Below are 57,671 nucleotides of genomic sequence, written 5' to 3'. Positions count from 1 at the left end.
CATGGCTGTACTTCCTGACTCAGGGCATCGCGCTAACCTGTGGAGTAATTTCTGTCTCCGTGTCACCGATCGTCGGTAAAGCACTGGCGCCAAGCAGCGAGTTATCCACCCTGCCCTACGGCATTCAGTTTGCCACCGTTATCGCCTGTTCCTATGTGCTGGCCATGCTGATGCAGCGTTTCGGCCGTCTGAAGATATTTCTGGTTGGCAGCCTGACCCTGTTTCTGGCAGGCATTGCCGGTTATATCTCGATTCTGCAGCAATCATTCAGCATTAACCTGCTGGCACACATTCTCTTTGGGGTCAGCCTGAGCACTTTCGCCTTCTTCCGCTTTGCCGCTACCGAAGGGCTGGATGATTCGATGAAATCCCGGGCATTATCGCTGGTTACCCTCGGGGGTATTCTGGCGGCATTTATCGGCCCGGCCATTGCCAGTAACAGCCGCAGCTTTATTGTGGATCAGGAGTTCGCCGCCAGTTACCTGTGTTTTTCAGCACTGGGCATTTTTATGGCCCTGCTGCTGGCTGCTATCGCACGGCTGTCCCGTCATGAAAAACATGTTCAGCCGGAAGTGTCGGAACAAGGCACTGAATCAGTAGCACAGCCACCAGAAAAACAGCCTGTGCCTGTTTTGCCGTTACTGGTTGCTATCTACGCCTCAGGTTTCGGCTACATGATCATGGCGATGCTGATGATGCAGTCTTCCCTTAAGCTCAACGCCCTGCAACTGCCTTTCAGCGATATCATGCAGGTCATACAGTGGCACGTTATCGCCATGTTCCTGCCTTCGCTCTTTATGGGCCGGATCATCGCCCGTACCAGTGAAAGTACGGTTATTTTCGGCGGCTATGTGGTGATGCTGGCCTCCATGCTGACTGCCATCTACCAGCCAACCTATAACGGTGTGCTGGCAGCACTGATCGGCATTGGCCTGGGCTGGAATATGCTGTACGTCGGCGGCAGCAGCCTGGTGGCTCGTCTGCCCGGAGATGCCCACCGCATGCAGGGTATTAACGAATCTGCTGTGGCATTTCTCAATGCCAGCGGCGCATTTTCTGCCGGCGCACTGTTTGTCTGGATCGGCTGGGAAAATTCCAACTGGCTGGCCATATCATTACTGACACCCGGCCTGATTTTACTGGTAAGCTGGAAACTGAAACGCCGCCGGGAACATGCTGTCGCCATCGGCTGATTTACTGACTCAGGAAGCATTATGTCTGACACCCAACATCCACAATTTGCTACTCAGGTTATCCATGCCGGAGAACAGAAAGATCCCGCCTACAACGCCATCATGCCACCGGTGGTAACCGCCAGTTCTTTTATTAAAGAGAACATCGGCGCCCAGCAGGAATTCGGTTACAGCCGTGGGGAAAACCCAACCCGGCACGCTTTAGAAACCTGCCTGGCTGAACTGGAAGGTGGTGCCGGCGCCATCGCCTGTGCTTCTGGTATGGCAGCGACAGCATCCGTTATGGAGCTGCTGCCCCGTGATGCCCACGTCATCGTCACTGCCAGCGTCTACGGTGGTACCTTCCGCCTGCTGGAAGAATGCCGCGGTAAAACCTCCGGTTTCACCACCAGCTATGTAGACCTGAATGACCTGGCAGCGGTTGAAGCGGCTATTCAGGACGACACCGCCCTGATCTGGATAGAAAGCCCCACCAACCCCCTGCTGAAACTGGTGGATTTGCAAGCACTGGCGGATCTGGCCAAAAAACACCAGATCCTTACCTGTGTGGATAACACCTTCTCATCCCCCTGGAACCAGCAACCGATCAAGTTCGGTATTGATCTGGTGATGCACTCCACCAGCAAATATGTTGGCGGCCATTCGGATCTGATCGGCGGCGCCGTGGTTGCTGCTGATGCTGAATTACATCAACGGCTGCAATACATCGCTATGGCTGTCGGTGCCATTCAGGGACCTTTTGACAGTTACCTGGCCCTGCGTGGTTTGAAAACACTGGACCTGCGCATGACCCGCCAGAGCAGCAACGCGCTGACCATTGCAGAACATCTGCAACAGCACCCGGCCATTGAAGACGTCATTTACCCCGGGCTGCCCAGCCACCCGCAGCATGTGCTGTGCAAACAGCAAATGAAAACCGGCGGCGCAGTGGTAACGGTTCGCCTTAAAGGTGGCCTCGAAGAAGCTAAAGCGGTTATCGGCCGGTTAAAATACTTCGTACTGGCGGACTCACTGGGCGGCGTGGAAAGCATGATCAATCATGCCTTCACAATGTCACACGGCGGTATGCCGGTTGAAGAAAAGTACGCGATTGGTATTACCGAAGGCCTGCTGCGATTATCAGTCGGCGCAGAAGCGGTGGATGATCTGATCGCCGAACTGGATTATGCCCTGGAAGCGATTTCAGGCTGATCAACAAAAAAGCCCGTTAACTAAACGGGCTTTTTACTTTTCAGATGCTTAACCGTGACGGGCTTCCAATAACTCCCTGAGCGGCGCCGGCAGACAGCTTCTCACCGCGGTGGTAATTCTCTTCTCATTCTTTTGCCAGAGGATCCCCAGATAAATAATCCCCAGACCAATAAAGGTCAGTGCAATCGGGAACAGCCAGCTGTCTTCAAACACTTCGTTCGCCAAATGTCCCAGGTAGATACAGCAACCAATGGCACCAAATACCACGAATACTTTGCGCATCAGCACCGCCCCCAGGCCAATCATCAGTATATTGATGCAAAAGTAGAGAAACTTATTCAGTTCACTGTCGGAATGCTGTGATGTTAATCCACCCCAGAAAGCGATGACCCCGAATAAATACAGCCAGAAGGCATAATCCAGACTGCGGCGGGCGCGGATATCCACCCACAGGGCAAAAACGGTGATTCCCAATCCGAACCAGCAGGTGAACAGTCGTCTTTCCCGCCAGCTAAATCCACTTTCCAGTACCAGTTCAGCCAGATCCATCGACATATACCAGAGCGTTACCGCCAGCGGCATCATCAGAAACGGAAAACGGTAACGGAATAACAGCACGGCCGCCGCCAGCAGGGTTGCCAGCTCCATATATATCCACAACAGTTTGATATGCCGGTGATACTCCCGGTATACCGAATCATCCGGCCACCAACCCATGCCCTGCTGAAAGCCGTATACCGCCAGCGGTGTCAGGGTAAGCACGAAAGCGGCACAAATGCCGGCGGGGATCAGGTAGCCGGTATCACGGAAACGGTTAGTCAGTAACAGCCCTGCCAGCGCATATACCGCACACAGGGCAACAATGCCCCAGCCGCCAAATGCTTCCCAGCCCAGATTCATGAACAGGCTCATGGCACCAATGGCAATCAGGCCACCGAGATAATAAAGCACATGGGTAAAATCAAACTTCGGCTGTTGCCCGTGCGCAGTATCCCACTCCCGCAGGTGATCCAGCAGGGGAACCAGCTGCTCTTCCCGTAGCAAGCCTTTTCTGACGGCATCTTTTAAGCCTGATGCTGAAACCGGCATAATTTTTCCTCCTGAATCCGATACATCAACAGTGTGACACAAAAAGGTTTCCGGCTACTGAATATTCTGACGTTTATTCCACCTCGTTCATGGAACACTGATAAAAAAACAGCAATATTTCCGTCATCAGTCTGTCACCGGAAACAACTAGTTTTGTATTAAACCTCACTCAACTATGGATTCAGGATATGTCTTCCACCTCCGGCAAGTTATTACATAAAAGCTGTCTGGCCGCGCTCATTGGTACCCTGGCCTGCTCAGTGCAAGCCAGCAGTTTCAACCGGATTGCTTCTTTTGAAACCACAGCAAACCTGCCAGCAGACAAAGCCTGGAGTACCGAAACATCCGCTGAAATCATTGATGTCAGTAAAGACGGCAACACCCTCATCTATTCAGACAGCCCACTGGGTGGGCTGGGCCTGATAGACATTACTGATCCAGCCAAACCGCAGCCGGCCGGTTTTATCGCTCTGGAGGGTGAACCAACGTCAGTCGCCACCAGCGGTGAATACGTACTGGCAGCGGTTAATACCTCGGAAAGTTATACACAGCCTTCCGGTCACCTGGCAGTCATCTCTCTGGCAAACCAGTCAGTCACTGCCCGCTGTGACCTGGGTGGCCAGCCTGACTCAATTGCGGTATCCAAAGATGGTAAATATCTGGCAGTTGCCATCGAAAACGAACGGGATGAAGATCTGAACGGTGGCGCGCTGCCTCAGTTTCCCGCCGGATATGTAACCGTTATCCCACTTGCAATGAACCAGCCAGCCTGTGAACAGGCCCGTAAGGTTGAGCTGACCGGTCTGGCTGAAATCGGAACTGATGATCCGGAGCCAGAGTTCGTCGATTTCAACAGCCGCAATGAGATCGTGGTGGGCCTGCAGGAGAATAACCACCTGGCCATCATTGATGCCGCGAAAGGTAAAGTGCTTAACCATTTCTCCGCCGGCGCGGTGGACCTGAAAAACGTCGATCTGGATGAAGAACGTGCCCTGACCTTCGACGCTGAACAACTACAGCGAAAACGCGAACCCGATGCCATCAAATGGCTGGACGACGATCGCTTTGTGACTGCCAACGAAGGGGATTTTGAAGGCGGCTCCCGTGGCTTTACCATTTTCTCCAAATCCGGTGACGTACTGTTTGAATCCGGTCTTGATCTGGAATACCGCATTGCCCGGGCCGGTCACTATCCGGAAAAACGCTCTGGCAATAAAGGTGTAGAACCTGAAGGTCTGCTGGTTGCGGAGTTCTCCGGTGAAACATACATTTTCGTACTGTCTGAGCGCAGCTCAATGGTTGGCGTATACAAAGACACCGGCGCTGCCCCGGAATTCGTGCAACTACTGCCATCCGGCGTCTCCCCTGAATCTGCCGTCGCGATCAGCGACCGTGGTCTGCTGGCAACCGCCAACGAGAAAGACCTGCTGGAAGACAAAGGCCCACGGGCGCAGGTGATGGTGTATCAGATCGGCGAACAGGCAATCCAGTATCCGCAAATTGAATCAGTAATGATCAATGGCCGGCCGATTGGTTGGGGCGCGCTTTCAGGTCTGAGTGCCGATCCGGAAACGCCGGATACCCTTTATGCCGTCAATGACAGCTTTTACCGCAGCCAGCCAAGCATCTTTGAAATAGATGCCAGCCAGACGCCTGCAAAAATCACCCGGCGTATTCCGGTTACCCGTGACGGAAAAGCAGCCCAGAAGCTGGATCTTGAAGGCATCACACCGGACGGCAAAGGCGGTTTCTGGCTGGCCTCAGAAGGCAAAACCTCAAAACTGGTGCCACACGCCCTGTATAACGTAAATGCTGAAGGCGAGATTAAACAGGAAATTCCCTTCCCGGCAGAATTACTGGCAGTAGAAAAGCGTTTCGGAGCAGAAGGGATTACCCGCATCGGCGATACCCTGTGGGTAGCGATTCAGCGTCCATGGAAGGACGATCCGGCCAATATCGTTAAGCTGCTGGCGTATAACATTGCGGATAAAACCTGGGGAGCAGTACGTTATCCACTGGATAAACCGGCAGACAAAGGCTGGGTAGGCCTTTCAGAAATTACCGCCCACCGTGATGCTGTTTATATCATCGAACGTGATAACCAGCTGGGCAGCAAAGCAGCCATCAAGCGCCTGTATAAAGTCAGCATGGATCAGTTGCAGCCGGTGACTCTGGACCAGCCACTACCACTGGTGAGCAAGCAACTGGCCCATGACTTCCTGCCAGACCTACAGGCCCTCAATGGCATTACGGTAGATAAAATTGAAGGCTTTACCATTGATGCGGCGGGCAAAGGATTTGCGGTTACCGATAACGACGGTGTCGATGACAGCACCGGCGAAACCTATTTCTTCGGGCTGGGTAAAATGTAAGCAATAACGGAAGCCTACAATAAACGGCGGCCTTAAGAGCCGCCGTTTGCGTCACTGACTCAGCTTTACTGGCCCAGCTTTAGTCCTGAGCCTCTTTATTCAGCACATCCTGACTGGCCTGACTCAGGACCTGCTGTTCCCAAAGCCCGGTGACCGCTTCACGGTAATCTTCCAAATCATGATCACTGACCGTGTTGGACTTATCCTGCAAGGTCTGGCGGTGACCCAGCGCCCGGAAGGCTTTATAGGCTTCACGCAGGGTTTCTGCTTCCGCCGGTGCAATCACGCCACTGACTTCCATGGCATCAAGGATGCGGATGTTATCGGTGAACTCCATCAAGTTGGGATAGGTTGCCGAATAAGCCAGTGCAGAAAACTGCACCAGAAACTCGATATCCACAATGCCGCCACGGTCCTGCTTGAGGTTGAACGCCTGCTCCGCCTCTTTTTCTGAGGAGCCCAGATGCGTACGCATTTTTTCCCGCATTTTCACCACTTCATCCGCCAGCTCACGGGCATCACGGGATTTGCCGATAATCTGCTCACGGACCGCTTCAAAACGTTTTGCCAGTTCCTCAGAACCGGCAATGACCCGGGCGCGAACCAGCGCCTGATGTTCCCAGGTCCAGGCTTCTTTTTCCTGATACTCCTCAAACGCCCGTAGAGAGCTGACCAAAAGACCGGAATTACCGCTGGGGCGCAGGCGCATATCCACTTCATACAGCTGCCCGCCCGCCGTAAAGGTATTCAGGATGTGGATAATCCGCTGCCCCAAACGGGTAAAGAATACCGAGTTGGCAATAGACTTATCCCCGGGGGTAAACAGGTTCAGTTCAGCATCATGTACAAACACCAGATCCAGATCGGAACCGTAGGACAGCTCTATACCGCCCATTTTGCCGTAACCCACGACAATAAAATCGGGATCACAGGGCACCCCTGCGGTTTTGAAAGGCACACCGTGTTTTTCGGTCATCAGACGCCAGGCCATGTCCAGCACCACTTCCAGAATGGCTTCCGCCAGCCAGGTCAGATAATCACTGACCTTCATCAGCGGCAAGGCACCGGTTATATCTGCTGCAGCCACCCGCAGCGCATGGGCACTCTTGAAATACCGCAGGGCCTCCATCAGTTGTTCGGTGTCTTCTTCGGGAATTCTCAGCAACTGCTGGCGCAGCTCCGCCCGCAGCTCATCTTTGGTAGGAGGGTTATACAGGGATCGCTGGTCAATAAGCTCATCCAGCAGTACCGGCTGCTTGGTCAGGGTTTCCGCAAACCAGGCACTGGCGGAGCATAGTCGCACCAGTTGCTTCAGCGCGCCGGGGTTTTCCGCCAGCAACACCAGATAGGCAGAACGACGCAACACGGCTTTGATCAGCTGCAATACCCGTCCGAGGGTTTCCGCAGAGTTTTCCACCAGGGCAACATCGTGCATCAGCCGGGGCAGTACTGCACATAAACGCTCCCGGGCAATGGCCTGCATCATCTGCACGCCTCTGCTGGACTTCAGGTCATTAAAATACTTACAGGCTACTTCCGGCTCATCAAAGCCGTGCTCAGCAAAGACATGCAGCCCGCCGTCCTCTTCATCTTCCGCCTGCCAGAGCAGCAGCCATTCTTTATCCTGCTGGTGATCTTCTCCGTCATCTTCTTCCGCCGGGGTTATCACATGGCCGAAATGCTCTGTGACACGGTCCCGGTGCTGATCCAGTTGCTGCAGAAAATCGTCCCAGCCGGAACAGCCCATGCTCCAGGCCAGCCGCTGCTGCCCGAGATCATCCTGCGGCAGTTCCTGGGTCTGTTTATCCGCCACCGCCTGAATACAGTGCTCGGCGTTACGCAGGAAGGTATAAGCTTCGGTCAGTTCGGTCACCGCCGGTTGAGGCATTCCCACGGATTCCGGCAATAACGGCAGAATATTCAGCAGCTCCCGCTGCTGTAACCGCGGATCACGGCCACCACGGATAAGCTGAAATGCCTGGGCAATGAACTCTACTTCCCGGATACCGCCAGCGCCAAGCTTCACATTACCACTCAGGCCTTTACGCCGTACTTCCCGGTTAATCATTTCTTTCATGCTGCGCAGGGATTCGAAGGCACTGAAATCAATGTACTTGCGGTACACAAACGGCCGCAGGATATCCTGCAGTTCTGCACCTTTAACTTTATCACCACCAACCACACGGGCTTTGATCATGGCGTACCGTTCCCAGTCCCGCCCCTGATCCTGATAGTACTCTTCCATTGCCATGAAACTGCAGACCAATGGGCCGCTGGCCCCGTAAGGGCGCAGACGCATATCAGTACGAAACACAAATCCGTCGGCGGTAATATTGTCCAGCGCCTGAATCAGTTTTTGCCCCAGGCGGCTAAAGAAATCCTGGTTGGCCAGACAGCGGCGGCCATCACGGGTTTCGCCTTTATCCGGGTAGGCAAAAATCAGATCGATATCAGACGACAGGTTCAGTTCATGGGCCCCCAGCTTGCCCATCCCCAGGACAATCAGTTGCTGCGGCTCAGCCGGATGGCCTTCGGTGGCATAGCTGTAAGGGGTACCCCAGCGGCTGCAACATTCAGCATGTAACCACTGCAGCGCCAGATCAATACAGGTATCGGCTAGATCCGATAAGTCTCCGGTAGTTTCCCGCATATCGGCCGTGCGGGTCAGATCCCGCCAGATAATCCGTACCATCTGGCGCTGACGAAACTTTCTTAATACCCGGTGTAACTGTTCTTCATTTTCCACAGACTCCAGCTGAGCACTCAGCTGCTGCTGATAATCAGCCAGCTGAAACTGGCGGTACAGGTCGCCGCTTTCGAGCAATTCAGCAAACACTGCCGGCTGACGGCTAAACTGATCCACCGCATAGTCGCTGCCCACCACTACCGTTACCAGATCAGCTATCTGAGCAGCGTCAAGTTGTTCCAGCTCACAGCGCTCTTCAAGTTGAAGCCAGCGTTTTTGAACAAATTCCTGAAGGGCAGTAGGTAAAGCGTCTGTCTGTGGTATAGCCATGTTCCGTCACTCTTATCGTACTTTTCGGATAACCATTGCCGGTTACGCAAAAGTTTTTGTATTGCTGTCGGTCAGATTCAATTTACCTGATATCGCGGCATCTGCCTAACGCTGATCCCGGCAGGCGTGAGATAAGTCACTGATCCTCTGACAGTTCTGCCCGATCGGCGAATTTCTGAACAGAGATTTCAATAAACTTAAATTTTTTTGCCCCGGTCCCTTTTTAAGAAATTCTAATAAAAATCATTAGATTCATACACTTACAAAAGAGGCCGCCGAAATTGTCAATTTTAGCCTTCTCTAATGTGTCTATTTCATGTCATTTTTACTACAAAGCGATTACAAGGCCGCGTATACTCGCGCCAATTTTGCCCTGAGCGAGAATAGAAAAGAGACCTGAATATGGTTACTAACAACTCGATTTTTCAGCTGTTTGCCAGCTCCCCATTCAAGCCGATGCAGGAACACATTGCCAAAGCGCATGCCTGTGCCATTGAACTGATCCCGTTCTTCGAAGCCGTTATGGCTGACGACTGGGAAAAAGCTGAGCAACTGCAGCAAAATATCGCGCGTCTGGAAAATGAAGCCGATACCCTGAAAAAGGATGTTCGCCAGCAACTGCCCCGTGGCCTGTTCCTGCCGGTACCCCGTACCGATCTGCTGGACCTGCTGCGCATGCAGGACAAGATCGCTAACCGTGCGAAAGATATCGCCGGTCTGATGCTGGGACGCCAGATGAGCATTCCCGAAGCCATTCAGCCAATCATGAAAGAATACCTGTCGGTCTCTCTGAAGACGTCTGCTCAGGCACTTTCTGCGCTGAACGGTCTGGATGAGCTGGTTACTTCCGGTTTCAGCGGTCACGAAGTGGATCTTGTTGAACAGATGATCCACGAAATCGATGATCTGGAACACAATGCAGACGAAATGGAACGTCAGGCCCGTTCGGCCCTTTTCACGGTAGAAAAAGATCTGCACCCGATTGATGCTATGTTCATGTATCAGGTGATTAACCTGATCGGTGATCTGGCAGACAAAGCACAGCAGGTTGGCGGCCGTTTACAGCTGCTACTGGCGAAATAACGATTTCTCTTTTTTCCCGATAGGAAATTTCCATGACCATTATCGCAGAATACGGTGACATCCTTGTCATCATGGCATGTATATTTGGCTTCTTTATGGCCTGGGGCGTCGGTGCGAACGACGTTGCCAACGCAATGGGTACCTCTGTAGGTTCCAAAGCACTGACTCTGAAACAGGCGATCATGATCGCCATCATCTTCGAATTCGCCGGTGCATATCTGGCAGGTGGTGCGGTAACCTCGACTATCCGTAAAGGCATTATCGATCCGGCCTTATTATCCGGCACACCGGAATTGCTGGTATACGGGATGCTCTCAGCCCTGCTGGCAGCCGGTATCTGGCTGCTGATCGCAACCTTCTTTGGCTGGCCGGTATCAACCACTCACTCAATCGTTGGTGCGATTGTAGGCTTTGCCGCAGTGGGTATCGGTGTTGAAGCGGTTAACTGGGGTAAAGTATCCAAGATCGTTGCCAGCTGGGTAGTCTCGCCGGTCACCGCCGGACTGATAGCCTTCTTCCTCTTCCGAAGTGTGCAACGGCTTATTCTCGACACTGAAGAACCTTTCAAGAACGCTAAGAAGTATGTGCCTTACTACATCTTCCTGGTAGGTTTCATGATCTCTATGGTGACCTTCACTAAGGGTCTGAAGCACGTTGGTCTGGACCTGAGCTTTGGCGCCAGCTCCCTGATTTCTGTAGGTGTAGCACTGCTGACCATGTTCCTGGGTGTTGCCATGCTGAAGAAAATTCACGCCCGTAAAGAAGATGACAAAGACTATCACTTTGCCAGCGTTGAAAAAGTTTTCGGCGTACTGATGATGTTCACCGCCTGCGCCATGGCATTTGCCCACGGTTCTAACGACGTTGCTAACGCCGTTGGCCCGCTGGCTGCTGTTGTAGGTGTGGTAGCGTCTGCCGGTGAAGTGGCTCAGAAGACAGCAATGCCGGTATGGATTCTGCTGCTGGGTGGCGGCGGTATCGTTGCCGGTCTGGTTATGTACGGTCACAAGGTTATCGCCACTGTTGGTAACAACATCACTGAACTGACACCAAGCCGTGGTTTCGCAGCGACTCTGGCAGCAGCAACGACTGTTGTATTCGCGTCCGGTACAGGCCTGCCGATCTCCACTACGCACACTCTGGTGGGTGCAGTACTGGGTGTAGGTATTGCCCGTGGTCTGTCTGCACTGAACCTGCGCGTAATCGGTACGATCTTCGTATCCTGGGTAGTTACCCTGCCAGCAGGTGCCGGTCTGGCGATCATGTTCTTCTTTATGTTTAAAGGTATGTTCAGTTAAATCACTGCCTTTACCGATGCAAAAAGCCGGCCTGTGCCGGCTTTTTTCGTTTCTGGACGCCCCGCCCTAAAGCCTGCACAATAGCCTGTACACTATATTTTCCCCTGCGACGGAGTTGCTATGTCTACTGTGCCATCCCTGCTTACTATGCTGACCGAGCTTATCGGCACACCGTCTGTCAGTTGCACTGCGCCGCATCTGGATCAGAGCAACCTGGGGGTGATACACAAACTCGAAGCCTGGCTAAGTGATTTAGGTTTCAGCACCGAGATCATGCCCCTGCCGGGCCATGAAGGTAAGGCGAATCTGATCGCCACGCTGGGCAGCGGCCCCGGCGGGCTGGTCCTGTCCGGCCATACCGATACCGTCCCGTACAACGCTGAACGCTGGAATACTGACCCGTTTAAGCTGACCGAAAAAGACAATCGTTTTTACGGCCTTGGCAGCTGCGACATGAAAGGGTTTATTGCCATCGCAATTGAGGCGGCCAAACACTTTACCGACCAGCCTCTGCAACAGCCCCTGATTATTCTCGCCACCGCCGATGAAGAAAGCTCAATGGACGGTGCACGGGCACTGGCTGAAGCCGGTTATCCGAAAGCCCGTTATGCGGTCATTGGTGAACCCACCGGGCTAAAACCGATTCACATGCATAAAGGCATGATGATGGAAGGGATCAAGATTACCGGTAAAGCCGGGCATTCATCTGATCCTTCCCTGGGCAATAACGCACTGGAAGCGATGCATTCTGTGCTCGGCGAACTGATCAGTTTCCGCCAGGAGCTGCAGCAGAATTATCAAAACAGTGCTTTTCAGGTAACCGTCCCCACTCTGAATCTGGGGTGTATTCACGGCGGCGACAACCCTAACCGAATCTGTGGCAGCTGCGATCTGGAGTATGACCTACGTCCGCTGCCGGGCATGGATATCGATACCCTCCGTGAAGGAATCAATCAGCGCCTGCAGCCGGTGGCAGAGCGCTTTGGTGTAACGATTAACAATCAGCGCCTGTTTCCGGAGATTCTGCCGTTTCAGAACGACAAGCAATCTGAGCTGGTTCGCTGTGCTGAACAGCTGACCGGACACACCGCCAGCACCGTCGCCTTTGGTACCGAAGCACCATTTTTACAGGCACTGGGGATGGACACCATTGTCATGGGACCAGGCTCCATTAATCAGGCCCACCAGCCGGATGAATACCTGGCGATGGACCAGATCCGCCCGACGGTGGACATTTTGCGGCAGTTAATTGGCAAGTATTGCCTCTGAATCTTGCTTTTATCCACAGAACACTTAGCCTTACACATAAACTGCTAACTGACTGATTTATCATTGTGATCGACGACCTGACCCAATATCTGAACTGGTTCCGCCACAGTTCCCCGTACATCAACGCACACCGGGGTAAAACCTTCGTGCTGATGCTGCCGGGGGATGCACTAGCGGATGACAACTTTGCGAATATTGTCCATGACATCGCCCTGCTGAACAGCCTGGGGGTGAAGCTGATTCTGGTTCACGGGTCACGACCGCAGTTACAGCAGCGCTTAGAAGCTCAGCAGATTGATACCCGGATTCACCACGACCTGCGCATTACCGATGCCCCGGTACTTAAATGTGTCATTGAAGCGGTTGGCTATCTGCGTACCGAAATCGAAGCCAAACTGTCCATGGGTGTGGCCAATTCACCGATGCACGGCGCCCAGATACGGGTTTGCGGCGGTAATTTCGTCACCGCTAAGCCGGTAGGTATCTATGAAGGTGTGGACCTTTGTAATACCGGTGAAGTACGGCGTATCGACCACGAAGCGATCCGTTATCAGCTGCAAAATAATCATATTGTGTTGCTCTCACATCTGGGCTACTCACCCACCGGTGAGATATTCAACCTCGCGGTGGAAGATGTGGCCACCCAGACAGCAATCGCCGTTAAAGCCGACAAACTGGTGCTGTTCGGTGCCGACAACGGCGTTACTGACAGCAAGGATCAGTTGCGCTCAGAACTGCTGGCGGATACCGCCGAACGTCTGGTCAACCAGTACCGGGCGCGGCTGACAGATCCGTCGGAAACCTCTTCGGATATTTCCCGGCACCTTGCTGCTGCCGCCCAGGCCTGTAAACGCGGCGTATCCCGCAGCCACCTGATCAGCTATAAGGAAGACGGCGCGCTGGTGACAGAGCTGTTCAGCCGTAACGGCACCGGTACCATGGTAATTGAAGAGTCTTACGAACAGGTTCGCCCGGCCAACATTGAAGATGTCGGCGGTATTCTGGAACTGATTCAGCCAATGGAAGAGGCAGGCGTGCTGGTGCGCCGTTCCCGTGAGCGGCTGGAAGCCGAGATTAACCGGTTTACCGTCATTGATCTGGACGGTGCCATTATCGGCTGTGCCGCGCTGTATCCGTTCCCTGAAGAACAGACCGGTGAACTGGCCTGTGTCGCCATTGCCGCAGACTACCGCGGCGGTAATCGGGGTGAAAAGCTGCTGGAAGGTATCGAACAGGCCGCGCGGGAGCAAAAACTGGAGCGACTGTTCGTGCTGACCACCCGGACTGCCCACTGGTTTTTAGAACGGGGCTTCATCCAGATGAACATTCAGGATCTGCCCGGTGAAAAGCAGGCTCTGTATAACTTCCAGCGTAATTCTAAGGTATTTGCCAAGCAGCTTGTCTAGACTGACAGGCTGAATAACTGATTTAAAAACCGCGCCGGCGAGGAGGCTGGCGCTACACAAGGAACGTTCCCCATGTCTCAAAATCTTCCCCAGCACCCAACGGTGCACCCCTTTGAATTTCACGGTAAAAGCGGTGAGTTCTTTAAAATCTGGATCGTTAATATCTGTCTGACGGTGCTTACCCTGGGCATTTACTCCGCCTGGGCAAAAGTCCGTACCAGCCAGTACTTCTACGGTCATACAACCCTGGCTGGCAGTAGCTTTGAATACACAGCCAAGCCCATGACCATCCTCAAAGGCCGACTGATTGCGTTTTTCGTGATCATTCTGTATTCACTGAGCACCAGTTTTTTCCCACTGATAACGCCGCTGTTTATTATCGCTTTCCTGATCATTCTGCCATGGCTGATTTGCCGCTCCCTGAAATTCCGGGCGGTAAATTCCCGTTATCGGAACCTTAACTTTAACTTTCATGGCACCTACGGACAGGCGTTCTGTAACTACCTGCTGTTCCCTCTGCTCAGCATCTTCACGCTGGGTCTGATTTATCCGTTGATCATTGCCATTCAGAACCGCTGGTATGTGAATAACAGCAGTTACGGTCAGACTAAATTCACCAGCAACCTGAGCGCCAAACCGATTTTCTTTGCCTGCTTCATTGCAGCATTGGTACTCATTGTTGCGTTTACCGGTTTCTTCGGACTGATTCTTGGTGGCAATCTGATTACTGATTTTGAAAACAATCCACTGGCACCGTTCCTCGGCATGGCACTCCTGCCCGTTTACTACGGCGTATATGTGTATGTTCATACAAAAATCATTAATGCCACCATGAACAGCACTAAACTGGATCAGCATAGTTTTGAAAGTAACCTGAAAACCGGCAAAATGTTCTGGCTATTATTGACCAACACTCTGGCCATCATGGTCAGCGCTGGTCTGCTGATTCCCTGGACCCACATTCGAATGGCCCGGTATAAAGCCGAATGCACCCAGTTTATTGCCACCGGTGATCTGGATAAATTCACCCGTGACGCAGCAGGGCATCAGAGTGCACTGGGCGAAGAGCTCGGGGATGTGATGGATCTGGAGTTCGGTATCTGATGCTGCTTTCAGGCAGACTCTTTGATGGTCATACATCAAAGAGTCATCCGGCGGAATTATCGGTTGCAGACCTGGGCGATATCCGGATTGAATGCCCGGAGTTGAGTGTCAGCGGCTGTCACTGGTCTGAACTGACCATCAGCCCACGGATCGGCACAACAGCCCGGTATCTGGACTTGCCAAACGGGTTACGATTCGAAACCCGGGATAATGATCAGGTCGATCAGTTAATCGGCCAGTTTGCCGGTGATGACCGCCTCAGCTGGATTCACCGGTTGGAAAACAGTTACCGCTATGCATTGCTGTCGGTCATATGTGTTGCCCTGTTTATCTGGTGGGGCATTAACTATGGCCTGCCATCCGCCGCCCGGCAGGTAGCTTTTCTGCTGCCAGTCAGCGTCAATGAAGAGGTCAGTAAACACACGCTCAGCACACTGGATAAGTATATCTTTGACCCCTCCGTGCTGAATGCAGAACGCCGTGAAAAGCTGACCGGTGATTTTAAAACGCTGATTGCCAGCCGTGACGATGATTTCAACTATCAGCTGCATTTCCGTAACGGCGGCATTATGGGGCCAAATGCCTTTGCCCTTCCCGATGGCAGTATCATTTTAACCGATCAGATAATCGATCTGGCCGGCGACGATGAAGAGCTGATTGCGGTAATGAGTCATGAGATCGGCCACGTTAATATGCGTCACGGCCTGCGCCGGGCATTGCAGAGCAGCGCACTGCCACTGATCATCATTGTGGTGACCGGGGACATGAGTACCGCCAGTTCAGTGCTGGCAGCTTTGCCAACGATTCTGGTGGAGAGTGAGTACTCCCAGGCATTTGAACTGGAAGCAGACGCCTTTGCTAAGGATTTGCTGTTACAGCATCAGCATGACCCCATGAGCCTTGGCAGATTGCTGGAACGCTTAAGTGAGGAGCATGAAGAAGGCACCAATGACTGGTTCTCCAGCCACCCATCTACGCCTGAGCGAATCGAAAAGTTACGTGACTGATCAACTGTTCAGATAAGCTTTCAGTCCAGCTTTCAGTTAGTCGTTCGCTCAGTAACTCAGTGGCAGCATCAGGCAGAACAGTGCGCCGCCATACTGCGACTCAGAAATCCGCAGTTCACCTCCATAACTGCTGAGAATATCCACCGCCACGGACAGGCCAATCCCCTGTCCGGGGGCGGATGTATCCGCCCGCTGACCACGCTTAAGAATGGTCTGGCGCAGTTCAGGTGAAATGCCCGCACCGTCATCGGCAATATCGATGCGCAGCATACCTTCGGCCTGTGACATACGGACACTCACCTGAGAGTCACCGTACTTGAATGCATTCTCGAGAATATTCCCCAGCAACTCCATCAGATCCCGTTCATCCGCCGCCAGCTGTAAATCTTTCAGCTGCAGTTCAACCTCAACGCCTTTATCGCGGTAAACCTTCTGCAGGGCAGATGCCATCCGTTTGATCAGTGGCTCCACTGCGACACGTTTTGCCAGCCGGCGGCCCTGACTCTTCACCGCACGGGCCAGCTGATACTGAACAATCTGATCCATCCGTACCACCTGATCATTCACCAGGTTCTGGAAATCTACGTAATCCAGCCCTTCCTGCCGGGCTCCACGAATAACCGCCAGCGGCGTTTTCAGACTGTGGGCCAGATCCCCCAGTGTATTTCGGTAACGCTCACGTTGCTTACGTTCATTCTCAATCAGCAGATTCAGATTGTCCGTCACCACCTGTACTTCGCTGGGGTATTCGCCCTGTAAACGGTCACTGTGGCCGTGCTCTATCGACTTAAGGTCCCTGGCCAGCCGGTTCAGGGGCATCAGACCCCAGCGCATAATGATGGCTTCCACGAGCAGGAACAACACGATAGCCGCCCCCAGCCAGCTCCACAGCCGGGTATTGAAGGCTTTCTGTTCTGCTTTTACAAAACTGTTCGATTCTAACACTGTAAACAGATACCGCTTCCCAACCCCGTCAATATCCCAGAGCAAACCAAACTGATACACAAACAGGGCATCTTCGCTCAGCTCATAAAACGACTCCATGCCGGTTTCCAGCTCAGTGCGGCCCAGACGTTCCAGCAAGTCATCACTGAGCAGCTGGCTGGATTCTGAACGCCACATCAGGCTGTGGCTGTCACCATGGAGCACACCGTACAGGCCGGATGCGATCTGGTTATAGCGCGGTTCACGCAGGGTAGCAGGCATATTAATGCCTTCGGAGGTAGGTTCAGCAGCGCCCAGCAACAGATATAGCTGCAGCTTTAAGCGCTGTTCTTCGGCGGTTGCCAGGCTGTGACTGAAGGCTTGCTGGAGCGCAAACCCCGTCAGGCCAAAAAACACTGGCAGCAGCAGAAGAGATGCGAGCAGCAGACGTGCCCGCAGAGATTTTGGCATCATGCCTGATCGGAGGTTAACGTCAGATCAAAGCGATAGCCCAGGCCCCTTACCGTCGCGATAGGTTGCAGGGTCTGGTCCGGGTCCAGCTTCTGACGCAAGCGGCGGATAAACACCTCAAGCACGTTAGAATCACGGTCAAAGTCCTGGTGATACAGGTGCTCTGTCAGTTCCGTCTTCGAAATCACCTTACCGGCATTCAGCACCAGATACTCAAGCGTACGGTACTCATAGCTGGTCAGCTTTACGGTTTCACCGTTCAGCTTAACAACCCGGCCACTGGTATCCAGCTGCAACGGACCAAACTCCATCATCGGCTTGGCATGTCCCGCAGCACGGCGCAACAGAGCATTCAGACGAGCCAGTAATTCTTCCATATGGAAAGGCTTCACCAGATAGTCATCCGCACCGGCCTCAAGCCCTTCAACCTTATCCTGCCAGTCGCCACGGGCAGTCAGGATAATGATCGGGAAATTCACATCTTCATCGCGCCATTTGCGGATTACTTCAACCCCGGAAAGGCTCGGCAACCCAATATCAACAACCGCCAGGTCATAAGGAAATTCAGTCCCCAGATATACAGCTTCCTGACCGTCTTCCGCCTCTTCCACGGTATAACCGGCATTCGACAGGGCGGTAACCAGCTGGCGTCTTAAATCACTGTCGTCTTCAACAACCAGAAGTTTCATCCATCACTCCTTAAAATAAATACCCGTTAGCGGGCTAAACAGAAGAATATATAACAGAGAAGAGACCAGATTGCGCAGACAGATGCAAGTTACAGTTCTTTCCCTGAACTTGCGTCAATATCAACATTTTTAACCCGACCATCAATCAGTAAACGAATCTGATGTACCTGCCGACCTTCTTTACTGACGGTTTCAGCCTTCACCACTTCACCGCCATACTTGGTATTCACTTGCTTGGCAGCAGCCTGCAAGCTGGTGTCAGCGGCCAGAACAACCACTGCGGTAGAGGGTACAAATAACTCTGCACTCGCCTGACCTGCCAGTATCCCCAGACAGATGACCAGCATCAGGGATTGGAAAGTATTCTGCAGAGCTTGGTACATACTGTTTCACCTTAATTCGATTCTTATCGGGACAGGCCCGTTATTGTTGGCTCGGTATCAGGTTCCATATGAGACACATACTTCCTTATTGGTCAGCAATGACTGTTTGCCGTGTAAAAATGCCCACGCATTATACCTGTGATGCAGCCTGTTAAAACCCAAAATGGGTAATTCAGCCGCCAATCAATAACATGACGATATCCACACTCTGCGCATGTCAGTAATTATCTTGCTGTACCACTTAATCTGGTCTGAATTGTGCCTGCGTCCGCTTGTCCCGGACGGCAGGAAGCATTGCCTGATACTGGCAGGTATTGCTGATCAGAAAGTACTTTTTTCTGCGCTACAACACATATAGCACATTCTGAACCGGGCAGAGATTGCCCCTTCAAACACAGACTGCAAAGAATCTCAGAGTGCTTAAGCACCGGAGGAATTCAAACAAATGTCTGAATTAATTATCATTCATATTGGCCTTTTTTCTGGCACGTAAAGATAGAATGACAAGACGAATGTTATACGCAAACCCCAGCCCTAAGGCAATCACCATTGTGACCAGAAATACACTACCCAGAGCAAGGCTTTGTAACCACCATGCCAGCCAGAGAGACAGCACACTGATAAGTGCTACAGGAATACCGGTTTTCATAAGGCGCTGCAGCCAGCGGTCTGCTGTCAGTTTCTGTGTTTCGCTCATACCTCTAACCCCACGGTGACTGCGTTTGCTATACAACTAAAAGACCTCTGATTATAACGGCCAAACCGGCATTTTTTTCAGCTATCTGTATGCGACTTTCTGGTATACTCCTGCAAAACAATAAGAGCCTGTGCCGTGCCTCTGACGTAGTCATACTGTTCTGGCCAGAGGCTCGCTACCACTGATTCGAGGATCTGTGCATGCCACAATACCGTTCCAAAACATCGACCGCCGGCCGTAACATGGCAGGTGCCCGCGCCCTGTGGCGTGCGACCGGCATGAAAGATGATGATTTCCAGAAACCAATCATCGCAGTTGCCAACTCTTTTACCCAGTTTGTTCCCGGCCACGTCCACCTGAAAGATATGGGTCAGCTGGTTGCCCGTGAGATTGAAAAAGCGGGCGGCGTCGCCAAAGAATTCAACACCATTGCGGTAGATGACGGTATCGCTATGGGCCATGACGGTATGCTGTACTCTCTGCCGTCCCGTGACATCATCGCTGACTCCGTTGAATACATGGTTAATGCCCACTGCGCTGATGCGCTGGTATGTATTTCCAACTGTGACAAGATCACACCGGGCATGCTGATGGCATCCATGCGTCTGAACATTCCGGTTATCTTTGTAACCGGTGGCCCGATGGAAGCAGGTAAAACCCGTCTGGCAGAGCACAAACTGGATCTGGTTGACGCCATGGTACTGGCTGTAGACCCGAACGCGTCCGATGAAATGGTTGACGAAGTAGAACGTTCTGCCTGCCCGACCTGCGGTTCCTGCTCCGGTATGTTCACTGCAAACTCCATGAACTGTCTGGCGGAAGCACTGGGTCTGGCACTGCCGGGCAACGGTACTGTAGTCGCTACTCACGCCGACCGTGAACAGCTGTTCCTGCGTGCCGGCCAGCGCATTGTTGAGATGGCCCGCAGCTACTACGAAGACGATAACGAACGGGTTCTGCCACGTTCCGTTGGTTTCAAAGCCTTCGAAAACTGCATCACTCTGGATATCGCCATGGGCGGTTCCACCAACACCATTCTGCACCTGCTGGCGATCGCTCAGGAAGCTGAAATCGATTTCACAATGAAAGATATCGACCGTCTGTCCCGGGTCGTTCCTCAGCTGTGTAAAGTGGCACCAAACACCCAGAAATATCACATTGAAGACGTGCACCGTGCCGGTGGCATCATGGCGATTCTGGGTGAGCTGGACCGTGCCGGGAAACTGCATACAGACACTCCGACCGTTCACTCTGAAACCATGGGTGACGCGCTGGACGAGTGGGATATCATGCGTAACCCGTCTCCTGAAGTGGTGGAATTCTATAAGGCAGGCCCTGCAGGTATCCCGACTCAGCAGGCATTCAGCCAGTCCACCCGCTGGCCAACTCTGGACGGTGACCGTGAAAACGGCTGTATCCGTTCTATCGATCATGCTTTCTCTCTGGAAGGCGGCCTGGCGGTATTACACGGCAACATTGCTGAAGACGGCTGTGTTGTTAAGTCCGCCGGTGTGGATGAGTCCATTCTGGTATTCGAAGGTCCTGCACACATTACTGAGTCTCAGGATCAGGCCGTTGCCCACATTCTGGATGACAAAGTGAAAGCTGGCGATGTGGTTATCGTCCGTTACGAAGGCCCGAAAGGCGGCCCGGGTATGCAGGAAATGCTGTATCCAACGTCTTACATCAAGTCTAAAGGCCTGGGTAAAGCCTGTGCACTGCTGACTGACGGCCGTTTCTCCGGCGGTACTTCCGGTCTGTCTATCGGTCACGCGTCTCCTGAAGCGGCTGCCGGTGGTGCAATCGGTCTGGTACGTAACGGTGACCGTATCCGTATCGACATTCCAAACCGCACCATTGATGTTCTGCTGTCCGATGAAGAGCTGGCTGCCCGCCGTGCCGAACAGGACAAGCTGGGCTGGAAGCCTGCTGAAGAACGTCCACGTAAGGTATCTGCCGCGCTGAAAGCCTACGCTAAGCTGGCCACCTCTGCAGATAAAGGCGCAGTACGCGATCTGTCTCAGCTGGACTGATCAGCCATAACGAAAAAAGGCAGCCACATGGCTGCCTTTTTATTGCACACGCAAAACTTATTCGGATAACGAGGCCAGTACCTGCTCGGCCCAGTCCAGGCTGTGGCGGTAGGCCACTTCGTAAAAACGCTTATCCAGCAACCCTTTAATGCTGTCCCATTCTCCCCGCTCATAGGAAGCCACTTCTTCAAGCACTGCCCCCATCTGGTTCTCACGGGTCAGAATGGCCCGCTTAATATCATCCCGCAGCGGTACCTGATCCATCAGATAGCCCAAATCCATATCCATCATGGCATCCAGCTGGGAAAGTAAGCCCACCATAAAGAAATTGATCGGTGCTTCGTAATTCAGCATTTCCGCCAGCAACTCACACATCCGCCCACGGATCAGCATCATCCGGGTGAGTTCAGCCGGTTTACCGGACTGGCCACTGAGCAGGAATAAGGTTGCCCATTTCTTCACCTGATTCATGCCGATCAGGGCAATCGCATGGGACAGCGACTCAATTTCCTTGGGCGTTGAGAACGCAGCAGAATTCACCAGTCGAAGAATTTTATAGGTCATGTTCGGATCGTTAATGACGATCTGCTCAACCGAATCTGCACTGGCATTCGGATTATCCAGCTCCGCCAGCAATTGCATTACTATCGCTCTCGAGCTGCCCAGCGCCTTACCTTTTATATCAACCGGCTTACACAGGAAAAAGCCCTGAAACAGTTTAAATCCCAGTTCAAGACAACGGCGAAAATCATCCTGATTTTCAACCTTATCTGCCAGTAAATCCACGTGATAAGGACGCACAAACTGAATCAGCTTCTTCAACTGTTCTGTACTGTGTTTCTGAATATCAATCTTAACAACGGTCACCGCATCCAACAGCGCGGTTTGCTCTTTATCACCGTTGTAATGGGTCAGCGCCAGACGGTAGCCTTGCTGCTTCAGCTCTTTGGCTTTTTTAATCAGCTCTTTGGAGGCACCATCTTCGCGCAGCAGCTCAAAGACAAAATGTTCCTTTGGCAAGGCAGGAATTGCGCCGGACAGCAGCATGGCTTCCGTTAACTTGATATAGAAAGGTAACCGACGATTTTCACCGTCTTCAGTCGTGACAACAGCATAGCTGTTCAGAATCACCGAGGAAGTCGCTTTTTCATCGGTAAACTCAGCCGGCAACATGCCGTCTTCTGTCCGGTACAGCAAACCATAGGCTTCAACATCCTGGTTTTTGTTAAAAACCGGCTGTCGTGCCATCAGCACCTGAGAACTTTGGCCGGTCTCATTCTGTGCGTTCATCATCATACCGCCGACATCCTTAATTTATTCATATATTTCTGCTTACAATCCTGCTCTGTCAGAACCAGTATAACCGGGGGATTCCCCCCTCATAAGACTTTAAATGCTTAATATTACTCAATTCATGCACTATTTCTTCATCTTGTTCAGACTACACCGGGCAGGATTCCTCAGTTTGACAGCTAAGCTGCTCAGATCGGTTGAAACCCTGAAGCCACTTCGACTACTCTGTGACCTCAGTTGAGCATATGCAGGACGCAATATCAGCCACCTAATACAGAGTGCTCCCACAGGCATTATTCCAACCTGAACAGCAACGGCGATCACTCTAAGAGATTTGTAAGCCGGCATTTATATATGACATCTATTTCCCGACGTACCAACGTCCACTACCTGATCGCCCTGCTATTATTTTCTTTCTACGGTATTCAGGTATGTCCGTTCCTCGATTCGCTCTCACCACTGCAACTGTTACTGCCTATCCTAATCGTTTTCAGCCTGCAATGGGGCACTCGCCTGCTGCTGGAAAAAACAGTAAACAGGCAGCCCCTGAAACGACAGGTCAGCTACCAGTTCAAACTTGATACGGGGCTTTTTCTGGCCGGTGCGCTGGCACTGGGTACCTATAATCTGGTGCGTTATAACTTCCCCCTGGAAAGTGGCGGTAAAATCCTCATCGGTATGGGCATTCTGGGCTTTATGATTGCCTGTGACCTGGCGCTGGCCAGGGAGCACCGGATTGCTGCCCGGTTGCAACAGACCGGTGAGCATATTGAACCGGATGAAACACCTTATCCACTTACCCAGAAATTCTCCTGGTTTGCGACAGTGTGTGCATTTTCAGTCGTAGGCGTGGTCTTTCTGGTGATCAATAAGGATCTGGAATGGCTTATTCACACCGGCGATGCAATCCCGCTGCAAACGTCCCAGCGTTACATTCTGACAGAAATTTCCTTCATCGTTGCCATCATCATGGCGTATATCCTCACTATTATTAATGGCTATGCCCGCAACCTTAAGTTCTTTATCAGCACTGAAAACCACGTCCTTGAACGGGTTTCCAAAGGCGAGCTGGATGTGGAAGTGCCGGTTACCAGCAACGATGAGTTTGGCCTGATGGCAATGCGCACCAACAACATGATCAGCGCGCTGGAAAGCCGGACACAGGAGTTAAATATTACCCGGGATGCCAGTATTCTCGGCCTGGCCAGCCTGGCGGAAACCCGCGACAACGAAACCGGCGGCCACATTCTGCGCACCCAGAATTATGTCCGGGTACTGGCGGAAGCCTTACGGGACAACAGCCGTTACACAGATCTGTTAGATGACTATACGATCGAGCTTTATTATAAGTCCGCACCGCTGCACGATGTGGGTAAGGTCGGCATTCCTGACCGGATTCTGCTGAAGCCGGGTAAGCTGACCGATGAAGAATTTGCCATCATGAAACAGCATCCGCAGATCGGTGCTGATGCACTGGCGGTGGCCGAAAATAAACTGGGTACTAACTGCTTCCTGAAGTATGCCCGGGAGATCAGTCTGACCCATCACGAGAAATGGGACGGTAGCGGCTACCCTAACGGCTTACGCGGTACCGACATTCCGGTTTCCGGCCGCCTGATGGCACTGGCAGATGTGTATGATGCTCTGATTTCTGAACGGGTCTATAAACCCGCTTTCAGTCACGAAAAAGCGAAACAGATTATTCTGGAAGGCAACGGCAGCCATTTTGATCCGGACGTCATAGACGCCTTCCTGGCTGCCGAACAACAGTTTATCGAGATCGCCGATCAGTTTGCCGATAAAGCGATGAAAAAGGCCAGTTGATTCAGCTGACCACCGCGATAGCCAGATCCATCACATTGGTATTGGTCGGGCCGGTAATAAAAATATCACCGCAGTCACGCAGATAAGTGCCGGCATCGGCCCGCTGAAGCGCATCCCGCGCCACCGCTACATCTGTCACCGTTTTACCGTCAACAATGCCACCGGCAGCATCGGTCGGGCCATCGCTGCCATCGGTTCCGGCAACCAGCACATGAATATCATGACGCCCCCGGATACACTTGGCCAGCCCCAGCGCCAGCGCCTGGTTGCGCCCACCGCTGCCCGGATTTTCCGGTAATTCAACCGTAGGTTCACCGCCAAAGATATACACACCCGGTGATGCATCCAGCAGTTCATCTGCCAGATTCGCCGCCAGCTGATTCACATCCTGATACATACATTCGCGGTTCATTTTCACGGTGAAGCCCATGGATATGGCTTTTGCTTCAACAGCATCACGGGCGACCTGATTAGTGCCGATCAGTGACACACTGGCCGTTGCAGTTGCCCGGTGAGTATCCCCTGTGCCGGAACCGATCACAGAAATATCGTCACCTTCCACATCAGATATTGCCAACACCCGTACTTCTGCACCGTTAAAGGCAGCCAGTAACTTACCGTCTTTGATCAGCGAAGTTTCTTTACGCCGGGTATTAATCTGGCCAATGTTATAACCTGCTGCCAGCATTTCACTGGTCAGCGCCTGCCACTGTTGCAGGCTCATATCCGCCGGCAGAGATTCCGCCAGCGCTGAAGTACCGCCGGAAACCAGTAATAACAGACGACTGCCGGACGGCATCCCCGCAACCGTATCCAGCGCTGCCTGACCGGCAGCCAGAGACTGTTCATCCGGTACCGGATGCGCTGCTTCCATTACCGTTACCTGAGAATGATCATGCATCACCTGATCGGTATGCTGATATTTGGTTACCAGTAATGCCGGACAAGGCTTTGCCAGCGCATCCAGTGCACCGGCACACATACCACTGGCGGCCTTACCAACGGCCACAATCTGATCCGGCTGAAAGTCAGCCATTTGCGCTACCGCATTACGGGTAGCAGAAAATCCGGACACTGCATCCACGCCCGCAGTGAACATCGTCTGCAAGTCCTGTCTGATAGTGTTAGCCACGTCCTGTCTCCTGGCGATAAATATCAAATAAAACAAATAAGCCGTTTCAGGTGTCAGTCCTGAAACGGCTTGAGAGTAACAGGCTTTGAAAAAATCCGCCTGTCAGCAGCTGCTATATCTGTCACCGGTCAGCCGGAAAACATAGCAACCGGCTGCCGGTAAAAGGCAGCCAGCGTAACTGCCGTTACTTACTGAACGGTCCCTGCAGGCCGTTTTGCTGCAAAACCGAACCATAGATGTTGGACTGCAGTACCATCTGCTCACTGTATTCAGCAATCAGTGCCGCACGGCGGTCAGCATCCTGAGTCGCATTAATTGCGCCCCAGTAAGCAGCCATCATGTGAGCGGCATCGCTCAGCTGCTGCACCTGAGCATCATCCAGGTTAGCTACACTGCTGGCAGATACTTTACCCACACCGTTAACGGTCTTCGCACCGGCATTGCTGTAACCTTCCGGCAGATCACCTTTCAGGTTAGTCACTTTCGCAAACTGAATTACACCGTAGATCTGATCCACAGCCTGCTTGGCACCTTCCACACGGGACATGTGTTCAGTATCAGCAGCAGCATGTGGCAGCAGCTCCATTTTGCCTTCATGCTTGTGGTGAATATTGCGGTACGGCACCATCGGGCCAGACAGCTCACCGCTCGCAGGATCTTTAAACAGGTCCGCATCAATCGCTGCATAGCTGATCTGACCAGAGCTCAGGGCAGCATCCAGCGCATCGATATCAACCACTTCACCGCGGTCATAGTTAACCAGTACAGCACCCTGCTTCATGGCAGAGAATACTTCTGCATTGATAATGCCAGCATTGCTGAACACGCCAGTATCCGCATTCAGTGCACCCAGACCGGTGTGCGGGCTGATTACATCTGCGTCTTTAGCCGCTTCTACAATTGTAGCTGCGTAGGTGAAACCTTCAGACTCAATCCACTGACGGTGCGCTTCACGGGCATATACAGTCACCTGCATACCGAATGCAGCACCCAGTTTCGCTACTTCACGGCCAATGTTACCGTAGCCGATCACCGCCAGGCGCTTGCCTTCCAGCTTGGTAGTCGGGTATTCCGCCAGGTTCTTACCGGTATCAAACTCACCGGCTACAACCAGCTCGTGCATTTTCTCAACCTGCAGATCCGGCAGGACTTTCAGCAGCGCTTTCATCGCTGTCTGTGCAGTCGCCCGGGAGTTAAAGCTTGGTGTGTTCATCAACGGTGCAACACCGCCGTCACCGTTACCGCCACCCCAGCTTGCAGAGCCCATGTTGCCGGTACCGGCACCGATACGGACGCCGCCCAGCTCAAACTTAGAAGCTGCCGGCAGGAAGGTTGCTGCAGCAATCACCGCGTCATACTGACCTTCGCTGGTCTGTGCCAGAAGTTCATCTTCACGGCTCAGTTCAGGCTGATAGAAGAAGTGCAGTTTGCCTTTCGCCAGTGCCGCTTCATCGCCAACAGGTCCCAGGTGGAATTCACCGCCTTTAGACTCGATGTATGCTTTAACTTCGCTGTAGTCCGCATTACCGTCAGCATCGAATACCATGCCGATCAGGTCAGCTACCAGCACTTTGTAAGCACGGTTGGCATCATCTACGCGGGTGTTGCTGTCTGCAGCTGCAACCACAGCGCTGTCATAGCTTTCACCGGCCGCTTCCAACAGTTCTTCAATAACCGCAATTTTCGCGCGCAGGTAGCAGAACTGGATGTTTTCCAGCAGTGCAGAAATGTCTTCCTGAGGACGGATGCCGCCGATCCAGGCGCGGTAGTCGCCAGGAGAACCCGGGAAAGCATTTACGTAACGGGCAACGTCCAGACCTTTCTCGTGGCTGCCGTCGCTGTGGGTAATACCTTCATAGCCCAGCATTTGCTTGGACTTCACAATAATACGCTCGTGTACCGCCGGATCTTCGATGTCAGAATCCGTAACCTTCAGCAGGGTTACTGCTGCACCACGGGCAGTTTCATTTTCAACACCCAGCTGGAACAAGTCACTGGCAGCAATCCAGTTGTTCACAATGTCACGGTTCGCACGGGAACGCTGGTTCAGAGTTTTCACATCACCGATGTTTTTCTCGTTACGCAGAATCGCAAAAGTAGTTTCTGCAAACGCCAGAGTGCTGAACGTGTTGATGATGCCGCCTTTCATGACGTCATTTTCAGCGTCGTAGATCGGGCCCAGCTCAGTGGTTTTTTCACTGGTCAGTGGCATTTTGGCATCACGTGGTACAGCAATTTTCAGCTGACGCGGAATCGCCCAGGAAGGATCTTTCTGATTTTCATCAATCAGGTTAATCGCAGCCGGTGTCAGGGAAATAACGTAGTAACCGGACACACCGCCAATGGCCTTCTGGAACGGCATGAACATGTTGCACTTAACCATCATCTGCTCAACCACTTCATCCGCCCATGGCATAGCGCCCAGCAGAGAAGTTGCATCGATAATCGCGTGGTGTTCAGCCGGGTTCATATCGATCCAGGCCAGCAGGTTACGGATTTCTTCTTCCGTATAAGTCGTTGCACCAGTGGTCTCATGGCCTACACCGAAGAACAGCTTAACACCACGTTCCTTCAGGAATTCAGCACTTGGGATGCTGCCTTCACCTTCAGCGAAGATCAGTCGGTTTTCATCGCCATTCGTTGCAAAACGGTGTAATTCGGTCAGCTGAGTACCCCAGGACTGACGGAAGAAACCGCCGGCTTTAGCTGCGTCAGACTCAGGCTTTGGCGTATCAACGAATACCACCTGATCAGGATCATTGGCCGTTACCATGTGGATAGCTGCAGCGGTGAAACCGCTGTGACCACCACCCAGACCAACCGCCATCTTATTCGACTTAGGGAAGCCGAAGTAACGGTGGATCTCACGCATCATGTCGTTCAGTACTTTATCCGCCGGATAACCGCGGTGCATACCACGGCCGATTTCTGCAGTGGTGAAACTGCCGATACGGTTACCTTTGTCATCCAGTTTCGGATAATTCGCTTCCAGCCAGGCATCAAACTCAAAACGCAGCAGACGGGCGTCAACTTCGTTGAGTGTCATGTCAGTGATCGGGCCAACGCCGAAGAATTGGTTTTTAGTCGCTGGCGGCAGACCATTCTGAGTCAGTGAGATCGCCGTATCGCGTGCGCTTTTGAGCTGCTGGATAGAAGCCATATGTTTAATACCTGTTAAAACTGTGTATCAAAAACAACACAAAATCTCTGATTTTGTCCTGTTTCTGTCGTAAGTCTCGTTTGTGGGATTTGTACTTATAGCAAAAACATTTCCTAATGGGAAATAATGTTTCCTATAGTAAACAAAATTTATCAAATATGGCCGTAAGTGATTGTTACATGCTAAGCCAGCCAATAGGCATGAGCACACTTAAATACGACGAAACGATAGTCAGTTACGACAACGCACAGATAAAATTCACAATATACGCGACAGCAGTTCAGAATTTTTCAGCTTACAAGCCCGGGATGGTCAGACCAGTTTATGATAACGAGTATCGTTACCATTAATAATTTGCTCTACTCAGACCATTGCTCAGAACACCAGAGGCACACCCATGTCACCGATTGTAGAAATTAACGATTTAAAAGAACTGGCCCGTAAACGGGTACCTAAGATGTTTTTTGACTACGCCGACTCAGGTGCCTGGACAGAAAGCACTTACCGCTCAAATGAAGCTGATTTTCAGCAAATCCTGCTTCGCCAGAGAGTCGCTGTGGATATGACGAACCGCTCGTTACAGAGCACTCTGGTCGAACAAAACACGGCTATGCCAGTGGCTGTAGCCCCGACCGGACTGGCGGGTATGCAACATGCAGACGGCGAAATACTCGCCGCCAGAGCCTGCGAAGAGGCCGGCATTCCTTATACCTTATCCACTATGAGTATCTGTTCTCTCGAAGACGTTGCTTCAGCTACCGAAAAGCCCTTCTGGTTTCAGCTGTATATGATGAAAGACCGCGGCTTCATCGAAAGCCTGATTCAGCGCGCCAAAGACGCCAACTGCTCGGCCCTGGTACTGACGTTTGACCTGCAGATTCTGGGGCAGCGGCATAAGGATCTCAGGAACGGCCTGTCAGCACCGCCCAAGTTCACCCCCAAGCACATCTGGCAGATGGCAACCCGGCCCGGCTGGTGCCTTAAAATGGCAACCACCCGCCGTCACGGGTTTGGCAATATCGTCGGTCATGTCAGCGGGGTAGACGACCTCTCATCCCTTTCATCATGGACCGCCAGCCAGTTTGATCCCCGGCTTTCCTGGGATGATATCGAATGGATCAAAGCACGCTGGGACGGCCCGCTGATCCTTAAAGGGATTCTGGATAAAGAAGACGCCATCCAAGCCGCTGACAGTGGTGCAGATGCGCTGATTGTATCCAACCATGGCGGCCGGCAACTTGACGGGGCCCGCTCATCCATCCGGGCATTACCGGAAATTACGGCCGCTGTAGGGGATAAAATTGAAATACATTTTGATGGTGGCATCCGCTCCGGCCAGGATGTATTAAAAGCCCTTTGCCTCGGTGCAAAAGGGGTTTATATCGGCCGGCCACATCTCTATGGGCTGGGCGCCATGGGTCAGGCTGGGGTTACCAAAGCACTGGACATTATCCGCAATGAACTGGACATCACCATGGCCCTGTGCGGTGAACGGGATATTACCCGGGTCGGTATGCATAACATCGACCCGATCTCCCCGCTGTTCAAAGTCTAAGCTCAAAGACAGCTTGTCAGTAAGCGCCCCTTAAAAAAGGCCCCTTTAAAAAAGTGTCCTCTTAAAAAGAGTGCCGCCCATAAAAAAAGAGTGCCGCAGCACTCTTTTTTAATCAGTCGATGCGGGTAAACATCAGATCCCACACACCGTGTCCAAGCCGCTCACCACGGCGCTGGAACTTGGTTACCGGACGCCATTCCGGCTGTGGTGCATACTGCCCCTCACCTTCAGCATTTTCATAACCCGGCGCTGCCGTCATGACTTCCATCATGTGCTCAGCATAAGGTTCCCAGTCGGTTGCCATGTGGAACTGGCCGCCTACGCGTAACTTCTTACGAATTGTTTCAGCAAACGCCGGCTGCACAATACGGCGCTTGTTGTGCTTTTTCTTATGCCACGGATCCGGGAAGAACAACTGTACGGTTTCCAGGCTGCCATCCGGAATAGACTTAGCCAGCACGTCCAGCGCGTCGGTACAAAATACCCGCATATTAGTCAGCCCGGCTTCGCTGGCATTATTCAGCAAACGGCCCACACCCGGACGGTGCACTTCTACACCGATGTAGTTTTTCTCCGGCATCGCCTCCGCCATCGCGACCAGCGAATCCCCCATGCCAAAGCCAATTTCCAGCACCACCGGTGCTTCACGGCCAAACACCTCTGTCAGATCCAGCATTCCCTGCTCAACGTCCAGCCCCATCGTTGGCCATACTTCGCTGTAAGCCCGCTCCTGGCCTTCAGTCATACGCCCACCGCGAACAACAAAGCTGCGAACTGTACGCATGTACTTTTCACCTTGCTGAGTCTCATTCGGGGTGGAACCGGGTTGATTTTCTCCGGAATTTTGCGGGTCGTTGTGCTCTTGTGACATGCGTGCCTTCAACTAACTTAAAATACCGTATTACCCTGAAACAACACGGCGCTGGAAACAAAAACGCACGACCGTAGCCGTGCGATTAACTTTGCCATGAAGGATAAGCCTGAATCAGCCGACGATCAAGCCTTCCATCGGTGAAGAAGCGCTTGCGTACGCTTTCTTCGGCATCCGGCCTGCCAGATAACCTTCACGGCCAGCTTCAATTGCTTTCTTCATGGCGCTGGCCATCAGAATTGGATTCTGAGCAGCAGCAATTGCGGTATTCATCAGAACGCCTTCACAACCCATTTCCATTGCAAAAGCAGCATCAGACGGGGTACCCACACCGGCATCAACCAGAATCGGCACATTGGCATTTTCCATGATGATACGGATGTTATGCGGGTTCAGAATGCCCAGACCGGAACCGATCAGCGAGCCCAGCGGCATTACAGCTACACAGCCCATTTCTTCCAGTTGCTTGGCAACGATCGGATCATCGTTGGTGTACACCATTACTTTGAAGTTATCTTTTACCAGCTCTTCAGCAGCTTTCAGTGTTTCAACAATGTTCGGGTACAGAGTTTTCTGATCACCCAGTACTTCCAGTTTCACCAGATCATGACCGTCCAGCAGTTCACGGGCCAGCTTACAGGTACGCACTGCATCCGGCGCGTCATAGCAGCCAGCAGTGTTAGGCAGAATGGTGTACTTTTCCGGAGAAATAACATCCAGCAGGTTCGGCTCATCAGGATTCTGGCCGATATTGGTACGACGCACCGCCAGGGTCACAATCTCAGCGCCGCTGGCTTCAATTGCCAGACGGGTTTCTTCCATATCCTTGTATTTGCCTGTACCAACCAGCAGGCGGGAGTTATACGTTGTACCGGCAATTACCAGCGAATCATTCTGTTGCTCAGCCATGTCATTTATCCTGACTTAATATTCTTATTAACACATTGCCCGGCCAGCCGGCAGCAATGTCTGTTTATCGGTTACGACGCCCGTGCGGTTGCGGCTCAGCCACCACCGATCGCATGAACAATTTCAACCCGGTCATTCGCTGCCAGCTTTGTTTCTGCATGCTGGCTGCGGGGAATAATTTCCAGATTCAGTTCGATTGCCACACGACGCTCTCCCAGGTCCATCTGTGTTAACAGCGCGCCCAGGGTCATGTTGTCTTCAACGTCAATGATGTCGCCATTTACTTGGATTTGCATTGATCTTAGCCTAACAGTCATTAAGTTTTTCAGGGGCGCGGAACACAGCCAGCGCCAACATCAGCCAGCCTGCCAGAAACAGGCAGCCGCCTAACGGAGTAATCATGCCCAGGGTTGTTATTCCGGTGAATGCCAGCATATATAAACTGCCGCAAAACAATAACATACCACCGCTAAACAACCAGGCTGCCAGACGCAGACTCAGACGGCTGTGCCGCTCCAGCATTATCCCCACCGCCAACAGCGCCAGCGTATGAAACATCTGATACTGCACCGCAGTCTGCCAGATATCATAATAACGCTCACTCAGCTGAGCACGAAGTGCATGGGCAGCAAATGCCCCCAGCGCAACCGCCAGCATGCCACTCACCGCAGCAATCATCAGACTCAAACGGGCACTCATTTTTCGGCTCCTCGGTCGGGGCAGATATTCTAGCGGGAAAGCACGGCGGGTGCAGCAACCAGAAACAGGGAAATGACTGATCCACACAAACAAAAAAGCCGCAAGCTCTTGAAAAGCTTACGGCTTATTATTCATATTCTTGGACTAAAGTGGGTATCTTTCAGAACCGCTGACAGCTGATGCACGTCAGGCTTCCAGCATGGCCACCTTAATCTTTTTCATTGCATTCTTTTCCAGCTGGCGGATACGCTCAGCAGATACCTGATACTGGGCCGCCAGCTCATGCAATGTGGATTTTTCTTCCGCTAACCAGCGCTGCGCCAGAATATCCTGACTGCGTTCATCCAGCTGTGACATTGCTGTCGCCAGACGGGTGTTGGAATCGTTTTCCCAGTTCTCATCTTCAACCTGACGGGCCGGGTCATTGCTGTGATCTTCCAGGAAATATGCCGGAGACTGATAAGCGCGCTCGTCGTCATCTCCAACCGGCGCATCATAGGCCATATCTGAGCTGCTCATCCGGCCTTCCATTTCACGGACAACCGCCTGATCAACCCCCAGGTCCTCAGCAACCGCTTTAACTTCATCGTTGCTCAGCCAGCCAAGGCTCTTTTTCTTGCTGCGCAGATTAAAGAACATTTTGCGCTGGGCTTTAGTGGTCGCAACTTTCACGATCCGCCAGTTACGCAGAATGTACTCATGCATTTCGGCCTTAATCCAGTGCACCGCAAAAGACACCAGACGCACACCGACATTAGGATCGAAACGCTTAACAGCCTTCATCAGGCCGACGTTACCTTCCTGAATAAGATCTGCCTGAGCCAGGCCATAACCGGAATAGCTCTTGGCCACATGCACAACAAAGCGCATGTGTGACATTACGAGACGGCGTGCCGCCTCAAGATCATTGTTGTAATACAGACGTTCCGCCAGCTCACGCTCTTCATCCACTGATAACACAGGGATAGCGCTAACCGAGCGTACATATGCCTCGAGATTCTGACCCGGGGATAATGCTTCAACGACTTGCAGGCTTTTGCCCATTACACGACCTCAATTTCTATAAAACATCAGGGTTTAATAAAACTTTTCTATACAGCTCCTAAGTAGACTTAACCCTGATGGAAAAGTTCAATGGGGCTGTCCGTCCTTTTATCCACAAGATTCCGAGACAAAAACGGATGAGTAAAAATAGCGGGGCAAACTGCAAAAGGCAAGGGCCTGTAGACAGTTTCACCGCTATTCTCAGTATTATTGCAAATACAGCGCCTGTCAGGTTGGCTGGATAGCCCGTAAATGCCGTCCGACAGCCAGCCAGGCCCCCAGCGATCCAAGCAGTATACTGGCTAAAAGTAACCAGAATGTTTCAACAAACCCTAAGCCGGAAAGCTCAAAGTTACTGCTGTACAGAGTAATAAGGTGGGATACCGGTGCATCCAGTAACAGCAGGCTGATCTGCACTAACAGCCAGGCAAGAATACCGCCGGCAATGCCAAACCAGAATCCGTCATATAAGAAAGGACGCCGTACGTAGGCATCAGTCGCCCCAACCAGCTTAGCAATGACGATTTCTTCCCGCCGGTTTTCAATGGTCAGCCGAATGGTGTTACCCACCACCAGCAGTACCGCCAGGGCAAACAGTCCGGATAATACCCAGACACCCCGTTCCGCCAGCACCACAAAAGCTTCCAGACGCTGCACCCAGAGCATATCCACACTGGCTTCTTCCACTTCATCCAGCGCCTGCAGCTGCGCCTGCAGTACCGGCACAATGGCAGTGGATAAATCTTTTGGCAGCACCATGATCACCGCCGGTAACGGATTAATCTCCAGAAAATCGAAGACCTCACCGAAACCTGAGTTCTGCTTAAACTCCAGCATCCCCTGTTCGGCACTGATCAGTTCGGTGGCAGCAACATTTTCCCGGAGTAATAATTCACGGCTAAGCTGCTCTGCCCTGACCTCATCCACATTTTCCTGCAAATACAGAGCAATGCGCGGATCCCCCTGCCAGCCGTAACTCAGCGCCTGCAGATTTTTCAAACCGGTATACAGGGTTGCCGGTAACGCCAGTGCAATGGCCAGTACCGCAAGGGTCATCAGGGTAGTTAGCGGCGAGCGTAGCAGCGAATCAAAAGACTCCCTGGCTACATCACCGTGGTGACGCAGGTAACTGCGGCTTTTATCTTTAACCTTAAGGCGGTGCTGTTCAGCACCACGGGCGACCTTGCCATCACGTTTTTGGTTAGGCTGAACCCGGGACGCTCCTTTAGGCGCAGCGGCGCGGGGAGTACGGGACTGATTAGCCATCGTTCACTAATCTCCCCTGCTGAAGGGTAAGTACCCGGTGCGGTAAGCGACCGATCAGTCCCAGATCGTGACTGGCGATCAGCACGGTGGTCCCCACCTGATTAAACTGCTGAAACAAACGCATAATTTCGACCGAAAGCTTCGGATCAAGGTTACCGGTCGGCTCATCCGCCAGCAGCAACTGGGGTTTATGCACAATCGCCCGGGCAATGCCGATACGCTGCTGCTCACCACCGGATAACACGACCGGATTCATTTTTTCTTTGCTGAGCAGCCCTACCTTATCCAGCGCGGCACGTACCCGGCGGGCAGCATCATCCGGATCATATCCACAGATGCGCAGTGGCAGAGCAATGTTATCGAAGACTGAACGGTCAAACAGCAGCTGATGGTTCTGAAATACCACCCCGACTCTGCGACGGTGGTAGGGAATTTGCCGGTGGCCTAAAGTTGCCAGGTCCTGATCGCCGACTAAAACCCGGCCATTGGTTGGCCGCTCCATCAGCATGATCAGTTTCATCAACGTACTTTTTCCTGCCCCGGAGTGACCGGTCAGGAAAGCCATTTCTCCCTGCTTCAGGCTGAAGTTCACCTGACTCAGAGCATCATAGCCATTCGGGTAACGCTTACTGACATTATCGAAACTGATCATGAAGCAGCCTTATACTGTGCTATGTCACCGGGTCAACGCTTAATCAAACAGCGCCTTAACAAACTCACCAGCCCGGAACGGACGCAAATCATCTACCTGCTCACCGACACCGATGAAACGGATAGGCAATTCAAGCTGTTTGGCAATGGCAAAGATAATACCGCCTTTCGCGGTGCCGTCCAGCTTGGTCAGGGTAATACCGGTTACACCCACGGCATCCTTAAACTGACTGGCCTGATTCATCGCGTTCTGACCGGTACCGGCATCCAGCACCAGCATCACTTCATGGGGTGCAGATACATCCAGCTTTTTCATGACGCGGACAACTTTTTCCAGTTCCTGCATCAGGTGGTCTTTATTCTGCAAACGGCCGGCGGTATCCGCGATCACCACATCGACATTTTTCGCCTGGGCAGACTGCAAAGCATCATAAAGAACAGACGCTGAGTCGGCACCGGTATGCTGTGCGACAACTGGCACATTGTTACGCTCGCCCCATACTTGCAGCTGTTCCACTGCGGCAGCACGGAACGTATCACCGGCCGCCAGCATGACAGACTTACCCTCACCCTGGAAACGCTTAGCCAGCTTACCGATAGTGGTGGTTTTACCCACACCGTTTACACCCACCATCAGGATGACGTAAGGACCGTTCTGAGTCTCCACCGCCAGTGGTTGCTCAGCATCCGCCAGCAGCGAGGCCAGCTCTTCTTTCAGCGCCACGTAAAGGGCATCGGCATCCGCCAGCTGTTTACGGCTGACCCGGTCAGTCAGACGCTTGATAATCTCGGTCGTCGCTTCAACGCCTACGTCAGCCATCAGTAACTGGGTTTCAATCTCTTCCAGCAGATCATCATCAATTTCTTTCGCGCCCAGGAAGATATTTCCCAGACCTTCGGTCAGGTTCGCCTTGGTGCGGGTCAGGCCGCTTTTAATACGGGCAAACAGACCTTTCTTTTCTGCCTTAGGTTCCGGCTCTGGCTCTGGCTCTGGCTCTGGCTCTGGCTCTGGCTCTGGCTCTGGCTCTGGTTCTGGCTCAACAATAGCGTCTGCAACTTCAGGCTCAGAGGTGACCGGCGGTTCTTCACTTTCAGCCGGAGACGCCTGCACGGGTTCTGCAACTTCAGCAACCGGCTCTGCAGGTTCAACCTGAGCTTCCTGTACAGGCTCCTCAACTTCAGTTGCCGATTCTGCAGGCTCAGCCGGAGATTCCTGCACCGGCTCCGCAACTTCAGCAACCGGTTCCTCTACAGACTCAGTTTCCACAACGTCAGCAACCGACTCTGCAGACTCAGCCGGAGATTCCTGCACCGGCTCCGCAACCTGCTCTACAGACTCAACTGCGGCACGCTCAGGCTCGGCGGTTTCAGTCTGTGCGGGCTCACGGGCTTCCGCTTCTGGCTGCTGCAGTTTTTCTTCACTGGCAGTATCTGATGAAAATAATGACTTTAACTTTTTAAACATTGCTATTCCTGTCGGCAATCTTCAGGGCGACACCGCCGTCGCGTGTCTCCCCGGGTAATTCTGATATTTCCGGAGACTTACTGATCAGCATAAAGAATCTGATACCGGAAACAGCGCCCCTGAGTGAAAAAAAGCAGCATACGCCTGACCGGAAATGGCCGTTGTACTGCCTGCTGCATCAGGCGCTGAGAAAGTGCGCTATGTTACCATACGGTGCTTATTTAACCACGCCCCGGACCGACATTCCTGAACCCGCATTCGCAACGCCACTATCCGCCCCCGACAAAAGCCTTTCAGGGCTGCGAAAAAGACCAAAACATGTAACTATGCAGCTCAACATTCAGCTTTCAGCCAGCAATACAGGTGTTTCACGTAATGGCAGACACATACAAACCGATGTTCAACCGTACCTATCTCAAAGTAATGCTGTGGATAGTCGCCATCGCCATCGTTTTTCTGTCAGCTTCCGGCCGTGATACCAACAACTACCTGAATATTGAAACAATCGAAAACAAGCCGATTTACTTTGCTGAACCGGACGATACTGAAACACTGTCTGTACAGCTAATTTTTGGTCTTGGGCCAGCCCTGAATGACGAGCAGAAGCTGCTGCACAAACTGCTTTCCCAACGACTACAACAAGTCCTGAACAGCAATACAGTTAACAACCTGGTAGCTCCGGCTAAGGCAAGCCTGCAGCAATCGCTTCAGGACGACCGGATTACCCTGCTGCTCAGCACCGAAGCAGAAGGAACAAATCAACTGAGCCAGCTCTTGCCACAGTTACTGCAAGCGCTGAATCACAGCGATATGACAACAGGCACCGAGGCCGAATGGAACCGCCTGAAAGCGGAGTTATATCTGGAAAATCAGACAGCCGAAAACCGCCTGCTCAGCGCATTCACGGACACCCTGAGTGACAAATCCTCCGTTCACCCTCTGCAGCGTTTTCCGACATGGGCACGTAATGTATTCAGCAATCATAACCTGACACTGGCGGTGTCCGGCCCGGATGCTGCAACCGCCGCCCGGCTACTGGCTGAAGAACTGCCTTCCCGGGGTTTAACTGAACAGCCACTGAGCACATCCGCCAGCTTTCAGCAGCGCCAGACCCTGCCGGCAATCGGTAACGAGGCATACGCACTGGCAGGGCTTTCATTGCCAGGCAGGCAGAGTGACAGTTTCATGGCACAACTGATCGCCGTGAAAAGCCTGCAACAGACTCTGACGACCTTACAGCCAGACGTGTCCACCCGTTTACTGTGGAAATCACTGGATCAGCAGGGGTACTTCGCACTGTTACTTTACGGTCAGCGTCCACCGGCAGACATTTCAGCGCTGACACCTCTGAACCGGCGCCTGCTGAATGCCACTGATATCAATGTGATCAGTGCCACCCGGGAAAACATTAAGGAGAACTTCCTCGAGCGCATGAGCGAACAGCAGGCTCAATTAGGATTACTCAACACCCTGGCGTTTTACCGGCTACCGACAGATTACATATCAGGATTTGCTGACCGGCTTGCAGACACTTCGGATGAAGCCGTTCAGGAACAGCTGCAGACCATGCTGAACATTAATAACCAGCAATTTTTTTATCTGCCCGCCCGTTAACGTATAATCCCGCGGTCAATTAACAGATCAGGAAAATCAGCGCATGTCCCGACGAGCGCCTGGCCGGCGGCCAGCCACTAAAAAAACCAGCACACCTAAAAGCGGTAATCAGCAACTGCGGATCATCGCCGGTGAATGGCGGGGACGAAAACTGAGTTTTCCGGCAATAGAAGGCCTGCGACCAACCCCGGACCGGGTCAGGGAAACCCTCTTCAACTGGATCGCCGCCCATATACCGGGGGCAAAATGTCTGGACCTGTTTACCGGCAGTGGCGCACTGGGGCTGGAAGCTCTGTCCCGCGGAGCAGGCCAGACAACAATGATCGACCTATCCGCTGCCGCCACTGGCCAGCTGCAAAGTAATTTACAAACCCTTAAAGCCACCAATGCCAATGTCATTCAGGCAGACGTCCAGCACTGGCTCAGCCAGCAAAGTAATGACCAGCAATATGATCTGGTGTTTATGGACCCGCCATTCCGTAAGGATCTTGCCGTCAGCTGCTGCGAAAAACTTGAGTCGCAGGGAATGCTGGCGTCCCGGGCAATGATTTACGTCGAAACCGAATCTGAACTGAGTATGTTGCAGGTACCTGAGAACTGGCATTTGCACCGTGAGAAAAAAGCCGGACAGGTGACATACCGGCTATATATCAGAGAGCAGGCCGGGGCTTAACGCACCGGCAATGCATCATCCAGATAATACTGGGTCTGCATTTTTTCCAGCTGATTCAGGGTCAGCCCCTTATTCAGCATAAAACTGACGTTAAACCGCTGGCCGGGACGTAACACGCCCTTGTGATGCCCGACAAAGCGATAGGTTTTGCCTTTGCTGTCCCGGGCAATAATCCCCACGACGACTTTATGCAAACTCACCCTGCCGGTGTAATGCCAGCGGGTTTGCCAACTGCGATCATTAAGACGGCGTTGCTCTTCCAGTCGCATCTGTTGCTGCACAGAACGTACAAACTGCGCCTGCTGCGCCTGACGGTATTCTTCCTGCTTGGCCTGCTGGTGCTCAGACATCACCCCCACAGCTGTCGACAGAATGGCGGCAAGGCCCCCACCCTCTCCTGCACTATCCCCGTGCCGGTTACTGCGTTTCTGCCACAACACATTGTTATCCAGCAAAGCATGTGCACGGGGATTCACCTGACCGGGCCGGTAATACTGCTTCACTTTATCAGCAACGGCCTTCGCTTCTGCAGCCCGTTCGGCATTTACCGGGTGATCATGGGCAAACAGGCTGCGGGCATTCCCCTGCTGCAGATACTGACGCTGCCAGATATGGCTGGCCGCATAAGGGTCGTAACCTGCCAGCGCTGAATAAAGAATGCCGATGCGGTCAGCTTCCCGTTCCCGCTCATGGGTAAAGGCAGCCTGATAGCCCTGGCGGCGCACGGCACTGGACGATGTCAGAACACTTAACTGCTGGTGTGTCTGCCGTTCAGCTACATGATTCGCCACGGTATGCGCAATCTCATGGCCAACTACTGCAGCCACTTCTGCATCGTTTAGCTGCTTCATCAGCCCAAGATGCACCACGATATAGGTACCGCCGGTGGTAAAGGCGTTAAAGGAATCCCGATCAATCAGTACCGGTTTCCAGCGCTCCTGACGTAAATGAGAAATGGGATGAATGCGGTCGAAAATACGCACCAGACGCTGATACTGCCGGGCATCCAGTGCCGCATCTACCTTTCGGCCCTTTTGCCGCTCATTCTGGAGCATTTTTTCAACATACTGGTTTCCCTGAGCAATCTGCTGATTCCGGTTCGCAGTACTGAGTGACCGCTGTCCGGTAACCCGATCTGTTTCAGTCACCGCTTCAGCGACGTCATACAAACCTTTATCAATACTCTGCAGCACCTGACAGCCACTGATCAGCAACGTGCCGAGCAACACCATCAACACCTTCAGAGAACCGGCGCGACAGCTCAGGCTAAGATATTGAAATACTTTCATTTAGGGAATCCCGTAAAGCAAGCGTGGTTATTTCGCATTGGAATTAAAAAAACACTGCTTATAACCAATAAACAATTTTCCATTCCATTATTGTATTTGTGAACTCCCTTTAATTCAGCTAATATCGCGCACTTGCGGATTTGCTAATATTCATTTATGCAGAACAGCTGTGAATTAAACATGAACACTGCGGTATACCCGGGTACTTTTGACCCGATTACAAACGGACACAACGACCTGATCGAGCGGGCTTCCCGCATATTCGACCGGGTAATCGTTGCTGTTGCGGCAAGCCCAAAGAAGGCACCATTACTGCCGTTAGATGAACGTGTTGAATTAGCAAAGGTTGTTACCAGCCACCTCGACAATGTCGAAGTTGTTGGCTTCAACTGCCTGCTTGCAGAACTGGTCACCCAGCACGACGCCAATATTATCCTGCGTGGGTTAAGAGCAGTTTCTGATTTTGAATACGAGTTCCAGCTGGCCAATATGAACCGCCATCTGGCACCTGCCGCCGAGAGTCTTTTTCTTACGCCGGCAGAACATTTATCTTTCATCTCCTCTACCCTTATTAGGGAAATTGCGAGCCTGGGAGGAGATGTAGAACAATTTGTGCACCCAACGGTAAATCAGGCACTGAAGAGCCGTTTCGGACACTAATACTAACGAGCTAGTGAGGTAGCTACGATGTCATTAATCATCACAGATGAATGCATAAACTGTGACGTATGCGAGCCGGAATGTCCGAACGAGGCAATCACTCCGGGTGACGAAATTTACGAAATTGATCCGAAGAAATGTACAGAGTGTGTCGGCCACTATGACACTCCGCAGTGCGTGGAAGTTTGCCCTGTTGACTGTATCCCTAAAGATCCGGATCACGTTGAATCTGAAGAACAGCTGATGGAAAAATACAAGCAGCTGACTGGCCAGTAATTCACACACTGACCACTTATGAGCACAAAAAAACCTGCCACTGGCAGGTTTTTTTTCGCCTTTAATTCATCAATCACCAAGGACTTGCTGCAGCCAGGCGGTGTATTGCGCATAGCCCACCGCCGAATAATTCACCGACTCAGGGTTCATAAAGCCATGCAGGTAAGCCGCACGGTGCACACTAACCTGTGGATAGACACTTAACGCCTCTGCAAAGTCCACCACTGAAAAATGCACTTCCGACTCAGGAATTACAAGACTCACAGGTCCTCGGGGTTCTGAATCCAAAGCATGGCGGATCTGATTGCCATAAAACCCTACGGCTTGCCCAACCTTATCCGCAACACTGCTTCCCAGTACCTGCCAGAGTGCTGCTCCGCCGACACTGAAGCCAATAACCTTCACCGGCGCTTCAGCCTTTACCAGGCAATCCGTTAACCGGGCCGCATAAACATTAATACCGGAAACATTCTGAAAGTGCGCATACGCCCGGGACTCATCCTGAAAGCTCATTTCAGCGCCGTCGTAAGGATCCAGAATCCGCCAGTCACCGGGCAGCTGGTCCGCCAGTGCCTGCAGCGCAGCGGTATAACCGAAAATATCCGACAGAATAATATGCTGCACAGCCACTCCGTATATCAGCCCTCAAAGAATGGCAGCACTATGCACCTGCTAACTTAAAAGCACAACGCTCCCGTACATGCTGAGAGCACCTGAAGCTATCAGCCGTCCAGGTCCATCATTACCCGCCTGCCTTCCACCTTCACAGGATACGTCTTCAAATTCACACAGGCCGGTGCACTGAGCGCTTCCCCGGTACGGACATTAAAGCGTCCCTGATGAAGCGGACATTCGATGACATCATCAATGACCAGACCATCCTCAAGATGAACCTCTTCATGGGTACACAGCCCCGCTGTGGCAAAGTAGCCCTCTTCAGTGCGGTAAATGGCAAAGGTCTCATCACCGTGATCAAACCGCATTACATCTTCTTCATCAATATCTTCAATATCACATACATCGATAAAATTCATATTCTGGCTCCGGTCTGATATTTATACTGCGGACTGTACCGGCTCTGCGGCCAGCTTATTAACAAAGTATCCCTGCTGGCTGCGCTGCATGCGGATGGCATGAATAATTTCAGCCATCACTGCACCCATACCATCCAGGGGTTCTGGCAACTGATCTTTCACCACCCGGTGTAACTTCTTTAAATTATAGAAAGGCACCAGCGGGAACATATGATGTTCCACATGGTAATTCATATTAAAGTACAGAAATTCGAATAAGGGGTTGGTGTAAAAGGTACGGGTTGTCATACGATGATCCTGAATATCCATTGCCAGCCCGGCATGCTGGGTGACCCTGAACAGCCCCACCACAGGCCCACCGACAACCCGGGGCAGCATCAGCAACAGAAACGGTAACCAGTTGGCCGACAGAGCTGACCAGCCGATAACCAGCACATACCCCAGCACCATCAGACAGGCATTACGCTGCGCCTGTGGCATCTCCTGCCGGGGAATAATGCCGCGAATCCGCGCCACCTGCTTGCCACAGCAAAGCATCAGTATTTCAGCATAGTAACGGTGCATAGCCCCCACACCACTCAACTGGACAAAAAACTCCTTCCAGCTGAGAGGATTCGCCAGTGCCAGCTCAGTATCACCTTTATTAAAATGGGTATAGGTATGATGCCCGGCATGCCCCCAGCGGGCCGCAACCGGCTCCATCTGCATCATCCAGCCAGTAATAAACAGACTCACTTCATTCAGCCAGCGGGTGCGGAAAGGCGAACCGTGACACAGTTCATGCACCGCTGAAGTCGCAAAGGCAAACACGACACAGTACAAAAGATAAAATAACCACCACCAGCCGGTATCCCAACTGACGACTACCGTAAGCGCCAGCCCAGCCAGCAAGCCAAAGAACAGCCCGAATTGCAGCAAAGCCGGTTTATTATCCCGGCGCATCAGCTGTTTCAGGGTTTTCTTATCTATTTCAGGTTTGAACCAGTCCTGCCCTGTGCTCATAGATACATCCTCGTTTTTTATTGTTGTTACGGGATCACGTTGCAGTTCAAATTTATGACAACCAACAAAGTTATGTCAATCAACATAATTATTACGATCAGCATTTTTTATGCCAGGCAAGGTATAATGTGAACCATACGACACTGAAGAACTGACGCAGACAACTGATATGCAAGCAATTTCCCGACCGCTTACCCAGGCAGAAAACCGAGAATACCGACGTAAAAGTTTATTGGAAGCAAGCGTAAGAACTGTTGCTGAACAGGGTATTGAGGGCGCAACTATCGCAAAAATCTGTGCTGAAGCCGGCGCTTCCAGAGGTATGAGCGCCCATTATTTCAGCAGCAAAGAAGATTTGCTGGCCGCCTGCCTGAGCAAAATGTTTGCCGATGCGTTAGACATTAAGCGGGAGATCGGCGCAGATACCGGCAGTGACCCGCTGACACTGATCCACCGGTGTGCCGCCGCCAGCTTTCAGCCGCCGGGCTTTGACCGAAACGTACTGGCTGCCTGGCAGGCGTTTACCAGTGCCAGCCGTTACACCCTGCGATACCGGGAAATTATTCAGGAAAACAGCCAGCAAATGATGGCGTTTTATCTGCACCTTTTCAGCGAAGCTGCCAAAACAACCCCCTTGCACCTTCCGGCTGAACAGGCAACACTGGGGCTGCTGGCACTGCTCGACGGTTTATGGAGCAACATAGCCCTCAACAAACATGCACTCAGCCCCGATGATGCCATTCAGGCCTGTAACAGCTATATCCGGGGATGTTTTGTTCACTGAACTGACCAGATAAAGGCAAAAAAAACCGGCTTAACTGCCGGTTTTTTTCGCTTACTGAAGGCTACATTTTATTGATTTCGATGCTGCCCTGATTAGCGATGTAATCGTCTTCATCCTGCAGAGAGAAGTTCATCGTATCGTCTTCCGGCACAATTTCAGACTCAGTGGCATTCAGTTTGATCATCAGGCGAAGATCGTTAGCCGAGTCCGCATGTGCCAGCGCCACATCATAGTTAATAATGCCTTCTTTGTAGGTGTCGTACAGCGCCTGATCAAAGGTCTGCATACCCAGGTTAGAAGATTTCTTGATAACCTCTTTCAGCTCATGCACTTCGCCTTTACGGATCAGATCCTGAATCAGCGGCGTATTAATCATGACTTCAATTACCGCGCGGCGGCCCTTACCGTCACGGGTCGGCAGTAACTGCTGCGCAACAATCGCCTTGAGGTTCAAAGACAAATCCATCCAGACCTGCGCATGACTCTCCGGCGGGAAGAAACTGATGATCCGGTCCAGCGCCTGGTTAGCATTATTGGCGTGCATGGTCGCCATACACAGGTGACCGGTTTCAGCGAACGACAGGCCGTAGCCCATGGTGTCAGAGCTACGGATTTCCCCCATCAGGATCACATCCGGAGCCTGACGCAGGGTATTCTTAAGTGCTACTTCAAAGGAATCAGTATCCAGCCCAACCTCACGCTGAGTGATCAGACTTTGTTTGTGGTCATGGATATATTCAATCGGGTCTTCAATGGTGATGATATGGCCGCCGCTGTTGCTGTTACGGTAATCAATCATCGACGCCAGCGAGGTGGACTTACCGGTACTGGTACCACCGACAAACAGAATAAGCCCCCGTTTAGCCATCGCCAGATCTTTAAGTACTGCCGGCAAGTGAAGCTCTTCCATCGTCGGTATACGGGTATTGATACGCCGTAAAACCATGCCCGGCGAGTTACGCTGATAAAACGCACTTACCCGGTAACGGCCAAGACCCTGGGCACTGATTGCAAAGTTACACTCGCGGGTACTTTCAAACTCAACCAACTGCTGATCATTCATCGTACTGCAGGTCAGTTTACGAGCCTGATCAGGCTTTAAAGCTTCTTTAGTTAACGGCTTCAGCGTGCCATCTACCTTGATACTGGGCCTGGCACCTGCGGTCACAAACAGGTCTGAGGCACCGCGATCATTCATAATCTTTAAGAGCTGAGTAATATCCACCTGGTTCTCCAACCAAAAGTCGCAAAATACACGGCAGCCATCAGTGCCTGTCAGCGCTTACAACCTGCGCGCCCGTGCAGAAAAAAGTCAGTTAGCCGTCAACTACATACAGACTGTGACCAACACATCATTAAAAGTTCATTGGGTTAAGGGCTTTTTCGCGCGCCGCTTCGCGGCTGATCAGTCCCTTATTCACCAGATCCGTCAGTGACTGATCTAAGGTAACCATACCAAATGCAGCACCGGTTTGTATTGCAGAATACATTTGTGCGATTTTGTCTTCGCGGATCAGGTTACGGATCGCCGGTGTACCTACCATAATCTCATGGGCTGCTACCCGCCCGCCCTGTGGCTTTTTCAGCAGCGTCTGGGAAATAACCCCCTGCAACGACTCTGACAGCATCGAGCGCACCATGGCCTTCTCTGCTGCAGGGAAAACATCCACAACACGGTCAATGGTTTTGGCAGCTGAGGTGGTGTGAAGGGTACCGAATACCAGGTGACCGGTTTCTGCCGCCGTCAGTGCCAGACGAATGGTTTCAAGGTCCCGCATCTCACCCACGAGGATAACATCAGGGTCTTCACGTAACGCAGAGCGCAGCGCTTCATCAAAGCCCAGGGTATCCCGGTGCACTTCACGCTGGTTAATCAGACTCTTTTTACTCTCGTGAACGAATTCGATCGGATCCTCAATGGTCAGAATATGATCCTGACGGGTCTCATTGATGTAATCCACCATTGCCGCCAGCGTGGTACTTTTACCGGAACCTGTAGGCCCCGTTACCAGCACCAGCCCCCGGGGCTTTTCTGCCAGATCCTGGAAGACTTTACCCATCCCCAGATCTTCCATCGTCAGAACTTTACTCGGAATGGTCCGGAATACTGCCGCCGCACCGCGGTTCTGGTTGAATGCGTTGACACGGAAACGTGCCAGCTTAGGTACTTCAAAAGAGAAATCCGTTTCAAAGAGCTCTTCATAGTCCTTACGCTGCTTATCATTCATGATGTCATAAATCAGCGTGTGAACCTGCTTATGATCCAGAGAAGGCAGCTTAATCCGGCGGACTTCACCATCGACCCGAATCACCGGAGGCATACCGGCAGAAATATGTAAGTCAGACGCGCCTTGCTGAACCGTGAATGAAAGTAACTCGGTAATATCCATAATGCCTCAGTACATCAACAGGGTGTAAACACTTGTAATATAAGTGTAGCTATTCAATCGCGCCTCTATATGTAGCAGAATATAAACTTTCAAGCCAATTTTCCTTAAACGCCTGTATGACAAACATCACAGAAAACCTGAATACGGTGCGGCAGCAGATTCAGCAAAGCGCTGAAAACGCCCACCGCGATCCCTCCGAAATATGCCTGCTTGCTGTCAGTAAAACCCGCCCGGCTGAAGATCTGCGCCAGGCTTACGAAGCAGGACAACGGGATTTTGGCGAAAACTATTTACAGGAAAGCCTGGAAAAAATTGAACAGCTTCAGGATCTGGATATCTGCTGGCATTTCATCGGTCCGATTCAGTCCAATAAGACCCGTCCGATCAGTGAAAACTTTGCCTGGGTACACAGCGTTGACCGCCTGAAAATCGCCCAGCGGCTCAGTAGCCAGCGGCCGGAAAATCTGCCGCCCCTGAACATCTGCCTGCAGGTCAATATCAGCGGCGAAGAAAGTAAGTCAGGCATTCTGCCGGAAGATGTAGTCACTCTGGCTGGCCAGATTCTTCAACTGCCAAACATTTGCCTGCGCGGTCTGATGGCTATTCCCAGCCCTTGCGAAGACCCGCAAGCTCAGCGCTTACCTTTTCAGCAAATGGCTCAGTTACTTGCCGATATCCGTACGGCCAACCCGAAAGCCCAACTGGACACCCTGTCGATGGGTATGACCGGCGATATGGCAGCAGCCATCAGCGAAGGCTCCACCATGGTACGGATTGGCACCGCGATTTTCGGTGCCCGCGACTACAGCCAAAAGCCTGAATAACCGATTACAATAAGCTGCATCATCGCAGCCTGATAACAAGGACACACTTATGAGCACGCAACCCACACTGGCCTTCATCGGCGCGGGCAACATGGCCCGGGCAATCATTGGCGGACTGCTCAACAGCGGTTATCCGGCGGCCAGCATCTGGGCCACCGCAACCCGTACCGAAAGCCTTGCGGATCTCAGCGAACAGGGCCTGCAAACCACCACGGATAATCAGGCAGCATGTGCCGCTGCCGACATTGTGGTACTGGCAGTCAAACCGCAGATTCTCAAAGGCGTGGCGCAATCCCTTGCGGATACCGTTCAGGCCAGCCAACCGCTGATCGTTTCTGTGGCTGCAGGCATCCGCTGCGACAGCATGGACACTTGGCTGGGCGGCAATACCGCCATCGTACGCTGCATGCCCAATACTCCATCTCTGGTACAGACCGGCGCCAGCGGCCTGTTCGCCAACGACAAAGTAACCGCCGAACAGAAGCAACAGACCGAAGCTATCCTGAAAACCATCGGCCTCGCGTTGTGGGTACAGCAGGAAACTGAACTCAGTGCCGTTACAGCAGTCTCTGGCAGTGGCCCTGCCTATTACTTCTACGTTATGGAAGCTATGGCTGCCGCCGGCGAAAAACTCGGCCTTAGCCCTGAAGTCGCCCGTGAACTGACCCTTCAGACAGCACTGGGGGCGGCCAAAATGGCCAGCCAGAGCGATGTGGACGCAGCCGAACTGCGCCGCCGGGTAACCTCTCCGAAAGGTACCACCGAGCAGGCGATCATGAGTTTTGAACGGCAAGGGCTGGAAGATATGTTCAGCACCGCCATGCAGGCCTGCTACGACCGAGCCGAAGAAATGGCGGAAGAATTAGCTAAATAGACAAGCCTATTCTGTTCATAGACAGCTATAAAGGCTCTATACTCGTATTCATACAAACAGATTTAACAGGAATTGAATTCATATGGGACAGGATCCGACCAGCTCCATCATCCAGTTGATCGTACAGCTCTACGTCTTCATTATCGTATTGCGGTTTTTGCTGCAGGTAGCCAAAGCCGACTACTACAATCCGATCTCCCAGGCCGTCGTTAAACTCACCGCCGTGCCACTGGCGCCGTTACAGAAAACTGTACCAAGAGTTGCCAGTGTAGATATTACTCCGCTGATACTGGCATTTGTCGTCAACGCTGCCGGCTGGCTGCTTATCCTGACACTCAAAGGCCACGGAGTAGGTGCAAACTTACCGGCTATCGCTGTAATTTCAGGCGTGTCAGTACTGAGCACAATACTGGACATTTACTTCTGGGCCGTACTTGGCTCAGTGATCATCAGCTGGGTGGCACCGGGCAGCTATCATCCGGGCCCGCAGCTGATCACCCAGCTGACCGAACCTGTCTTCAATCTGGCCCGTAAAGTTGTCCCTTCACTGGGCGGACTGGACCTCTCGCCAATCCTGATTTTCATTATCATTCAGATACTGAATTCCCAGCTGAAAACCCTGACAGCTATGGCACTTTAAGCACGCAGCCATCAGCCGCCGCAGCCCCAACTGCGGCGGCGTCCTCTATAATGGAATAAAACACCGGACCGGCGCTTCTGACTGAAGTTACACTCAGTGAATCCCCGGCGGAGCAGAACAGCATAGGAACACCACAGGTAATCCAATGCGGGAATAAAGGTTACATCATGAAACACATCAACTACTTCAGAACCCTGGCCGCCACCGTACTGGCCCTTGGTATCACGATGTTTGGCCAGCAGGCACTGGCAGAGCAAAAAGTTACCCAGGGAAAATACGAAGTACACTACAACGCCTTTAACAGCACATTCTTGCAGCCAAACGTCGCGCAAAGCTATGGCATCAAGCGTGGTAAAACCCGCGGTCTGCTGAATGTATCAGTGCTGGAGAAACAGGCCGACGGCTCAACCAAACCGGTCGTTGCCGTTGTGAACGGTAAAGCCACCAACCTGACCTCACAGGAACAGGCACTGAACTTCCGTCAGATCCGTGAAACCAACGCCCTGTATTACATTGCCGAATACGCATTCACAGACGATCAGGTATTACGCTTTAACCTGCAGGTGCAGGCTGACCCGAACAGTGCCGCCACCAATATCAAATTTGAACAGCGCTTCTACGCCGACTAAACACAGCAGGGAATAAAGCTAAATGACTCAGAAGATCGTGCTTGCCAGCGGTAATCAGGGAAAACTCAGAGAGTTTAATCAGGTACTGGGAGAACTGGGCGTTGAAGTCGTTCCCCAGTCTGAATTTAACGTAGAAGATGCAGAAGAAACCGGCCTGAGCTTTGTGGAAAACGCCATCATCAAAGCCCGTCACGCCTGCGAGATTACCGGTTTACCGGCACTGGCAGACGATTCCGGCCTGGAAGTGGATGCCCTGCTCGGCGCACCGGGCATTTACTCCGCCCGTTTTGCCGGCCCCGGCGCTACCGATGCCGACAACAACCAGAAACTGCTGCAGCAACTGGCCGTTCGGGACGAACCGCGCACGGCACGGTTCCGCTGCGTACTGGTCTATATGCGCCACGCCAAGGACCCGACTCCGCTGATCTGTCAGGGTAGCTGGGAAGGTGAAATCCTGCGCAAACCCTCCGGTGATAACGGCTTCGGTTATGACCCCCTGTTCTATATTCCGGAACTGGACAAAGCTTCAGCACAACTGGCTCCGGCTGAAAAAAACAGCCTTAGCCACCGGGGTAAAGCGGTTCGGCAACTGATCGAAAACATACCCGCTTACCTGTAACCACAATGCGGGCCACACCAACAGGTATGGTCCGCCGGAAATCCGATGTCACTGCAACTGCCCCCGCTCTCCCTGTACATTCACATTCCCTGGTGCATCCGTAAATGCCCGTACTGTGACTTCAATTCCCACGCGGTTAAACCGGGAGACAACAGTGGCACCCTGCCGGAAGCCGACTATACCGCCGCCCTGATGCGGGACCTGGAAACAGAACTGGACTACATACAGGGCCGGGAAATTGAAACCATCTTCATTGGTGGCGGCACCCCCAGCCTGTTCTCTCCACAGGCACTGCATGAAATCCTTCAGGGAGTAGCGGCACGCACACCACTGGCGGGCGATGCAGAAATCACCATGGAAGCTAACCCAGGCACCTTCGAACAGGAACGCTTTGCCGGCTTTCTGGAAGCAGGGGTTAATCGTCTGTCCATCGGTATTCAGAGCTTTAATGATCAGCACCTGCAAACCCTTGGCAGGATTCACAACAGTGAAAATGCCCATCATGCGGTTTCTGCAGCACGGCAAATCGGTTTTACCAACATCAATACCGACCTGATGCACGGCCTGCCAAAGCAGACACCGGAACAGGCACTGGAAGATTTACAGACCGCCATCGGTCTGGCCCCTGACCATATATCCTGGTATCAGCTGACCATCGAACCCAACACCGAATTTCACAGCCGACCGCCACGCCTGCCTGAAGATGAAACACTCTGGGACATTCAGGAACAGGGGCAGGCCCTTCTCGCTGCGAACGGTTATAAGCAATACGAGATATCTGCCTACAGCCAGCCAGGCCGCCAGGCGAAGCACAACCTGAACTACTGGCAATTCGGTGATTACATCGGTATTGGCGCCGGTGCCCACGGTAAGCTGACCCTGCCCGGCGAAGATAAGATCCTGCGCCGTTGGAAACAGCGCCAGCCTAAGGCGTATATGCAGGCTATCGACCCTGTCAGTGGCCAACAGGCAATCGCCAGTGACGAACTGCCTTTTGAATTTATGATGAACGCCATGCGGTTACATGACGGCGTCAGTGCAGACCTCTATACCCCAGCCACCGGTATGCCCCTCAGCCAGATCGAAACACAGCTGCAGCAGCTTCGCCACAAAGGATTGCTGGTCGATGATCCCGGCCGCATAGCACCGACAGAACAAGGCAGGTTATTTCTCAACGACCTGTTAGAAAGCTTTTTAACGGACTGAACCGGTGGCCCGAATACAGCTTCTGTATGACCGTTCCTGCCCGGCCTGTGAACACTACACCCGCTTACTTCGCATCCGCGAAGACATCGGTGAACTGGAACTGATTAACGCCCGTGAACACCCTGAATGGGTGCAAACCCTCAGGCAGCAGGGCATCAACCTGAACAACGACATGCTGCTAAGACTGGACGATCAGGAATACAGCGGCGATAAAGCCCTGCACATGCTGGCCATGCTTGGCAGCAACTCAGGCCTGTTTAACCGGCTGAATCACTGGTTATTCCGCTCGCCCCTCAGGGCAAAACTCTGTTATCCGCTAATGAGAGCGGGGCGCAAGTTGTTACTGTTGATCTTAAGACGCAAAGGCATTGAATAATGAACAGCCCTGACGAGCCCCTTCACATCACTCTGGCTAACGCTTCAGACAGCAAGCGCCTTGCAGACATCTTCCATGCAGCGGTACACGCCATTGATCCAAATCTTTACAGTGAAGCTGCGCAGGAAGCCTGGGCGCCCACGCCACCGGATTACTCTATGTGGGAAAACCGCATGCTGGCAGAAGATCAGCGCGCGACATTCATTGCCCGCATCGCCGGAGAAATAGTTGCCTTTATGGAATATCTGCCGGCCGGCTCACCGGCCAACCCGGCACAGCAAACTGACTGCGGTTATGTAGACTGCACCTACACCCATCCGGACTATCAGGGTAAGGGCATCGCCGGGGCGTTATACCGCCATTTGGAAGCACATGCACAAAAACAGAAAACAAAGTTTCTTAAAGTAGACGCGTCGAAAGCAGCAGAAGCATTTTTCCTGAAGAGAGGCTTCATCACCGGGCAGGAAAACCGGATTATCCGTCACGGCCAGACACTGACGAACGTCTCAATGCACAAAACTCTTCTGGCCGGAGCGCTATAACAGGCCGTCCACCAGTTTGGCGCAGACAAAATCATTATTCGACAGACCGCCGATTTTGTGGGTGCTGTAGCGTACCAGGCAGTGGTTATAGCCTACTTCCATATCAGGATGGTGACCTTCCCGGTGGGCAATAAACGCCACTGCGTTCACAAATGCCATGGTCTGATGATAATTCTTGAACCTGTAGTTCCGGTAAATACTAACGCCAGCCAGATCCAGCTGCCACTCAGGCAGAACCTCATCCAGTAAACGGTTTGCAGCCTGAGCAGTTAATGCCTCAGTTGTCGCACTGCAGGGCTCACAATGCCCTTCTAGGGTTATTTGAGTCACCTTATTTCCCCTCAAGTGATTGCTCAGCAAAGAACAGTCATAAACGGTTACCCTTTAAGTATAGCTCTGATTCAGCAAGTCATTGATACCAGTAATAAAACCCGGACACCGCCTGAAAGCGGCGAAACACCTACGACTTAAGTCTGAAAACACCGGTTAAAGCCCCCTGCCAGCACATACTTTCACGATATGAAAACGCCTGAATTCCCCGGAATATAAGGACTTAGCAACTCCGATCAGAAACAGCGTTTTACAATAGGAAACTTTTCTCATACCTTAGCACCACGGGTAAGGACAGTAAGCTTTGTTTCCTGTATCTTTACGCACTTGCAACATAAAGCATCATTCGCCGGTAATAGCACTCACCCGGCCACATACACTGATGCTGCCGGTATCAGGCAATTATGTCGCCCAGCACAGCGACGCCGGATACTGATATAAAAAAATGAAAACGACGGATCCGGCCGCCTCTCTCCGGAACCGGCACATATACAATGGGGCACATCCACATGACTCAAAGGGTTAAGGTTGGCGATCTAGACGTCGCTAAAGTTCTGTACGACTTCATTAACGAACGTGCACTTCCGGGCACTCAGGTCAGCCAGGAACAGTTCTGGTCAAAGCTGGATGCAATCGTTCACGATCTGGCACCGCGTAACCGTGAGTTACTGGCCAAACGTGAAACTATTCAGGCGCAAATCGACGAATGGCACAAAGCCAACCGTGACAACGGTTTCGATTTCCCGGCCTATAAATCCTTCCTGCAGGAAATCGGTTACCTGTTGCCAGAAGGTGAAGACTTCTCAGCCACCACCGCTAACGTTGACCCTGAAATGGCTACCATGGCAGGTCCGCAGCTGGTTGTGCCTATCATGAACGCCCGTTTTGCACTGAACGCAGCCAACGCCCGCTGGGGCAGCCTGTACGACGCACTGTACGGCACCGATGCTATCAGCCACAAAGGCGGCGCTGAGCCGGGTAAAGAATACAATCCGGTCCGTGGCGAACGGGTTATCAACTATGCCCGTGAACTGCTGGATCAGGCAGCACCGCTGGCCGGCGCCAGTCACAAAGATGCCCAGGGCTACAGCATTCAGGACGGTAAACTGACCGTTGCACTGACAGAAGGCAGCGCCGAACTGCAGGACAACAGCCAACTGGTCGGCTACCTGGGTGAAACCGCATCACCGGACAGCATTCTGCTGGTGAACAACGGTATGCACATTGAAATCAAGATCGACCCGAGCAGCCAGATTGGTCAGCAAGACCCTGCCGGCGTATGCGATCTGATTCTGGAATCCGCACTGTCCACCATCATGGACTGCGAAGACTCCGTTGCCGCCGTAGATGGCGAAGACAAAGTCGTTGCCTACAGCAACTGGCTGGGTCTGATGCAGGGCAACCTGACTGAAGAAGTTACCAAGAACGGTAAAACCTTCACCCGCAGCATGAATCCGGACCGCACCTTCACCGGTGTTGACGGTACAGACGTCACGCTGAAAGGCCGTAGCCTGCTGTTCGTGCGTAACGTTGGTCACCTGATGACAAACGAAGCAGTACTGGACAAAGACGGCAACGAAATTCCTGAAGGCATTCTGGACGGTGTTGTCACCAGCCTGATTTCCAGCCACGACATCAACGGTAACAGCGAGCGTCGCAACACCACTACCGGCTCCATGTACATCGTTAAGCCTAAGATGCACGGTCCGGAAGAAGTGGCATTTGCCAACGAACTGTTTGCCCGCATTGAAGACGCGCTGAACCTTGAGCCACTGACCCTGAAAATGGGCATCATGGACGAAGAACGCCGCACCACCGTAAACCTGAAAGAATGTATCCGCGCAGCGAAAGAGCGTGTGGTATTCATTAACACAGGTTTCCTGGACCGTACCGGTGACGAAATCCACACCTCTATGGAAGCAGGCCCGATGATCCGCAAAGCGGACATGAAAGGCACTAAGTGGATTCACGCTTATGAAGACTGGAACGTAGACAACGGCCTGGGCTGTGGTCTGCAGGGCCGCGCACAGATCGGTAAAGGCATGTGGCCAATTCCGGATCAGATGTCCAACATGCTGGCGACCAAGATCGGCCACCCGATGTCCGGTGCGAACACCGCATGGGTACCATCTCCGACCGCCGCAACACTGCACGCTCTGCACTACCACAAGGTAGACGTGTTCGCCCGTCAGAACGAACTGATGAGCCGTCCCCGTGCCAATGTTGACGACATTCTGGACATCCCGGTTGCCCGTGATCCTAACTGGAGTGCTGAAGAAATCCAGCAGGAACTGGACAACAACGCACAGGGCCTGCTGGGCTACATGGTACGCTGGGTTGAACAGGGTATCGGTTGCTCCAAAGTACAAGACATCAACAACGTTGGCCTGATGGAAGACCGTGCTACCCTGCGGATCTCTGCGCAGCACATGACGAACTGGCTGCACCATGGCATCTGCACCAAAGAGCAGGTTATTGAAACCCTGCAGCGTATGGCCGTTGTGGTAGATGGCCAGAACGACGGCGATCCACTGTACCGCCCAATGGCTGCTGACTTCGACGCCAGCGTTGCCTTCCAGGCAGCTCTGGAACTGGTACTGGAAGGCTGCACCCAGCCAAGCGGTTACACCGAGCCAGTCCTGCACCGTCGCCGTCTGGAATTCAAAGCCAAGCACCCGGCATAAACTGCACGCTAACTGCAGACACACAAACATCCCGCCCCGGCGGGATGTTTTCGTTTCAGCCCCCTTTTGCTGCCAATTTCCGCTATAATCCCGAAAATTATTTCCCCGGTGCACAAAGCACCCCGATTCTGAGATTCAAAACCTGTGACCGATACCCTGTTCAGCTCCCTGAAGCTGCCTAAACCCATGCTGGATAATCTGGCTGACCTTGGCTACAAAACCATGACGCCGATACAGGCGCAAAGCCTGCCACATGCACTGGACGGCAAGGACCTGATCGCCAAAGCCAAAACCGGCAGCGGCAAAACCGCCGCCTTCGCCATTGGCCTGCTGCTGCGCATCAAACAACGGGATTTCGGTACCCAGGCACTGATCCTTTGTCCGACCCGCGAACTGAGCACCCAGGTTGCCAAGGAACTGCGCCGTCTGGCCCGCTTTCAGTCCAACCTGAAAGTCGTCACCCTTTGCGGTGGTCAGCCTATCGGCCCGCAGATCGGCTCACTGGCCCACGGCGCGCACATTGTCGTTGGTACCCCTGGCCGTATTCAGGATCACCTGCGCAAAGGTACCCTGAATCTGGAACGCTGCCACACCCTGGTACTGGACGAAGCCGACCGCATGCTCGACATGGGCTTCAACGAACAGATCAATAAAGTTGCCGACTACACACCCCGCAGCCGCCAGACCTTGCTGTTCTCCGCCACTTATCCGGACAACATCCTTAAGCTGAGTAAAAACCTGCAGCGTGACCCGGTAGAAATCAGCGTGGAAGCCATTCACGATCAGGGCAAAATCGAACAGATCTTCTACTGTCTGGACAGCGTCGACAAGCCATCCGGCCTGACTAAACTGCTGGCCCGCCACCCGGCAGACTCCATCGTCCTGTTCTGTAACACCAAGGCCCAGTGCAGCGACATTGAAGAGTATCTGAAAAACCTCGGCTACTTCGCCAAAGCTCTGCACGGCGATCTGGATCAGCGCGACCGCGATCAGGTACTGGTTCAGTTTGCCAACCGCAGCTGCACCATACTGATCGCCACCGACGTTGCCGCCCGTGGCCTGGATATCAGCGATCTGGAACTGGTCATTAACTACGACCTGCCCCGGGACCCAGAAGTTTATACCCACCGCATCGGCCGTACCGGCCGTGCCGACAAGCAGGGCACCGCCATCAGCCTCTACAAACCATCTGAGCTGTACAAACTGGACGCCATCAGCGAATACCAGAACAAAGAACCGGTGTGCTTCAGCATTCCGGAACTGGAAGTGGTCCATGCGGAACCGCCAAAGCCCGCTATGCGCACCCTGGCCATTCAGGCCGGCCGTAAAGACAAGATCCGTCCCGGTGATATTCTCGGCGCCCTGACCGGCGATGCTGGCATTCCCGGCAGTGACGTTGGCAAGATCGACGTCAGCGATTACAGCACCTATGTGGCCGTGAAACGGACCGAAGCCCGCAAGGCTCACAGCCGTCTGCTGGACGGCAAAATCAAAGGCCGCCGGTTTAAAGTCAGAATGCTCTGATCACCAAAACCACCATTTAACAAATGAATCAGTAATGCATCTGTAGCAATCATGCATGTATACTGTGGACGACAGCATGAAAATTTCCGACGTACGCAACTCAGGCTGTCGGAACTTCACAGCTCGAAATTTAAGGAGGCATCCTATGAAACCGGCGAAGAACCAACATCCAAAGTTTATTGAAGCAATGCAAAAACTCTCTGCTATGACGGAGGAAGAACGCCTGTCTGAAGCCAACAAGGAACTGTTTGAACAAGCCATAGAATACGCGCCACTTGAAGCCCAACCGGCCCTGCTGGCAATTCAGAAAAAATACGATGCCTTAGAACTGCACTAAGGATTAACCCGGCCGGTGAAGCCTTTTCACCGGCCACTCCTCTCTCGATCCGACCCACATTCCCAAACTCAGAAATAAAGCACCTTTAAGGCAATAATTCTGTTGCTTTTTTTAAGCTACACGTGTTTAATGTGCGCCGTTGCCCGGATAGCTCAGTCGGTAGAGCAGAGGATTGAAAATCCTCGTGTCGGTGGTTCGATTCCGCCTCCGGGCACCAACAAATTCTTAAAGAATCCTAGCTTCGTGCTGGGATTTTTTATGCCTGAAAAT

52 protein-coding genes and 1 tRNA gene (1 of these 53 running past the window's edge) are annotated in these 57,671 nt (G+C 52.5%); 29 read left to right on the top strand and 24 right to left on the bottom strand.

Translation table 11 applies throughout. The features are described from left to right. Together JYB63_RS09430 and JYB63_RS09425 are read left to right on the top strand one after the other, a co-directional pair. A protein-coding gene (locus JYB63_RS09430) for an MFS transporter (protein ID WP_205657606.1) crosses the window boundary here: on the top strand, positions 1-1,193 show its 3' portion. The gene continues 22 nt to the left of window position 1, outside the view; 1,193 of the gene's 1,215 nt are visible here — the last part of the coding sequence; the start codon falls outside the window, past its left edge; it ends in the stop codon at positions 1,191-1,193. Between the two features lie 21 nt (positions 1,194-1,214). Next, positions 1,215-2,384, top strand: coding sequence for a trans-sulfuration enzyme family protein (locus tag JYB63_RS09425; RefSeq protein ID WP_205657605.1), 1,170 nt, complete (start codon positions 1,215-1,217; stop codon positions 2,382-2,384). 48 nt (positions 2,385-2,432) lie between these two features. Here the strand turns inward: JYB63_RS09425 and JYB63_RS09420 are convergent, their stop codons facing one another. After that, complete coding sequence (locus tag JYB63_RS09420; RefSeq protein WP_205657604.1) at positions 2,433-3,473, bottom strand: DUF2157 domain-containing protein; 1,041 nt, start codon at positions 3,471-3,473, stop codon at positions 2,433-2,435. A 188-nt stretch (positions 3,474-3,661) separates the two neighbouring features. On the opposite strand from JYB63_RS09420, the gene JYB63_RS09415 reads away from it, so the two are divergent. Further along, positions 3,662-5,845 carry an esterase-like activity of phytase family protein gene (locus JYB63_RS09415; protein ID WP_205657603.1) on the top strand — a complete coding sequence of 728 codons (2,184 nt, stop codon included), beginning with the start codon at positions 3,662-3,664 and terminating at the stop codon, positions 5,843-5,845. A 79-nt stretch (positions 5,846-5,924) separates the two neighbouring features. Here the strand turns inward: JYB63_RS09415 and glnE are convergent, their stop codons facing one another. Beyond that, positions 5,925-8,861, bottom strand: a complete 2,937-nt coding sequence (glnE, locus tag JYB63_RS09410; protein WP_205657602.1) for a bifunctional [glutamate--ammonia ligase]-adenylyl-L-tyrosine phosphorylase/[glutamate--ammonia-ligase] adenylyltransferase — start codon at positions 8,859-8,861, stop codon at positions 5,925-5,927. 402 nt (positions 8,862-9,263) lie between these two features. On the opposite strand from glnE, the gene JYB63_RS09405 reads away from it, so the two are divergent. From JYB63_RS09405 to JYB63_RS09380, 6 genes are all read left to right on the top strand, one after another. Further along, positions 9,264-9,944, top strand: coding sequence for a TIGR00153 family protein (locus JYB63_RS09405; RefSeq protein ID WP_205657601.1), 681 nt, complete (start codon positions 9,264-9,266; stop codon positions 9,942-9,944). Between the two features lie 32 nt (positions 9,945-9,976). Next, positions 9,977-11,242 carry an inorganic phosphate transporter gene (locus JYB63_RS09400; RefSeq protein WP_205657600.1) on the top strand — a complete coding sequence of 422 codons (1,266 nt, stop codon included), beginning with the start codon at positions 9,977-9,979 and terminating at the stop codon, positions 11,240-11,242. A gap of 120 nt (positions 11,243-11,362) precedes the next feature. Further along, positions 11,363-12,511, top strand: coding sequence for an acetylornithine deacetylase (argE, locus tag JYB63_RS09395; protein ID WP_205657599.1), 1,149 nt, complete (start codon positions 11,363-11,365; stop codon positions 12,509-12,511). A 65-nt stretch (positions 12,512-12,576) separates the two neighbouring features. After that, complete coding sequence (gene argA, locus JYB63_RS09390) at positions 12,577-13,917, top strand: amino-acid N-acetyltransferase (protein ID WP_336510866.1); 1,341 nt, start codon at positions 12,577-12,579, stop codon at positions 13,915-13,917. Positions 13,918-13,989: 72 nt separating this feature from the next. Beyond that, positions 13,990-15,021: a YjgN family protein gene (locus JYB63_RS09385; RefSeq protein ID WP_205657598.1), complete on the top strand. Its 1,032-nt coding sequence runs from the start codon at positions 13,990-13,992 to the stop codon at positions 15,019-15,021. Further along, complete coding sequence (locus tag JYB63_RS09380) at positions 15,021-16,028, top strand: M48 family metallopeptidase (RefSeq protein ID WP_205657597.1); 1,008 nt, start codon at positions 15,021-15,023, stop codon at positions 16,026-16,028. Before JYB63_RS09385 ends, JYB63_RS09380 begins: the two co-directional genes overlap by 1 nt. A gap of 48 nt (positions 16,029-16,076) precedes the next feature. Here JYB63_RS09380 and JYB63_RS09375 read toward each other — a convergent pair whose 3' ends face one another. The 4 genes from JYB63_RS09375 to JYB63_RS09360 form a co-directional block, all read right to left on the bottom strand. Continuing rightward, on the bottom strand, positions 16,077-17,426 hold the full coding sequence (locus JYB63_RS09375; RefSeq protein WP_205657596.1) for an ATP-binding protein: 1,350 nt from the start codon (positions 17,424-17,426) through the stop codon (positions 16,077-16,079). After that, positions 17,423-18,112: a response regulator transcription factor gene (locus JYB63_RS09370; RefSeq protein WP_205657595.1), complete on the bottom strand. Its 690-nt coding sequence runs from the start codon at positions 18,110-18,112 to the stop codon at positions 17,423-17,425. The genes JYB63_RS09375 and JYB63_RS09370 overlap by 4 nt, the downstream gene beginning before the upstream one ends. 89 nt (positions 18,113-18,201) lie before the next feature. Next, a complete protein-coding gene (locus tag JYB63_RS09365) occupies positions 18,202-18,495 on the bottom strand; it encodes a PepSY domain-containing protein (protein ID WP_205657594.1) in 294 nt (97 codons plus the stop codon). A 454-nt stretch (positions 18,496-18,949) separates the two neighbouring features. After that, on the bottom strand, positions 18,950-19,192 hold the full coding sequence (locus JYB63_RS09360; RefSeq protein WP_205657593.1) for a hypothetical protein: 243 nt from the start codon (positions 19,190-19,192) through the stop codon (positions 18,950-18,952). Between the two features lie 200 nt (positions 19,193-19,392). On the opposite strand from JYB63_RS09360, the gene ilvD reads away from it, so the two are divergent. Continuing rightward, positions 19,393-21,225, top strand: coding sequence for a dihydroxy-acid dehydratase (gene ilvD / locus JYB63_RS09355; RefSeq protein ID WP_205657592.1), 1,833 nt, complete (start codon positions 19,393-19,395; stop codon positions 21,223-21,225). Positions 21,226-21,282: 57 nt separating this feature from the next. Here ilvD and JYB63_RS09350 read toward each other — a convergent pair whose 3' ends face one another. After that, positions 21,283-22,521: an EAL and HDOD domain-containing protein gene (locus tag JYB63_RS09350; RefSeq protein WP_243431884.1), complete on the bottom strand. Its 1,239-nt coding sequence runs from the start codon at positions 22,519-22,521 to the stop codon at positions 21,283-21,285. A gap of 351 nt (positions 22,522-22,872) precedes the next feature. Between JYB63_RS09350 and JYB63_RS09345 the strand changes: the two genes are divergently transcribed. Then, entirely contained in the window at positions 22,873-24,342 is a 1,470-nt protein-coding gene (locus tag JYB63_RS09345) for an HD domain-containing phosphohydrolase (protein WP_205657591.1), read from the top strand. Position 24,343: 1 nt separating this feature from the next. Here the strand turns inward: JYB63_RS09345 and JYB63_RS09340 are convergent, their stop codons facing one another. After that, complete coding sequence (locus JYB63_RS09340; protein ID WP_336510865.1) at positions 24,344-25,474, bottom strand: glycerate kinase type-2 family protein; 1,131 nt, start codon at positions 25,472-25,474, stop codon at positions 24,344-24,346. Between the two features lie 184 nt (positions 25,475-25,658). Further along, positions 25,659-28,634: an NAD(P)-dependent oxidoreductase gene (locus JYB63_RS09335; protein ID WP_205657590.1), complete on the bottom strand. Its 2,976-nt coding sequence runs from the start codon at positions 28,632-28,634 to the stop codon at positions 25,659-25,661. Positions 28,635-29,031: 397 nt separating this feature from the next. Here JYB63_RS09335 and JYB63_RS09330 point away from each other — a divergent pair, with 397 nt between their 5' ends. Beyond that, positions 29,032-30,189, top strand: a complete 1,158-nt coding sequence (locus JYB63_RS09330; protein ID WP_205657589.1) for an alpha-hydroxy acid oxidase — start codon at positions 29,032-29,034, stop codon at positions 30,187-30,189. A 112-nt stretch (positions 30,190-30,301) separates the two neighbouring features. On the opposite strand, the gene trmB is transcribed toward JYB63_RS09330, so the two are convergent. The 8 genes from trmB to ftsY all read right to left on the bottom strand — a co-directional run bounded on the left by trmB (position 30,302) and on the right by ftsY (position 37,094). After that, positions 30,302-31,060, bottom strand: coding sequence for a tRNA (guanosine(46)-N7)-methyltransferase TrmB (gene trmB / locus JYB63_RS09325; protein ID WP_205657588.1), 759 nt, complete (start codon positions 31,058-31,060; stop codon positions 30,302-30,304). Between the two features lie 114 nt (positions 31,061-31,174). Beyond that, complete coding sequence (locus tag JYB63_RS09320; protein WP_205657587.1) at positions 31,175-31,969, bottom strand: thiazole synthase; 795 nt, start codon at positions 31,967-31,969, stop codon at positions 31,175-31,177. Between the two features lie 95 nt (positions 31,970-32,064). Next, on the bottom strand, positions 32,065-32,265 hold the full coding sequence (gene thiS / locus JYB63_RS09315; RefSeq protein ID WP_205657586.1) for a sulfur carrier protein ThiS: 201 nt from the start codon (positions 32,263-32,265) through the stop codon (positions 32,065-32,067). Between the two features lie 10 nt (positions 32,266-32,275). After that, positions 32,276-32,668 carry a DUF423 domain-containing protein gene (locus JYB63_RS09310; protein ID WP_205657585.1) on the bottom strand — a complete coding sequence of 131 codons (393 nt, stop codon included), beginning with the start codon at positions 32,666-32,668 and terminating at the stop codon, positions 32,276-32,278. 186 nt (positions 32,669-32,854) lie between these two features. After that, positions 32,855-33,712 (bottom strand): RNA polymerase sigma factor RpoH, encoded by an 858-nt coding sequence (rpoH, locus tag JYB63_RS09305; protein WP_205657584.1) that lies wholly within the window; start codon positions 33,710-33,712, stop codon positions 32,855-32,857. Positions 33,713-33,940: 228 nt separating this feature from the next. Beyond that, positions 33,941-34,978: a permease-like cell division protein FtsX gene (ftsX, locus tag JYB63_RS09300; RefSeq protein ID WP_205657583.1), complete on the bottom strand. Its 1,038-nt coding sequence runs from the start codon at positions 34,976-34,978 to the stop codon at positions 33,941-33,943. Further along, complete coding sequence (gene ftsE, locus JYB63_RS09295; protein WP_205657582.1) at positions 34,971-35,630, bottom strand: cell division ATP-binding protein FtsE; 660 nt, start codon at positions 35,628-35,630, stop codon at positions 34,971-34,973. Before ftsE ends, ftsX begins: the two co-directional genes overlap by 8 nt. A 39-nt stretch (positions 35,631-35,669) precedes the next feature. Then, the gene (ftsY, locus tag JYB63_RS09290; RefSeq protein ID WP_205657581.1) at positions 35,670-37,094 is read right to left on the bottom strand and encodes a signal recognition particle-docking protein FtsY; all 1,425 of its coding nucleotides are present in this window, start codon (positions 37,092-37,094) and stop codon (positions 35,670-35,672) included. Positions 37,095-37,469: 375 nt separating this feature from the next. On the opposite strand from ftsY, the gene JYB63_RS09285 reads away from it, so the two are divergent. Together JYB63_RS09285 and rsmD are read left to right on the top strand one after the other, a co-directional pair. After that, complete coding sequence (locus JYB63_RS09285) at positions 37,470-38,708, top strand: hypothetical protein (RefSeq protein WP_205657580.1); 1,239 nt, start codon at positions 37,470-37,472, stop codon at positions 38,706-38,708. 43 nt (positions 38,709-38,751) lie between these two features. Then, positions 38,752-39,381, top strand: a complete 630-nt coding sequence (rsmD, locus tag JYB63_RS09280; RefSeq protein WP_205657579.1) for a 16S rRNA (guanine(966)-N(2))-methyltransferase RsmD — start codon at positions 38,752-38,754, stop codon at positions 39,379-39,381. Here the strand turns inward: rsmD and JYB63_RS09275 are convergent. Further along, on the bottom strand, positions 39,378-40,670 hold the full coding sequence (locus JYB63_RS09275) for a M48 family metallopeptidase (RefSeq protein ID WP_205657578.1): 1,293 nt from the start codon (positions 40,668-40,670) through the stop codon (positions 39,378-39,380). The two genes, rsmD and JYB63_RS09275, sit on opposite strands and share 4 nt — an antisense overlap. 180 nt (positions 40,671-40,850) lie before the next feature. Between JYB63_RS09275 and coaD the strand changes: the two genes are divergently transcribed. Continuing rightward, complete coding sequence (gene coaD / locus JYB63_RS09270; RefSeq protein WP_205657577.1) at positions 40,851-41,330, top strand: pantetheine-phosphate adenylyltransferase; 480 nt, start codon at positions 40,851-40,853, stop codon at positions 41,328-41,330. 27 nt (positions 41,331-41,357) lie between these two features. After that, positions 41,358-41,606 carry a YfhL family 4Fe-4S dicluster ferredoxin gene (locus JYB63_RS09265; RefSeq protein WP_205657576.1) on the top strand — a complete coding sequence of 83 codons (249 nt, stop codon included), beginning with the start codon at positions 41,358-41,360 and terminating at the stop codon, positions 41,604-41,606. Between the two features lie 69 nt (positions 41,607-41,675). Here JYB63_RS09265 and JYB63_RS09260 read toward each other — a convergent pair whose 3' ends face one another. The 3 genes from JYB63_RS09260 to JYB63_RS09250 form a co-directional block, all read right to left on the bottom strand. Continuing rightward, positions 41,676-42,230, bottom strand: coding sequence for a dienelactone hydrolase family protein (locus JYB63_RS09260; protein WP_205657575.1), 555 nt, complete (start codon positions 42,228-42,230; stop codon positions 41,676-41,678). A gap of 98 nt (positions 42,231-42,328) precedes the next feature. Then, on the bottom strand, positions 42,329-42,640 hold the full coding sequence (locus JYB63_RS09255; RefSeq protein ID WP_205657574.1) for a MocE family 2Fe-2S type ferredoxin: 312 nt from the start codon (positions 42,638-42,640) through the stop codon (positions 42,329-42,331). Between the two features lie 21 nt (positions 42,641-42,661). Continuing rightward, positions 42,662-43,642: a fatty acid desaturase gene (locus JYB63_RS09250; protein WP_205657573.1), complete on the bottom strand. Its 981-nt coding sequence runs from the start codon at positions 43,640-43,642 to the stop codon at positions 42,662-42,664. A 169-nt stretch (positions 43,643-43,811) separates the two neighbouring features. Here JYB63_RS09250 and JYB63_RS09245 point away from each other — a divergent pair, with 169 nt between their 5' ends. Continuing rightward, the gene (locus tag JYB63_RS09245; protein ID WP_205657572.1) at positions 43,812-44,426 is read left to right on the top strand and encodes a TetR/AcrR family transcriptional regulator; all 615 of its coding nucleotides are present in this window, start codon (positions 43,812-43,814) and stop codon (positions 44,424-44,426) included. A 61-nt stretch (positions 44,427-44,487) separates the two neighbouring features. On the opposite strand, the gene JYB63_RS09240 is transcribed toward JYB63_RS09245, so the two are convergent. Further along, complete coding sequence (locus tag JYB63_RS09240) at positions 44,488-45,651, bottom strand: PilT/PilU family type 4a pilus ATPase (RefSeq protein WP_205657571.1); 1,164 nt, start codon at positions 45,649-45,651, stop codon at positions 44,488-44,490. 130 nt (positions 45,652-45,781) lie between these two features. Further along, positions 45,782-46,816, bottom strand: coding sequence for a type IV pilus twitching motility protein PilT (locus JYB63_RS09235; protein ID WP_205657570.1), 1,035 nt, complete (start codon positions 46,814-46,816; stop codon positions 45,782-45,784). A 116-nt stretch (positions 46,817-46,932) separates the two neighbouring features. Here JYB63_RS09235 and JYB63_RS09230 point away from each other — a divergent pair, with 116 nt between their 5' ends. The 8 genes from JYB63_RS09230 (at position 46,933) to JYB63_RS09195 (ending at position 52,526) form a co-directional block, all read left to right on the top strand. Further along, positions 46,933-47,640 carry a YggS family pyridoxal phosphate-dependent enzyme gene (locus JYB63_RS09230; protein WP_205657569.1) on the top strand — a complete coding sequence of 236 codons (708 nt, stop codon included), beginning with the start codon at positions 46,933-46,935 and terminating at the stop codon, positions 47,638-47,640. A 49-nt stretch (positions 47,641-47,689) separates the two neighbouring features. Next, the gene (proC, locus tag JYB63_RS09225) at positions 47,690-48,514 is read left to right on the top strand and encodes a pyrroline-5-carboxylate reductase (RefSeq protein ID WP_205657568.1); all 825 of its coding nucleotides are present in this window, start codon (positions 47,690-47,692) and stop codon (positions 48,512-48,514) included. Between the two features lie 82 nt (positions 48,515-48,596). Beyond that, positions 48,597-49,154, top strand: coding sequence for a YggT family protein (locus tag JYB63_RS09220; RefSeq protein ID WP_205657567.1), 558 nt, complete (start codon positions 48,597-48,599; stop codon positions 49,152-49,154). Between the two features lie 167 nt (positions 49,155-49,321). Continuing rightward, on the top strand, positions 49,322-49,783 hold the full coding sequence (locus JYB63_RS09215; protein WP_205657566.1) for a DUF4426 domain-containing protein: 462 nt from the start codon (positions 49,322-49,324) through the stop codon (positions 49,781-49,783). 22 nt (positions 49,784-49,805) lie between these two features. Further along, positions 49,806-50,402 carry an RdgB/HAM1 family non-canonical purine NTP pyrophosphatase gene (gene rdgB, locus JYB63_RS09210; RefSeq protein ID WP_205657565.1) on the top strand — a complete coding sequence of 199 codons (597 nt, stop codon included), beginning with the start codon at positions 49,806-49,808 and terminating at the stop codon, positions 50,400-50,402. Between the two features lie 45 nt (positions 50,403-50,447). Next, the gene (gene hemW / locus JYB63_RS09205; protein WP_205657564.1) at positions 50,448-51,608 is read left to right on the top strand and encodes a radical SAM family heme chaperone HemW; all 1,161 of its coding nucleotides are present in this window, start codon (positions 50,448-50,450) and stop codon (positions 51,606-51,608) included. 4 nt (positions 51,609-51,612) lie between these two features. Further along, positions 51,613-51,984 carry a DCC1-like thiol-disulfide oxidoreductase family protein gene (locus JYB63_RS09200; protein WP_205657563.1) on the top strand — a complete coding sequence of 124 codons (372 nt, stop codon included), beginning with the start codon at positions 51,613-51,615 and terminating at the stop codon, positions 51,982-51,984. Beyond that, positions 51,984-52,526: a GNAT family N-acetyltransferase gene (locus JYB63_RS09195; protein WP_205657562.1), complete on the top strand. Its 543-nt coding sequence runs from the start codon at positions 51,984-51,986 to the stop codon at positions 52,524-52,526. Before JYB63_RS09200 ends, JYB63_RS09195 begins: the two co-directional genes overlap by 1 nt. Here JYB63_RS09195 and JYB63_RS09190 read toward each other — a convergent pair. After that, positions 52,521-52,856, bottom strand: a complete 336-nt coding sequence (locus JYB63_RS09190; protein WP_205657561.1) for a 4a-hydroxytetrahydrobiopterin dehydratase — start codon at positions 52,854-52,856, stop codon at positions 52,521-52,523. The two genes, JYB63_RS09195 and JYB63_RS09190, sit on opposite strands and share 6 nt — an antisense overlap. A gap of 509 nt (positions 52,857-53,365) precedes the next feature. Here JYB63_RS09190 and JYB63_RS09185 point away from each other — a divergent pair. The 4 genes from JYB63_RS09185 (at position 53,366) to JYB63_RS09170 (ending at position 57,618) form a co-directional block, all read left to right on the top strand. Next, positions 53,366-55,540, top strand: coding sequence for a malate synthase G (locus JYB63_RS09185; protein WP_205657560.1), 2,175 nt, complete (start codon positions 53,366-53,368; stop codon positions 55,538-55,540). Positions 55,541-55,684: 144 nt separating this feature from the next. After that, the gene (gene dbpA, locus JYB63_RS09180) at positions 55,685-57,064 is read left to right on the top strand and encodes an ATP-dependent RNA helicase DbpA (protein WP_205657559.1); all 1,380 of its coding nucleotides are present in this window, start codon (positions 55,685-55,687) and stop codon (positions 57,062-57,064) included. A 145-nt stretch (positions 57,065-57,209) separates the two neighbouring features. Continuing rightward, positions 57,210-57,401 (top strand): hypothetical protein, encoded by a 192-nt coding sequence (locus JYB63_RS09175; RefSeq protein ID WP_205657558.1) that lies wholly within the window; start codon positions 57,210-57,212, stop codon positions 57,399-57,401. Between the two features lie 141 nt (positions 57,402-57,542). Further along, positions 57,543-57,618: transfer RNA gene (locus JYB63_RS09170), tRNA-Phe, on the top strand. Positions 57,619-57,671 lie beyond the last annotated feature (53 nt).

Source organism: Aliamphritea spongicola (genome assembly GCF_017051665.1).
Lineage (GTDB): Bacteria > Pseudomonadota > Gammaproteobacteria > Pseudomonadales > Balneatricaceae > Amphritea > Amphritea spongicola.
Note: the sequence above shows the minus strand (reverse complement) of the source record. Positions and strands in the feature narration are given on the sequence as shown.

Excerpts from the sequence above, each read along its gene's own strand:
- JYB63_RS09425 (WP_205657605.1), top strand. The coding sequence starts at position 1,215 with ATGTCTGACACCCAACATCCACAATTTGCTACTCAGGTTATCCATGCC.
- JYB63_RS09420 (WP_205657604.1), bottom strand. The coding sequence starts at position 3,473 with ATGCCGGTTTCAGCATCAGGCTTAAAAGATGCCGTCAGAAAAGGCTTG.
- JYB63_RS09415 (WP_205657603.1), top strand. The coding sequence starts at position 3,662 with ATGTCTTCCACCTCCGGCAAGTTATTACATAAAAGCTGTCTGGCCGCG.
- glnE (WP_205657602.1), bottom strand. The coding sequence starts at position 8,861 with ATGGCTATACCACAGACAGACGCTTTACCTACTGCCCTTCAGGAATTT.
- JYB63_RS09405 (WP_205657601.1), top strand. The coding sequence starts at position 9,264 with ATGGTTACTAACAACTCGATTTTTCAGCTGTTTGCCAGCTCCCCATTC.
- JYB63_RS09400 (WP_205657600.1), top strand. The coding sequence starts at position 9,977 with ATGACCATTATCGCAGAATACGGTGACATCCTTGTCATCATGGCATGT.
- argE (WP_205657599.1), top strand. The coding sequence starts at position 11,363 with ATGTCTACTGTGCCATCCCTGCTTACTATGCTGACCGAGCTTATCGGC.
- JYB63_RS09385 (WP_205657598.1), top strand. The coding sequence starts at position 13,990 with ATGTCTCAAAATCTTCCCCAGCACCCAACGGTGCACCCCTTTGAATTT.
- JYB63_RS09380 (WP_205657597.1), top strand. The coding sequence starts at position 15,021 with ATGCTGCTTTCAGGCAGACTCTTTGATGGTCATACATCAAAGAGTCAT.
- JYB63_RS09375 (WP_205657596.1), bottom strand. The coding sequence starts at position 17,426 with ATGATGCCAAAATCTCTGCGGGCACGTCTGCTGCTCGCATCTCTTCTG.
- JYB63_RS09370 (WP_205657595.1), bottom strand. The coding sequence starts at position 18,112 with ATGAAACTTCTGGTTGTTGAAGACGACAGTGATTTAAGACGCCAGCTG.
- JYB63_RS09365 (WP_205657594.1), bottom strand. The coding sequence starts at position 18,495 with ATGTACCAAGCTCTGCAGAATACTTTCCAATCCCTGATGCTGGTCATC.
- JYB63_RS09360 (WP_205657593.1), bottom strand. The coding sequence starts at position 19,192 with ATGAGCGAAACACAGAAACTGACAGCAGACCGCTGGCTGCAGCGCCTT.
- ilvD (WP_205657592.1), top strand. The coding sequence starts at position 19,393 with ATGCCACAATACCGTTCCAAAACATCGACCGCCGGCCGTAACATGGCA.
- JYB63_RS09350 (WP_243431884.1), bottom strand. The coding sequence starts at position 22,521 with ATGATGATGAACGCACAGAATGAGACCGGCCAAAGTTCTCAGGTGCTG.
- JYB63_RS09345 (WP_205657591.1), top strand. The coding sequence starts at position 22,873 with ATGACATCTATTTCCCGACGTACCAACGTCCACTACCTGATCGCCCTG.
- JYB63_RS09335 (WP_205657590.1), bottom strand. The coding sequence starts at position 28,634 with ATGGCTTCTATCCAGCAGCTCAAAAGCGCACGCGATACGGCGATCTCA.
- JYB63_RS09330 (WP_205657589.1), top strand. The coding sequence starts at position 29,032 with ATGTCACCGATTGTAGAAATTAACGATTTAAAAGAACTGGCCCGTAAA.
- trmB (WP_205657588.1), bottom strand. The coding sequence starts at position 31,060 with ATGTCACAAGAGCACAACGACCCGCAAAATTCCGGAGAAAATCAACCC.
- JYB63_RS09320 (WP_205657587.1), bottom strand. The coding sequence starts at position 31,969 with ATGGCTGAGCAACAGAATGATTCGCTGGTAATTGCCGGTACAACGTAT.
- thiS (WP_205657586.1), bottom strand. The coding sequence starts at position 32,265 with ATGCAAATCCAAGTAAATGGCGACATCATTGACGTTGAAGACAACATG.
- JYB63_RS09310 (WP_205657585.1), bottom strand. The coding sequence starts at position 32,668 with ATGAGTGCCCGTTTGAGTCTGATGATTGCTGCGGTGAGTGGCATGCTG.
- rpoH (WP_205657584.1), bottom strand. The coding sequence starts at position 33,712 with ATGGGCAAAAGCCTGCAAGTCGTTGAAGCATTATCCCCGGGTCAGAAT.
- ftsX (WP_205657583.1), bottom strand. The coding sequence starts at position 34,978 with ATGGCTAATCAGTCCCGTACTCCCCGCGCCGCTGCGCCTAAAGGAGCG.
- ftsE (WP_205657582.1), bottom strand. The coding sequence starts at position 35,630 with ATGATCAGTTTCGATAATGTCAGTAAGCGTTACCCGAATGGCTATGAT.
- ftsY (WP_205657581.1), bottom strand. The coding sequence starts at position 37,094 with ATGTTTAAAAAGTTAAAGTCATTATTTTCATCAGATACTGCCAGTGAA.
- JYB63_RS09285 (WP_205657580.1), top strand. The coding sequence starts at position 37,470 with ATGGCAGACACATACAAACCGATGTTCAACCGTACCTATCTCAAAGTA.
- rsmD (WP_205657579.1), top strand. The coding sequence starts at position 38,752 with ATGTCCCGACGAGCGCCTGGCCGGCGGCCAGCCACTAAAAAAACCAGC.
- JYB63_RS09275 (WP_205657578.1), bottom strand. The coding sequence starts at position 40,670 with ATGAAAGTATTTCAATATCTTAGCCTGAGCTGTCGCGCCGGTTCTCTG.
- coaD (WP_205657577.1), top strand. The coding sequence starts at position 40,851 with ATGAACACTGCGGTATACCCGGGTACTTTTGACCCGATTACAAACGGA.
- JYB63_RS09265 (WP_205657576.1), top strand. The coding sequence starts at position 41,358 with ATGTCATTAATCATCACAGATGAATGCATAAACTGTGACGTATGCGAG.
- JYB63_RS09255 (WP_205657574.1), bottom strand. The coding sequence starts at position 42,640 with ATGAATTTTATCGATGTATGTGATATTGAAGATATTGATGAAGAAGAT.
- JYB63_RS09250 (WP_205657573.1), bottom strand. The coding sequence starts at position 43,642 with ATGAGCACAGGGCAGGACTGGTTCAAACCTGAAATAGATAAGAAAACC.
- JYB63_RS09245 (WP_205657572.1), top strand. The coding sequence starts at position 43,812 with ATGCAAGCAATTTCCCGACCGCTTACCCAGGCAGAAAACCGAGAATAC.
- JYB63_RS09235 (WP_205657570.1), bottom strand. The coding sequence starts at position 46,816 with ATGGATATTACCGAGTTACTTTCATTCACGGTTCAGCAAGGCGCGTCT.
- JYB63_RS09230 (WP_205657569.1), top strand. The coding sequence starts at position 46,933 with ATGACAAACATCACAGAAAACCTGAATACGGTGCGGCAGCAGATTCAG.
- proC (WP_205657568.1), top strand. The coding sequence starts at position 47,690 with ATGAGCACGCAACCCACACTGGCCTTCATCGGCGCGGGCAACATGGCC.
- JYB63_RS09220 (WP_205657567.1), top strand. The coding sequence starts at position 48,597 with ATGGGACAGGATCCGACCAGCTCCATCATCCAGTTGATCGTACAGCTC.
- JYB63_RS09215 (WP_205657566.1), top strand. The coding sequence starts at position 49,322 with ATGAAACACATCAACTACTTCAGAACCCTGGCCGCCACCGTACTGGCC.
- rdgB (WP_205657565.1), top strand. The coding sequence starts at position 49,806 with ATGACTCAGAAGATCGTGCTTGCCAGCGGTAATCAGGGAAAACTCAGA.
- hemW (WP_205657564.1), top strand. The coding sequence starts at position 50,448 with ATGTCACTGCAACTGCCCCCGCTCTCCCTGTACATTCACATTCCCTGG.
- JYB63_RS09195 (WP_205657562.1), top strand. The coding sequence starts at position 51,984 with ATGAACAGCCCTGACGAGCCCCTTCACATCACTCTGGCTAACGCTTCA.
- JYB63_RS09185 (WP_205657560.1), top strand. The coding sequence starts at position 53,366 with ATGACTCAAAGGGTTAAGGTTGGCGATCTAGACGTCGCTAAAGTTCTG.
- JYB63_RS09175 (WP_205657558.1), top strand. The coding sequence starts at position 57,210 with ATGAAACCGGCGAAGAACCAACATCCAAAGTTTATTGAAGCAATGCAA.